47 protein-coding genes, 1 tRNA gene and 4 pseudogenes (2 of these 52 cut by a window edge) are annotated in these 57,671 nt (G+C 71.2%); 30 read left to right on the forward strand and 22 right to left on the reverse strand.

Going from position 1 to position 57,671, the window contains the following annotated elements; all coding sequences use genetic code 11:
* Together O7619_RS07100 and O7619_RS07105 are read right to left on the reverse strand one after the other, a co-directional pair.
* Window positions 1-367, reverse strand: partial view of an HEXXH motif domain-containing protein gene (locus O7619_RS07100; protein WP_282286487.1) — the 5' portion only. It extends 941 nt beyond the left edge of the window; only the first 367 of its 1,308 coding nucleotides appear in the window; it begins with the start codon at window positions 365-367; its stop codon lies beyond the left edge, outside the window.
* Complete coding sequence (locus O7619_RS07105) at window positions 364-1,533, reverse strand: FxsB family cyclophane-forming radical SAM/SPASM peptide maturase (protein ID WP_282286489.1); 1,170 nt, start codon at window positions 1,531-1,533, stop codon at window positions 364-366. The genes O7619_RS07100 and O7619_RS07105 overlap by 4 nt, the downstream gene beginning before the upstream one ends.
* Window positions 1,534-1,756: 223 nt before the next feature.
* On the opposite strand from O7619_RS07105, the gene fxsA reads away from it, so the two are divergent.
* The 4 genes from fxsA to O7619_RS07125 are packed head-to-tail and all read left to right on the forward strand — an operon-like array spanning window position 1,757 to window position 8,002.
* Window positions 1,757-1,939 (forward strand): FxSxx-COOH cyclophane-containing RiPP peptide, encoded by a 183-nt coding sequence (gene fxsA, locus O7619_RS07110; protein ID WP_282286491.1) that lies wholly within the window; start codon window positions 1,757-1,759, stop codon window positions 1,937-1,939.
* Window positions 1,926-5,753: an FxSxx-COOH system tetratricopeptide repeat protein gene (fxsT, locus tag O7619_RS07115; protein ID WP_282286493.1), complete on the forward strand. Its 3,828-nt coding sequence runs from the start codon at window positions 1,926-1,928 to the stop codon at window positions 5,751-5,753. The genes fxsA and fxsT overlap by 14 nt, the downstream gene beginning before the upstream one ends.
* Before the next feature lie 11 nt (window positions 5,754-5,764).
* Window positions 5,765-6,787, forward strand: coding sequence for a hypothetical protein (locus tag O7619_RS07120; RefSeq protein ID WP_282286495.1), 1,023 nt, complete (start codon window positions 5,765-5,767; stop codon window positions 6,785-6,787).
* A gap of 45 nt (window positions 6,788-6,832) precedes the next feature.
* The gene (locus O7619_RS07125) at window positions 6,833-8,002 is read left to right on the forward strand and encodes a hypothetical protein (protein ID WP_282286496.1); all 1,170 of its coding nucleotides are present in this window, start codon (window positions 6,833-6,835) and stop codon (window positions 8,000-8,002) included.
* 13 nt (window positions 8,003-8,015) lie between these two features.
* Here the strand turns inward: O7619_RS07125 and O7619_RS07130 are convergent, their stop codons facing one another.
* Window positions 8,016-10,139, reverse strand: a complete 2,124-nt coding sequence (locus O7619_RS07130) for an AAA family ATPase (RefSeq protein ID WP_282286497.1) — start codon at window positions 10,137-10,139, stop codon at window positions 8,016-8,018.
* A gap of 295 nt (window positions 10,140-10,434) precedes the next feature.
* Here O7619_RS07130 and O7619_RS07135 point away from each other — a divergent pair, with 295 nt between their 5' ends.
* From O7619_RS07135 to O7619_RS07185, 11 genes are all read left to right on the forward strand, one after another.
* The gene (locus tag O7619_RS07135; RefSeq protein ID WP_282286498.1) at window positions 10,435-12,213 is read left to right on the forward strand and encodes a RyR domain-containing protein; all 1,779 of its coding nucleotides are present in this window, start codon (window positions 10,435-10,437) and stop codon (window positions 12,211-12,213) included.
* On the forward strand, window positions 12,210-12,725 hold the full coding sequence (locus O7619_RS07140; protein WP_282286499.1) for a hypothetical protein: 516 nt from the start codon (window positions 12,210-12,212) through the stop codon (window positions 12,723-12,725). The genes O7619_RS07135 and O7619_RS07140 overlap by 4 nt, the downstream gene beginning before the upstream one ends.
* A gap of 67 nt (window positions 12,726-12,792) precedes the next feature.
* Window positions 12,793-13,350 carry a sigma-70 family RNA polymerase sigma factor gene (locus O7619_RS07145; RefSeq protein WP_282286501.1) on the forward strand — a complete coding sequence of 186 codons (558 nt, stop codon included), beginning with the start codon at window positions 12,793-12,795 and terminating at the stop codon, window positions 13,348-13,350.
* Window positions 13,347-14,150 carry a hypothetical protein gene (locus O7619_RS07150; RefSeq protein ID WP_282286502.1) on the forward strand — a complete coding sequence of 268 codons (804 nt, stop codon included), beginning with the start codon at window positions 13,347-13,349 and terminating at the stop codon, window positions 14,148-14,150. Before O7619_RS07145 ends, O7619_RS07150 begins: the two co-directional genes overlap by 4 nt.
* Window positions 14,151-14,187: 37 nt before the next feature.
* Window positions 14,188-14,988, forward strand: a complete 801-nt coding sequence (locus O7619_RS07155) for an ABC transporter ATP-binding protein (RefSeq protein ID WP_282288710.1) — start codon at window positions 14,188-14,190, stop codon at window positions 14,986-14,988.
* Window positions 14,985-16,322 (forward strand): hypothetical protein, encoded by a 1,338-nt coding sequence (locus tag O7619_RS07160; protein ID WP_282286504.1) that lies wholly within the window; start codon window positions 14,985-14,987, stop codon window positions 16,320-16,322. Before O7619_RS07155 ends, O7619_RS07160 begins: the two co-directional genes overlap by 4 nt.
* Window positions 16,319-16,909 (forward strand): hypothetical protein, encoded by a 591-nt coding sequence (locus O7619_RS07165; RefSeq protein WP_282286505.1) that lies wholly within the window; start codon window positions 16,319-16,321, stop codon window positions 16,907-16,909. Before O7619_RS07160 ends, O7619_RS07165 begins: the two co-directional genes overlap by 4 nt.
* Window positions 16,910-17,001: 92 nt before the next feature.
* Window positions 17,002-17,535 (forward strand): SigE family RNA polymerase sigma factor, encoded by a 534-nt coding sequence (locus tag O7619_RS07170; protein WP_282286506.1) that lies wholly within the window; start codon window positions 17,002-17,004, stop codon window positions 17,533-17,535.
* Entirely contained in the window at window positions 17,522-18,760 is a 1,239-nt protein-coding gene (locus tag O7619_RS07175) for a hypothetical protein (protein WP_282286507.1), read from the forward strand. The genes O7619_RS07170 and O7619_RS07175 overlap by 14 nt, the downstream gene beginning before the upstream one ends.
* A gap of 551 nt (window positions 18,761-19,311) precedes the next feature.
* Complete coding sequence (locus O7619_RS07180) at window positions 19,312-19,692, forward strand: hypothetical protein (RefSeq protein WP_282286508.1); 381 nt, start codon at window positions 19,312-19,314, stop codon at window positions 19,690-19,692.
* Between the two features lie 246 nt (window positions 19,693-19,938).
* Entirely contained in the window at window positions 19,939-21,894 is a 1,956-nt protein-coding gene (locus tag O7619_RS07185) for a tetratricopeptide repeat protein (protein WP_282286509.1), read from the forward strand.
* 322 nt (window positions 21,895-22,216) lie between these two features.
* On the opposite strand, the gene O7619_RS07190 is transcribed toward O7619_RS07185, so the two are convergent.
* Complete coding sequence (locus tag O7619_RS07190; protein WP_282286510.1) at window positions 22,217-23,362, reverse strand: hypothetical protein; 1,146 nt, start codon at window positions 23,360-23,362, stop codon at window positions 22,217-22,219.
* A 297-nt stretch (window positions 23,363-23,659) separates the two neighbouring features.
* On the opposite strand from O7619_RS07190, the gene O7619_RS07195 reads away from it, so the two are divergent.
* Window positions 23,660-26,554: a tetratricopeptide repeat protein gene (locus O7619_RS07195; RefSeq protein WP_282286512.1), complete on the forward strand. Its 2,895-nt coding sequence runs from the start codon at window positions 23,660-23,662 to the stop codon at window positions 26,552-26,554.
* A 29-nt stretch (window positions 26,555-26,583) separates the two neighbouring features.
* On the opposite strand, the pseudogene O7619_RS07200 reads toward O7619_RS07195, so the two are convergent.
* Window positions 26,584-27,036: pseudogene (locus tag O7619_RS07200) on the reverse strand (aldehyde dehydrogenase family protein); the annotation flags it as partial.
* A 152-nt stretch (window positions 27,037-27,188) separates the two neighbouring features.
* Window positions 27,189-28,418: a hypothetical protein gene (locus O7619_RS07205; protein ID WP_282286513.1), complete on the reverse strand. Its 1,230-nt coding sequence runs from the start codon at window positions 28,416-28,418 to the stop codon at window positions 27,189-27,191.
* A gap of 181 nt (window positions 28,419-28,599) precedes the next feature.
* Here O7619_RS07205 and O7619_RS07210 point away from each other — a divergent pair, with 181 nt between their 5' ends.
* Window positions 28,600-29,220, forward strand: a complete 621-nt coding sequence (locus O7619_RS07210) for a TetR/AcrR family transcriptional regulator (protein WP_282286516.1) — start codon at window positions 28,600-28,602, stop codon at window positions 29,218-29,220.
* Window positions 29,221-29,268: 48 nt separating this feature from the next.
* On the opposite strand, the gene O7619_RS07215 is transcribed toward O7619_RS07210, so the two are convergent.
* The 4 genes and pseudogenes from O7619_RS07215 to O7619_RS07230 form a co-directional block, all read right to left on the reverse strand.
* Entirely contained in the window at window positions 29,269-29,709 is a 441-nt protein-coding gene (locus O7619_RS07215; RefSeq protein ID WP_282286518.1) for a MerR family transcriptional regulator, read from the reverse strand.
* Window positions 29,709-31,208: a SulP family inorganic anion transporter gene (locus O7619_RS07220; RefSeq protein WP_282286519.1), complete on the reverse strand. Its 1,500-nt coding sequence runs from the start codon at window positions 31,206-31,208 to the stop codon at window positions 29,709-29,711. Before O7619_RS07220 ends, O7619_RS07215 begins: the two co-directional genes overlap by 1 nt.
* Window positions 31,209-31,479: 271 nt before the next feature.
* Window positions 31,480-32,040 (reverse strand): hypothetical protein, encoded by a 561-nt coding sequence (locus O7619_RS07225; protein WP_282286521.1) that lies wholly within the window; start codon window positions 32,038-32,040, stop codon window positions 31,480-31,482.
* A gap of 572 nt (window positions 32,041-32,612) precedes the next feature.
* Window positions 32,613-33,374 (reverse strand): annotated as a pseudogene (locus tag O7619_RS07230) (DUF4143 domain-containing protein); the annotation flags it as partial.
* A 350-nt stretch (window positions 33,375-33,724) separates the two neighbouring features.
* Between O7619_RS07230 and O7619_RS07235 the strand changes: the two are divergent.
* Window positions 33,725-34,141 (forward strand): hypothetical protein, encoded by a 417-nt coding sequence (locus tag O7619_RS07235; RefSeq protein WP_282286523.1) that lies wholly within the window; start codon window positions 33,725-33,727, stop codon window positions 34,139-34,141.
* A gap of 9 nt (window positions 34,142-34,150) precedes the next feature.
* Here O7619_RS07235 and O7619_RS07240 read toward each other — a convergent pair.
* From O7619_RS07240 to O7619_RS07250, 3 genes and pseudogenes are all read right to left on the reverse strand, one after another.
* Window positions 34,151-34,973, reverse strand: a pseudogene (locus O7619_RS07240) (IS701 family transposase); the annotation flags it as partial.
* Window positions 34,974-35,314: 341 nt separating this feature from the next.
* On the reverse strand, window positions 35,315-35,869 hold the full coding sequence (locus O7619_RS07245; protein WP_282286524.1) for a hypothetical protein: 555 nt from the start codon (window positions 35,867-35,869) through the stop codon (window positions 35,315-35,317).
* A 28-nt stretch (window positions 35,870-35,897) separates the two neighbouring features.
* Complete coding sequence (locus O7619_RS07250) at window positions 35,898-36,737, reverse strand: hypothetical protein (RefSeq protein WP_282286525.1); 840 nt, start codon at window positions 36,735-36,737, stop codon at window positions 35,898-35,900.
* A 206-nt stretch (window positions 36,738-36,943) separates the two neighbouring features.
* Between O7619_RS07250 and O7619_RS07255 the strand changes: the two genes are divergently transcribed.
* The 6 genes from O7619_RS07255 to O7619_RS07280 all read left to right on the forward strand — a co-directional run bounded on the left by O7619_RS07255 (window position 36,944) and on the right by O7619_RS07280 (window position 42,720).
* Window positions 36,944-37,402, forward strand: a complete 459-nt coding sequence (locus O7619_RS07255) for a hypothetical protein (RefSeq protein WP_282286526.1) — start codon at window positions 36,944-36,946, stop codon at window positions 37,400-37,402.
* Window positions 37,399-37,890, forward strand: coding sequence for a hypothetical protein (locus O7619_RS07260; protein WP_282286529.1), 492 nt, complete (start codon window positions 37,399-37,401; stop codon window positions 37,888-37,890). The genes O7619_RS07255 and O7619_RS07260 overlap by 4 nt, the downstream gene beginning before the upstream one ends.
* Entirely contained in the window at window positions 37,887-38,459 is a 573-nt protein-coding gene (locus O7619_RS07265) for a hypothetical protein (protein ID WP_282286530.1), read from the forward strand. Before O7619_RS07260 ends, O7619_RS07265 begins: the two co-directional genes overlap by 4 nt.
* A complete protein-coding gene (locus O7619_RS07270; RefSeq protein ID WP_282286531.1) occupies window positions 38,456-39,799 on the forward strand; it encodes a hypothetical protein in 1,344 nt (447 codons plus the stop codon). Before O7619_RS07265 ends, O7619_RS07270 begins: the two co-directional genes overlap by 4 nt.
* 486 nt (window positions 39,800-40,285) lie before the next feature.
* Window positions 40,286-41,431 carry a hypothetical protein gene (locus O7619_RS07275; protein ID WP_282286532.1) on the forward strand — a complete coding sequence of 382 codons (1,146 nt, stop codon included), beginning with the start codon at window positions 40,286-40,288 and terminating at the stop codon, window positions 41,429-41,431.
* Window positions 41,432-41,479: 48 nt separating this feature from the next.
* Window positions 41,480-42,720 (forward strand): IS3 family transposase gene (locus O7619_RS07280; RefSeq protein ID WP_282286533.1). Its coding sequence is split into 2 segments (ribosomal slippage): window positions 41,480-41,762 and window positions 41,762-42,720, totalling 1,242 coding nucleotides; the frame shifts between segments, so codons are not numbered across the junction.
* Between the two features lie 30 nt (window positions 42,721-42,750).
* Here O7619_RS07280 and O7619_RS07285 read toward each other — a convergent pair.
* Window positions 42,751-43,188, reverse strand: coding sequence for a prepilin peptidase (locus O7619_RS07285; protein ID WP_282288711.1), 438 nt, complete (start codon window positions 43,186-43,188; stop codon window positions 42,751-42,753).
* A gap of 131 nt (window positions 43,189-43,319) precedes the next feature.
* On the opposite strand from O7619_RS07285, the pseudogene O7619_RS07290 reads away from it, so the two are divergent.
* The 4 genes and pseudogenes from O7619_RS07290 to O7619_RS07305 all read left to right on the forward strand — a co-directional run.
* Window positions 43,320-43,601 (forward strand): annotated as a pseudogene (locus O7619_RS07290) (transposase); the annotation flags it as partial.
* A 17-nt stretch (window positions 43,602-43,618) separates the two neighbouring features.
* The gene (locus tag O7619_RS07295) at window positions 43,619-44,155 is read left to right on the forward strand and encodes an IS3 family transposase (RefSeq protein WP_282286534.1); all 537 of its coding nucleotides are present in this window, start codon (window positions 43,619-43,621) and stop codon (window positions 44,153-44,155) included.
* Complete coding sequence (locus O7619_RS07300) at window positions 44,152-44,514, forward strand: integrase core domain-containing protein (protein WP_282286535.1); 363 nt, start codon at window positions 44,152-44,154, stop codon at window positions 44,512-44,514. Before O7619_RS07295 ends, O7619_RS07300 begins: the two co-directional genes overlap by 4 nt.
* A gap of 273 nt (window positions 44,515-44,787) precedes the next feature.
* A tRNA-Arg gene (locus O7619_RS07305) sits at window positions 44,788-44,863 on the forward strand.
* A 67-nt stretch (window positions 44,864-44,930) separates the two neighbouring features.
* On the opposite strand, the gene O7619_RS07310 is transcribed toward O7619_RS07305, so the two are convergent.
* The 7 genes from O7619_RS07310 to O7619_RS07340 form a co-directional block, all read right to left on the reverse strand.
* A complete protein-coding gene (locus O7619_RS07310) occupies window positions 44,931-46,751 on the reverse strand; it encodes an ABC transporter ATP-binding protein (protein WP_282286536.1) in 1,821 nt (606 codons plus the stop codon).
* The gene (locus tag O7619_RS07315; protein WP_282286537.1) at window positions 46,748-48,460 is read right to left on the reverse strand and encodes an ABC transporter ATP-binding protein; all 1,713 of its coding nucleotides are present in this window, start codon (window positions 48,458-48,460) and stop codon (window positions 46,748-46,750) included. The genes O7619_RS07310 and O7619_RS07315 overlap by 4 nt, the downstream gene beginning before the upstream one ends.
* A gap of 11 nt (window positions 48,461-48,471) precedes the next feature.
* Window positions 48,472-50,223, reverse strand: a complete 1,752-nt coding sequence (asnB, locus tag O7619_RS07320) for an asparagine synthase (glutamine-hydrolyzing) (RefSeq protein WP_282286538.1) — start codon at window positions 50,221-50,223, stop codon at window positions 48,472-48,474.
* A 2-nt stretch (window positions 50,224-50,225) separates the two neighbouring features.
* Complete coding sequence (locus O7619_RS07325; protein ID WP_282286539.1) at window positions 50,226-51,056, reverse strand: hypothetical protein; 831 nt, start codon at window positions 51,054-51,056, stop codon at window positions 50,226-50,228.
* Window positions 51,053-51,892 (reverse strand): DUF692 domain-containing protein, encoded by an 840-nt coding sequence (locus O7619_RS07330; RefSeq protein ID WP_282286540.1) that lies wholly within the window; start codon window positions 51,890-51,892, stop codon window positions 51,053-51,055. Before O7619_RS07330 ends, O7619_RS07325 begins: the two co-directional genes overlap by 4 nt.
* Window positions 51,893-51,973: 81 nt before the next feature.
* Window positions 51,974-52,105 carry a hypothetical protein gene (locus O7619_RS07335; RefSeq protein ID WP_281585139.1) on the reverse strand — a complete coding sequence of 44 codons (132 nt, stop codon included), beginning with the start codon at window positions 52,103-52,105 and terminating at the stop codon, window positions 51,974-51,976.
* Window positions 52,106-52,167: 62 nt separating this feature from the next.
* A complete protein-coding gene (locus O7619_RS07340) occupies window positions 52,168-54,093 on the reverse strand; it encodes a glycosyltransferase (protein WP_282286541.1) in 1,926 nt (641 codons plus the stop codon).
* Between the two features lie 484 nt (window positions 54,094-54,577).
* Between O7619_RS07340 and O7619_RS07345 the strand changes: the two genes are divergently transcribed.
* Window positions 54,578-55,354 (forward strand): HAD-IIB family hydrolase, encoded by a 777-nt coding sequence (locus O7619_RS07345; RefSeq protein WP_282286542.1) that lies wholly within the window; start codon window positions 54,578-54,580, stop codon window positions 55,352-55,354.
* Between the two features lie 139 nt (window positions 55,355-55,493).
* Window positions 55,494-57,299 carry an adenylyl cyclase gene (locus tag O7619_RS07350; protein WP_282286543.1) on the forward strand — a complete coding sequence of 602 codons (1,806 nt, stop codon included), beginning with the start codon at window positions 55,494-55,496 and terminating at the stop codon, window positions 57,297-57,299.
* A gap of 48 nt (window positions 57,300-57,347) precedes the next feature.
* On the opposite strand, the gene O7619_RS07355 is transcribed toward O7619_RS07350, so the two are convergent.
* Window positions 57,348-57,671, reverse strand: the 3' portion of a protein-coding gene (locus O7619_RS07355; protein ID WP_282286544.1) for an ATP-dependent Clp protease proteolytic subunit. It continues 267 nt past the right edge of the window; the window shows 324 of its 591 coding nt (coding positions 268-591); the start codon falls outside the window, past its right edge — the gene reads right to left on this strand; it ends in the stop codon at window positions 57,348-57,350.

Here is a 57,671-nt window from a genome sequence, read left to right on the forward strand (position 1 = left end):
GGTCGGCGTCCGTGCCGGAGCGTACGGCCGCGACCACGGCCACGGCCGCCAGCAGCCCGGGGTACGGTGCGCTGCTACCGCGGCGCAGCAGCGAGGCGGTGCCGAACGCCCAGGCGGCGACAGGCGGATGGCCCAGCGCCGCCGCCCGGGCCCGCGGGTCGCATCCGGCCAGCACCCGGTAGGCCGCCTCGATCGCCGGCAGGTCCGGGTGGGCCGCCTCACCGAGCAGCAGGGTCAGCGTCCGGACCATCAGCAGGGTCTTGCTGTGCTGCGCGGAGCGCAGCCGCGCGACGGCGTCGGCCCCGCCCCGGCCGGCGGCGAGTTCGTCGAGGACGCCTCCCGGCAGGAGGTGGTGGGGGAGGGTCACGACGCCGCCCGTAACGCGGTCACGTCCCGCTGCACCGTCCGGTGGATGTGTCCGATGAGGGCGTACAGGTCGGGGCAGTAGACCGAGGGGTTGTCGAAGCCGGCGCCGGCCCGGTACCGGTGGGTGCGCAGCCCGCCGCCGCACACCCGGTGCCGGTCGCAGGCCCGGCAGGTCGCGCACAGCCCGGCGGCGCCGGCCTGCTGGGCCCGGATCGCCGGCAGCCGCAGCGCGGTGTCGAAGGAGTGCCGGCTTACGTGCAACCCGGTGCCGGCCGCCCCGGGGTACGCGGCGGCGAGCGTGTCGTCCAACTCGATCGCGCCGTCGCTCTGCACCACGGCCACGGCGAGCGGGCCGGTGCCGACCCCGGTGAGCCGGGACGTCCCGCCGAGCAGCAGTTGGATGATCTCGTCGAAGAGCCGGACGCCGGTGCGCTGCCCCGGCGTGTGGTACCACTCGTCGAAGACGGCGGCCAGCCAGCGCGCGTACGGGATGCGGCGGGGGTCGGGGGCGCGATCGGGCGGGGGTGTGGCCCAGGTGCCGTGCGGCAGCAGGAAGTCGACCGCCGGTGGCCGGTGCGCCAGCAGCGCGCGGTAGGTGGTGACCGGGTCGTTGCGCAGGTCGACGGTGCAGAGCAGACCGTTGAACAGGTGCGGGAAGTCGCTGGTCAGCCGGCACAGAGCTGCCTCGACGTGGGTGTGGCTGCCCCGGCCGTCCGGGCCGCGCCGGTGCCGGTCGTGCCCGGCCCGGTCGCCGTCGAGGCTGACGCTGACCCGGACGTCGAGCCGGTCGAACAGGCGCAGGAAGGTCTCGTCCAGTCGTACCGCGTTGGTCTGCACCGTCACGCGGACCGGGACGGGCGCGGCGGCCTGCCGGAGGGTCGTCACGGCCGCGCGCAGGCGCGCGGGCCCGGCCAGCAGCGGTTCACCGCCGTGCAGCACGACGTCGACCCGACGGAGCCGGTGCGCGCGGGCGTGCTCGCCGATGCGCTGGGCGGTCCGGCGCAGCACCTCCGGCGGCATGGTCCGGGGCTGGGATCGCCAGCCCTGGTCGGCCTTGGTGTAGACATAGCAGTGGTCGCAGGCGAGGTCGCAGCGGCTGTGCAGCTTGAGCACGAACTGTCGGAACGGGACGGCCGGCACCCGTGGGCCGTGATCGGGTCCGGGCATCAGCCGCTCCGCCGTGAGGTGAGGGGCCGTCCGGCCGCTGCGGGGAACATCCAGCATACATCGACGTATGACGTTTGATCGGCGCGCGGCGAGGAATGCCGGCCACCAGGGAAGCAGCGCACCGTTATCATGAACCTACGCAGCGGATCCGGCCACCGGTCGATATCCGAATCCGTGGTGACACCACCCGGAGCCACATGCGAAGACAGGCGGTGATCGGGGGATGGACGCGGAGGAGGACATGTTGCGTTCCGATCTCATCGATCTCACCGATGTGGATCTGACCGCGCTCGACGCGGTGCCCAGTGCGGTGCTCGTGGCCGCGCTCCATCGCCTGGAACGCCGCAGCGCGGACCTGGGCGACCAGTACGCGGCTTTCGAAAGCGCACTCGATGGCCAAGACTGACGACACCTCCGGCGCCGGCGGGACCATCGTGTCCTTCGTCTCGCCCGCCAGCGGCACCGGGCGCAGCAGCGCGGTGGCCAACATCGCCTGGATCCTCGCCGGTAACGGCAAGCGTGTCCTGGCGGTGGACTGGTGTGCCCGGACCCCGCGCGTCTACGACTACCTGCGCTCGTTCCAGGTGGACGCCGCGTCGGCCGCCACCGCCCTCGGCCCCGATCTGGCGACGCTGATCACCCCGCACCCGGACGGGCCGTCGCACCGCGCCCCCGCGCTGATCGCCCCGGCCGCGCCGCACCAGGGCACCCTCTACCGCTACGCGATGCCCGGGTCGAGTTTCGGGTTCGAGATGGTCGGCGTCGGCGCGGAGGCCGTGACCCGTCCCGACGGCGACCCGGTGCGGCTCCGGCAACTGCTGCGGCAGACCGACTACGACTATGTCCTCATCGACACCCCGGTGGACCTCACCCTGCCCGGCATCACCCACGCCGCGGTGCTCAGCGACGTCGCGGTGGTCAGCATGCCGCCCCGGCGGCAGGCCATGCACCAGGCCGCCGAGCTCGCCGCGGAGCTGCGACGGCAGGCCGCCGGCGGCATCCGGATCCTCGCCGCGCCGACCCTGCGCGACGTCACCCACCCGTGGTACGGCGAGGCACGCGACACCGCCCGCCGCGCCTTCGCCGCCCTGCTCGACGAGTCCGACCAGCAGTCGCCGGACGACTCGGTGGAGATCGTCGAGGTGCCGGAACAGGCCTACGACACGTACGACGACGTGCTGGCCGTGCTTGCCGACCCGCCCGACGTCGACGCCAGCCTGCTGTCGGCGTACGAACGGATGACGGCGTGGATCAGCCGGGGCACGGTGACGCGGGCGGCGGCCGTGCCGGAGCGGATCCGGCGCCGCTACCGCCGGGGCGTCCTGTTGGAACGGGCGGAGAGCGCCGACGACATCGCCGTGATCTACGACCCGGCCGACCGACCCTGGGTGGACTGGATCTGCGGGCAACTGCGCCGGGCCAGCGTCACCGTCCACCCCCGCGCCCTGCGGTCCGGCACCGCGCCCAGCTACCCGGGCGACGCCACCGTGCTGGCCGTCGTCTCCCCGAACGTGCTGCGGGCGGTCGGCACCGCACTGTCCACCCTGCCCGCGCAGGCCGACGACGCCGAGATGCTCGCCGTCCTGGTCACCGGCCACGAGACCGACCAGAAGATCGACCCACGGCGGGTCGTCGACCTGCGCGACGCCGACCCGGTCCGGGCGCAGTCGCTGCTCCTGAGCCGGCTCGGCCTGATCGCCCCCGCCGCGCCCGCCGCCGATCTCCGCACCGCGCCGCGCTACCCGGCCGAGCCGGACCGACGGACACGGCACAACCTGCCGCCCCGCAACCCGTCCTTCGTCGGCCGGGGGGAATACCTGGAACGGCTGCGCGACCGGTTGGGCGTCGACGGCAGCCCGGTGACCCTCACCGGCGGCGCCGGAGTCGGCAAGAGCGAGTTGGCCCGCGAGTTCGCCCACCGGTTCGCCTACGACTACGACGTGGTCTGGTGGATCCCGGCGCAGGACCGCGACACCGTCCAGACCAGCCTCGGCGAGCTGGCCGACGAGATCAACGCCGTCGACGGCACCGGGGCGGCGGAGGCGGCGCTCACCGCGCTGTCCACCCGCGGCGGCATCGCCCGATGGCTGTTGATCTATGACAACGCCGACAACGCCGAGGTGGTGCAGCGGCTGCGCCCCCGTGACGGCACCGGCCACGTGCTCATCACCTCCCGGGACGACGGCTCCCCGGACCTGCCCTCACCGCTTGAGGTCGCCGCCTTCAGCGGGGACGAGAGCATCGCGATGCTGCGCCGGGTGCTCGGCATCAGCACCGACGACGCGCGGACCATCGCCGCCGCGCTGGAACACCTGCCGCTGGCCCTGCGCCTGGCCACCGCCTGGATCCGGGAACGCACCCGCGCCTTCGAGGACGAGGGTCTGCCCAATCTGGAGTCGGTGGGCCGCAGCGTCACCGAGCTGCTCGACGAGCTGGGCCGGCCCAGCGCCCAGGAGGACGACGAACGGATCCCCGGTTCGCACACCTCCACCGTGGCCCGGGTCCTGGACATCACGCTGCGCACGCTCGACGGCATCGAGTTCGGGCCACTGGCGGTGCGCCTGGCCGAACTCGCCGCGTTCCTCTCACCCGAGGGCATCGGGCTGCCGCTGCTGCGCTCGACGTCGATGCTGACCCAGCTCGCCGCCGCCGCGGACGTCGACGCCGAGGAGCTGCTGCTCACCGCCGGCGAGATCGACCTGGTGCTGACCGTCGGCGCGCGCTTCGGCCTCTACGACGTCGACTGGGGACGCGGCGCCGCGCTGCGCATGCACCGGGCCATCCAGGTGCTGCTCCGCGAGGCCATTCCCGACCCGCTCCGGCAGGAACGCCACGACCAGGTGCTGCACGGCCTCGCCGGGTACGCGCCGACCGACCCGGAGGCCGACGACCGCCGCTACCTCGACGTCTTCGAGGAGCTGCAACGGCACCTCGTCCCTGCCGGCGCGCTGGAGTGCGATCACCGGCTGGTCCGCCACTGGGTCGTCAAGCAGGTCCGTTACCTCTACCTGACGAGCGACAGCGACATCTGGCAGTCGGCGCTGCATCTGGTCCGGCCGTTGTGCGAACGGTGGACCGCCGACGGTCAGCCCGACCAGTTGACCATGCGCCTGCTCGTGCAGACCGCCAACCTGCACCGGGCCCTCGGCCAGTACGCCGACGCCCTGCGCCTCGACGAGCAGGTGCTCAGCGAGCAGCGCCGCCGCTACGGGCTCCGGCACTACCGCACGCTTGTCGCCGGTCGCGGCCGAGGTGGTGACCTGCGCGGGCTCGGCCGCTTCGAGGACGCCCTGGTCGAGGACCAGGCCACCTTCGCCGGGTTCCACAAGGTCGTCGGTGACGACCATCCGAACACCCGGATGGCGGTCAACAACCTCGCCCTGTCCTTCCTGCTCACCGGCGACGCCCGCGAGGCGCTGCGGTTGGCCCGCATGGAGCGCGACCGCCGGATGGCCCTGTTGGGGCCCGAGGACTTCCGGGTCTGGCGGGCGGCCTGCGTGGTGGGCACGCTGGAGCGCGAGGTCGGCGCCTACGACCTGTCGCTGGCCACCCTGCGCGAGGCACTCGAACGGATCCACCAGTTGCCGGCCGCCAGCCCGCTGGAGGAGCTGCGGGTCAACCGCACCCTCGCCGTCACCGAACGACGCCTGGGCTCCACCGTCGCCGCCAAGAACCGCAGCTCCGAGACCTACCGCGGCTACCGCAGCCACCTCGGCGAGGACCATCCGCTGACCCGCGCGAGCCTGCTGAGCATGGCCGTGGACTACTACCGCGCCGGCGACCTCGGCATCGCCGTCGAGAACGGCATCCGCTGCCTGCGCGGCTACGAGCGGCAACTGGAGACCGGGCACCCCTTCATCGCGGCCTGCTCCGTCGACGTCGGGCTGTTCCTGCGCGGCGCCGGCGAATACGACCAGGCCGTCCGGGACGGGGAGCGTGGCCTGCGCATCCTGCGGTCCCGGCTCGGTGACGTACACCCGTGGACCTTGACGGCGATCAACGCCCAGGCCGGCCACCTGGCGGCGTGGGGTGACCTGGACGAGGCCCTGCGCATCCAGGACGAGGCACATCTGAACAGCGTGCACTATCTCGGGCGCAGCCACCCGTGCAGCCTGGACGCCGCCGCCAACGCCACCACCATCCGGGGCCTGCGCGACGGCGACGGTGGCGTCACTCCGTCCGCCCTGACCGACACCGACATCGACGTGCCGGAGAGCTGAGGAGTGACCAGGTGAGCGTTCCGGAGCCACGCGCCGCCCTGCACGAGGAGTCCGCCGAGCAGGACGTCCCCGGGTTCCGCAAGAAGCGGGACCTGTGCCGGGAGGTGCTGCTCGCCGACTCCGGCATCTACCACGTGGCGCACTACACCTCCGGCGTCCTCGACTTCGCCCTGGACCTGCTGGCGCACGGGTCGGCCCCGCCGACGCGCGACGGCGACGAGCTGACCGACAGCCGCGACAACCACCGTCGGGTCGGCGCGCAACTGGTATACCGGGCGACCGAACTCAACCGGCGGCTGTGGGAGTTGCAGAGCGGAGCGCTGATCCGGCTGGTCGCGCAGACCGCCTCGGGCCTCGTCTTCTGCAACTCGGTGGTCGGCAGCGAGCACGTGGTCGGGTTCGGCGCCACGCCTGCCACCCCGGCCGTCACCGGCGCCACGCCTGCCGACCCGGCGCAGTTCGAGAGGATCGACCGCGCCGCGTCCGGGCTCGCCACCGACCTGCGCCGGCTGATGCGGCAACGCTCCCAGAATCCCGGTGGCTGGCTCACCGACACGACACGCTCGACCCAGCAGGCCGCCGACGGTCCCCTCCACCCGCGCGTGACCGGGTCCGCGGACTCCGACGGCGTGCTCGCCGCGGCCCTGCGGCCGGAGGGGCTGCACTACCTCAGCCATCATCGGGCCGGGGAGCAGGTGGCCAGCGCCGACATCCTGGCCCACCCCGAGCTGGCGCCGTTCTTCAACCGGGGCGTCACCGTGGCCGACCGGCGCAGCCGCTACCAGCGGCTCGCGGCCGACCTGTCCCTCCTGGTGTTGCAGATCAGCCGGGACCTGCGCCGGGCCGTCGACGGTGACGTCACGCGCCTGGTGCTCGACGTGGAGATGGGCGCGGTCTACTACAGCCGTCTCACCCGGGGCGACTACCTGTTCGGCGTCACCCTCGACCAGGACATGGTCCGCGAGGCCGATCAGGCGTTGTGGGCGGCGGGGCGCCGGCTCGTCGAACCCGCTGCCGGACCGTCCGGCCGATAAGCTCCCGATGGACCACTCGGCGTCGTACCCGTCCGGAGGACGGCTGTGAAACCTCTGGCGCGATCGGCGGCCGTGGTGGCCGCCGGACTGTCCGGCCTGCTGCTGGCCTGGGCCGGGCACATCCGCGGGCTGGAAGAGTCGCCGACCTACCTGCTGCTCGCGGCGGTCCTGCTGGGTGTCGGGCTGATCGGCAGCACCCGCGACCTCAGCCTCGCCGACGTGCGCGCGCACCTGTCCACCGTGCTGCTCGCCGTCACCGTCGGGGTGGTCCTCAAGGCGGCCCTCATCGCCGCCGTGATGTACCTGGCCTTCCGCGATCCGGCGGTGCTGGTGCTGGGCGTGGCCGTCGCGCAGATCGACCCGCTCGCGGTGGCCGCCATGAGCCGCCCGGACCGGACGTCCCCCCGCGCCCGCGCGATCCTGTCCATCTGGGCGTCCTTCGACGATCCGGTGACGGTGCTGCTCACGATCTATTTCTCCGCGGTCGCGCTGGAGTTGCGCGGCGACGTGGCCACCACCGCACCGGGCATGCTCGGCAACGATCCGCTCGACCTCGCCCTCGGCTTCGCCCTCAACCTGGCGTTCGCCGCCGTCGCCTGGCTGCTGTGGCGTCTCCTGCTGGCCGCCGGTCTCCGCCCGGGCGCGCCGGTGAGCGCACGCCGACTCGCCGTGCTGCGGTGGACCGCGGTCGGCCTGCTGATCGTGCTCGTGCTCGTCGCCGCCGGGCAGTTCCTCATGCTCGGCCTCGCGCTGGCCGGGCTCTTCTTCCGGCCGCGCCTGGGTCCCGTCGTCGGCCGGTCCACCGAGGCCGCCTACCTCGTCGCCACGTTCCTGCTCGGCATGCTGCTCGTACGGGGAGTCCACCTGGTCGAAGGGGTGGTGCTCGGCCTCGCCGCGGTGGCCGCGCACATGCTCGTGTCGCTGCCGCTGTCCCGCAACCTGCCGACCGCCGACCGGCGGTATCTGGCCTGGGGGCAACAGAACGGCCTGACCGCGGTGATCCTCGCCCTCGTCCTGGAGCGCAACTTCCCGGGCACGGTGGGCGTGGTCGCCACCGCCATCGTCGTGATCAACGTGGTGCACGCCATCGCCACCGCGGTCCTCGACCGCGCCCGGCCCGCCGGTGACACCGCCGAGCCGGCGCCCGCCGACCCGGTCGCGCTGCCCCGGATGCGGGAGAACCCGGCCGCCGGCTCGCTCGAACCGGAACGGTGACGAGGCGCGGCCGTCAGCGCGCCACCATCAGTTGCCGGACCCGCCCGCTCAACCCGTCGAACAGTGACCGCGCCTCCGACCATCTGGGGGAACGGTCCGGCGGCGCCGCCGCGCCGTCGGACTCGCCCAGGTCGCCCAGCACGTCGAGCTGGAACAGCGGCAGGAACTCGGCGAGCCCGTCGTAGGTCTCGCAGAGCCGATCCAGCCGCTCCGGGTCCGTCGCCTGCGGATCTCGTCGGTGGCTGTCGTACCACTGCGCGACCCCGTCGCGGAACGCCTCCACCAGCCGGCGCAGCATCATCGACGTGCCCAACGCCCGCTGCACGTCCCGGGACCGCAGCCGGGCCCGGAGCGACGCCCCGCCCTCGTCCGCGGTCGCGCCGCGCCGTGGCGCGAAGGCGTCGCTGAGCTGACGATCGACGCCGGTGAGCTGGTCCAGCGCCCCCACCGCCTCCACGAACACCTGGGCCACCCGGCCGGGCAGCTCCGGCGCGCCCGACGCCACCGCCGGACCCGGGGCGACCCCGCCCACGACCACCCGTGGCCCGCCCAGCTCACCCCGCAGCTCGTCCAACTGGTACGACAGTTGCTCGATGGAGCGCTGGGTGTTGCTCTGCTGCCGGTGGATGCGCTCGACCCGCTGCCGCACCGACGTCAGCGCGTCCGCGCCGACCACCTGTTCCAGCCGGCGCATCGACGCCTTGACGCTGCCCGAGAGGTCCTCGGCGAACGTCTGCGGGTCGTAGACGATCGGCTCCACGCTGAACGTCGCGGCGAGTTCCGCCGCCAACTCGGCGGGCAGGTGCCCGACCACGACCAGGATCGCCTCGCTGTCCGGCACCCGGGCCCGGATGGCCATCACCCGCCGGTGCAGCTCGTCGACCTCCTCGGCCTTCAGGATCGACTCGGACAGCAGCACCCCGCACCCGGCGTCCTGCTCGTCCAGCGGGATCCAGAAGTCGACGGGCAGGTCCCGCACCGATCCGAGCAGATGGTCCCGCTGGTACGACCAGCCGTCCTGGGTCAGCACCCGCCGCACGGTGGCGGCCACGTCCTGCCGGCTGGCCAGATCGAACTGGACCCGCACCGCCTCCCGCACCATGACGTGGGTGACCGGCGTGCCCGCCTGCGTCGCCCGCTGGTGGAGGTCGTAGCAGAGTCGGATCACCCGACGCGGCACCCCGTCGGCCAGGTTCGTCAGGTAGTCCACCGTCTCCGGGGTGAACGGCGCCAGGCGGGCCTGCCCGAACGTGCGCGCCTGGCTCTGCCGGATGAACTCCTCGACGTCGGCGACGCTGAGCGCCGACATCCGCACGATCGGCCCGATCCGCTGCCGCACCTCGGGGGTGAGCAGGTGCAGCAGGTCGGGCAGTCCGGAGAGCACGAGCAACGCCCCGGACGACGCGAAGGCGCCGATCAGCGCCGCCAACCGGGCCATCGCCTCGTCGTCGGGCCGACCCGCGAGGAGGTTGTGCAGCTCGTCGAGGACCAGGACGAACCGTCTTCGCCGCCGTGCGTGCAGCACCGCGAGCACCGCCATCGTCTCGACCGCGGCGGCCTCCACGTCGGTGCGCGTCGTGACCCCGGCGGCCACCAGGGCCGGCCCCGGCGGGTAGCCGGTCAACCAGTCCCACGCCGCCGCCTCGGTGGCCGGCTCCAGCAGCATCGCCAGCACGGTGCCGAACGACGGATCCGCGGTGACGTCGGCCAACTCCGCGCGTAGCCGCTCGGCGAGCGCACCGGTCGCCGGCTCGCCCTCGTCGGTGGCCTGCCGCTGCGCGACGAGGTCCCGGACGGCCGCCCGGGACAGCCGGCCCAGAAACTGCCGGCTCACCGCCCGGAACGTGTCGGCCGGGGCGTCGAGATAGATCGCGCCACCGACGGCCTCACCGGCGGCCCGGGTGCGGGCCAGCAGCTCGACCGCCAGATGCGTCTTGCCGGTGCCGTAGTCACCGAGCACGGCGACGGTCGCGCTCGCACCCGTCCGGAGGTAGTTTTCCAGGTGCCCGACCGCGTCCCGGATGGCCGCGGTGACCACCGTGGGGCCCGCCGCGCCGTCGTCGCTGACCCGGGCGACGGCCGTCGGGGAGAACGGATTGACCGCACCGGCCGCAGGTGGACTTGCGTGTGCGTCCATCTTCCTGATCCTCCGGTAGCTGCGGTCTGGGCGCCAGACATTCCCGTACCGGAGGCCGGCTCCGCGCGTGTGCCACCTCCGGCCCGTCTTCGAATGGTAGCCGTCCGTAGCCAACGCGGCGGACCCTCGCCGCCCGCCGGTTCGGGTTCACCTGCGAAAAGAAGCCGTTCGGGCAGGTGTGGTGGACGCCGGCCCGATCGACTTTGTCCAATACGATAAGGCCCATGGTGGCAACCGGGAGGCCGCGAAGCCGATTCGTGATCCGCCGCCGCCCGCACCGTCCGAGAGGCGTTCGATGACCGAGCCCGGTGCGGGCTCCTCCCGCCCCACCGGCTGGTGGCTCCGAGTGGTGTTCGCGGTCGTCGGCGTCTTCGCCTTCGTCCTCGGCTACCTCGGCTTCGAACGGCTGCTGCTGGACCGGCCGGAAACCGCACACGACCTGACCGACGTGATCTATTACGACCTGCAACTGTTCGTCCTCGGTGCGGAACCCTTCCAGGAGTCCGGCCCCTACCCGTGGCAGCTCCAGGTCGCCCGCTTCGTCGCCCCGCTGTTCACGCTGCTCGCCGTCGCCGAGGCCGGTCGCCTGCTCCTGGCCGCCGAGATCCGTCGCATCCGCGCCCGGCGGGCGCGTGAGCACGTCCTCGTCTGCGGCGACTCCCAGTTCGCCCGGATGCTCGCCGACCGGCTCTTCGCCGACGGTGAACGGGTGGTCGTGGTGCGTTCCGTCCCCTTCGGGCCGTTGGAGTACCGGCAGCGCCGATATCTCGGGGTGGTGGGCGACCCCACCAGCCCCGAAGTGCTCCGCGGCGCCGGCCTGCCCCGCGCGAACACCATCTACGCCTGCACCGACGACGACGACCGCAACCACGCCGTCGCGAACACGGCCAGCCGGCTGATCCAGGACCGCCGTCAGCCGCCCCGGGTGTACGTCCAGGTCCGCGACCCGGAGATGTGCCTGTCCCTCCAGGCCCGCCGCCTCGGCGCCGCCGGGTCCAGCCGGCTGCGGCTGGACTACTTCCACGTCGACGACGTCGCCGCCCGCGCCCTGCACCGCCATCACCCGCTGCCCGCCGTGCCGGCCCGGTCGCCCCGCGTCCTCATCGCCGGCAGCGGCGCCTTCCGCCGGGCCCTGCTGGTGGAGACCGCCCGGCACTGGCGTACCCGCGGTGCCGCCACGGCGCCGCTGCGGGTCGACCTCGTCGCCCCCGACGCCGGCACCGAACTCGCCCTCGCCGCCTCCCGGTACCCGTTCCTGAGCGCCGCCTGCGACGTCGTCGCGCACGACCTGGACCTGGACGGCCTGGCCGGGCTGGGCCACCTGGACGACGGCTACGACCGCATCTACATCTGCACGCCGGACGAGCGGGTCGGGTTGCAGTTCGTCCTGGACACGCCCGCCCTCTGGCAGGCGGCGCGCGGCGAGGTGTTCGTGCCCGTCTACCGCCAGGCGGCGCTCGCCGCCGCGTTCCACGGCGACTCGCGGCACGACCTGCTCGACGAGGTGCACGGCAAACTGCGCCTCTATCCGGTGCTCACCCGGGCCTGCGACGCCCGGCTGATCGCCGAGGACCTCACCGAACGGCTGGCCCGGCAGATCCACGACCGCTATCTGCGGGCCCACCGCGGCCCGGGGGCCCGGCCCGGTCCGGCCGCCGCGATGGTGGACTGGGCCCACCTGCCCGAGTCCCTGCGGCGGGCCAACCGCGCCCACGTCCAGGACATCGCCGCCAAGCTGCTGAACCTCGGCTGCGTCGTGGCGCCCCGGCGCGGCGGCGCCGGTGACGCCTCCGCCGAGCAGGCGATCGAGGACCGGATCGACGTCCTGGCCCGGCTGGAGCACGAGCGCTGGTGCCGGGAACGCGCGGGTGAGGGCTGGGCGTACGGTGAGCCCCGTGACGACACCCGACGGCGGCACCCCGCGCTGCGGCCCTGGGACGAGTTGACCCCCGACGTGCAGGAGAAGAACCGCCAGGAGATCCGCGCCCTGCCCGACGTGCTCTCCGACAGCGGGTTCGAGCTGATCCGGCTGAGCGCCACCGTGCCCACCCAGTCCCGCGGTCCCGGCCGGTGACCTCCGGCCACCCACCGGTGCGGGTCGGCGTCACCGGGCACATCCACCTGACCGCCGCCACCGAGCGGCTCGTCGCCGACGCGCTGCGGGTCGAGCTGCGCCGGATCAGCACCCGGCCGGTGCACGGCGTCACCTGCCTGGCGCCCGGCGCCGACCAGATCTTCACCCGGGCCGTGCTCGCCGGCGGCGGCACCTACGACGTGGTCCTGCCGGCCCTCGACTACCGGGACGCGACGATCCCGCCGGAGAAGCGCCCCGACTTCGACGACCTGCTCGCGCGCGCGGCGCACGTGTTCCACACCGGTCACGCCCACTCGGGCACCGCGGCGTACGCCGCCGCCAACCGGGACCTGCTGCGCCGGGTGCAGCGGTTGGTGGCGGTCTGGGACGGCGAGGCCGGCTGCCACGGGGCGTCGACCGACCGGACCGTCGGCTGGGCCCGGCAACTGGGCATTCCGGTCACCGTGGTGTGGCCGCCGGGCGCGCGTCGCGAGGCGAGGCCCTCGAAGTGACGTTAGTCACACCGGAGTGGGACCGTTGTGCGACGGCCGCGTCGTCTGACCCGGTGTGAGAACCGGCATGGACGCGGCCGACGAGGGTGAACTCGTACGTCGCGTGGCCCGTGGAGATCGGCGGGCGTTCGACGAGCTCTACCGGCGTACCGCGCCCTGGTTGGAGGTGCGGTTGCGTCGCCGCTGCGCGGACCCGGACGTGGTCGCCGAGGTGCTCCAGGACACCTACCTCGCGGTCTGGCGGGCGGCGGGCAGCTTCGCCGGCGCCCAGGCCAGGGGCAACGGTGGCGCGCGGGGCAGCGCGGTGGGCTGGCTGTGGACCATCGCCGCCCACCGCCTGGTCGACGCGTTCCGCCGGCGGGCGCGCCGGGCGCAGGTGCCGCCGGTGCCGCTCATGCCGAGCACGTCGCCGGCGGCCGAGGACGAGGTGATGGCGGCCCGGATCGGCCAGGAGTTGGAGCAGGCGCTGCTCGTGCTGCCGCCCGAGGTCCGGGCCGCCCTGCGGGCCACGGTCCTCGACGGGCTCTCGCCGCGCGAGGCGTCGGTGCTGCTGGGCGTGCCGGAGAACACCGTCAAGTCCCGCGTACGCCGAGCGCGGATCGCCCTACGGGAGGCGCTGTCATGACCACCCATCCCAGCCTCACCCAGATCGACCGCTACGCCGCCGGCGATCCCGGCCTCGACGAGCCGGCCGTCTGGGCGATCGAGGTGCACCTGGAGGACTGCGCCGACTGTCGGGCCCGGCTCGCCGGCAGCACCACCGTGGACAGCCGGGCCGTGATCGAGCGGGTGGCGACGATCCTGGACCGGGAGATCGCGACGACGCCGACCCCCGCCGCGCGCGGCTGGTCCTGGCCGGTGCTGCGGCACCGCTGGTTCGTCGGCACGCTCCTGCCGTGGCTGGCCGTGACCGCCGTGGCGCTGGCCTGCGCCGCGCTGCTCGGCGCGCTGTGGACCGGGCTGCCCGCGCTGGTGCTGCTGATCGCGCCACTGGCTCCGCTGCCGGGTGTGGCGGTCGCCTGGAACCGGCGGGCCGACCCGGCCTGGGAACTGATCGCCGCCACGCCCGCCGCCGGCCTGACGATGCTGCTGCGGCGTACGGCTGCGGTGTTGGCCTTCGTCGTGCCCGCGCTCGCCCTGGTCGGTGCCGGCGCCGGGGTGTCGTTGGCCCTGATGCTGCTGCCCGGCCTGGCGTTCGCCGCCGCCGCGTTGCTGCTGGGCACGCTCGTCGGGGTACGCCGGGCCGCGATCGGCCTGATGGCGGCCTGGACGCTCGTGGTGATCGCGCCCAGCCTGGCCGCCGCCCGGATGCCCGTGGTGCTGGCGGCGGGGAGCGTGCGCGCCTGGGCGCTGGCCGCGGCGCTGCTGACCGTCCTGGCGCTGCTCCGGGTCGACGGATTCCGGCGACTCGCCCACCACGACTGACCACCCGAGATCGCGATCCCCGAAGGAGATCATGACGATGCGCGCCGTGAGCGCGGTCGAGACGACCGCCACCACCCATCCCTGGGCGATCCACGCGGAGGGCCTACGGGTCCGGGCCGGACGGCATCTGGCCGTCAACGGCCTCGATCTGGCCCTGCCCACCGGCGTGCACGGCCTGCTAGGCCCGAACGGCGCCGGGAAGACCACGCTGATGCGCGCCCTGGCCACCGTCCTGGCCCCGGCCGGCGGCCGGCTGACGCTGCTCGGGCACCCGGTCGACGGCCGCTCCGACCTGCGCCCGGTCCGCCGCACCCTGGGCTACCTGCCGCAGCACTTCGGCTACTACCCGCGGTTCACGGTGCGCGAGTTCGTCGGCTACATGGCCTGGCTCAAGGAGATGCCGAAGGCCGGTGTCCCGGCGGCGGTGCAGCGGGCCATCGACCGGGTCGGGCTGACCGCCAAGGCCGACGCCCGGCTGAAGACGCTCTCCGGTGGCATGCTGCGCCGGGCCGGCATCGCCCAGGCCATCGTCAACGACCCCCGGCTCCTGCTGCTCGACGAGCCGACCGTCGGCCTCGACCCGGAGCAGCGCCTCGACTTCCGCGAGCTGCTGCGTGACCTCGGCACCGACAGCTGCGTGCTGGTCTCCACCCACCTGGTCGAGGACGTGGTGGCGGCGTGCGCCGACGTGGTCCTGGTCCACGAGGGCCGGCTGGTGTGGCAGGGCACGCCCGAGGCGTTGAGCGCGCAGGGCGACCAGGGCCACGCCGGCGACAGCCCGGCCGAGCGGGGCTACTCCGCGCTCCTGCGCCGGCACCGCGCGGAGGTCACCCGATGAGCATCCTGGGACTCGAACTGCGCCGCTCGGCCGCGCTCGGCGCCGCGCTGATCGCGACGGCGGTCGGGGTCGGCGCGCTCTACACGGCGACCGGCAGGTGGTCGGCCGGCTGGATGACGCTGGCCCTGACCATCCGGGAATACCTGCTCCTGATGTGGCCGCTGGCCCTCGCCGCGGGGGCCTGGCAGGGCCGCCGGGAGCACCGGGCGAAGGTCGGCGAGCTGTTCGCGACCACCGCCCGGTCCCGCGCCGGGCGGATGCTGCCGGTCCTCGGCGCGATGGCGCTCACCCTCGCGCTCGCCTACCTGCTGGTGACCGCCGCGGGCCTCGCCGGGATCGTCACCACCGCCCCCTACCGGCCCCTGCCGACCTTCGCCGTCGTCACCGGCGTCGGCGCGCTGTCCCTGGTCGCCGCGGCGTGGCTCGGGCTGGGGCTCGGGCGGATGCTGCCCGCCCTGGTGACCGCCCCGGCGCTCGGGGTGGCCGGGGTGCTTGTCGTCTTCTTCAGCACTGTCGGGCCCGCGGACCGGCTGGCCGCCGCGATCTCCCCGGTGCACGGCTCGGGCCCGTTCCACGACTACCAGACGATCGACAACCGGGTCAGCGGCGCGCTCGCGATCTGGTTGACCGGGCTCGCCGTCACCGGCCTGCTGCTGTTCGTCGCCGGTGACTGGCGCGCCCGGACGGCGGCGCTGCTGCCGGTGGCGCTCGGGCTCGTGGCGGCGACGGCGATCGTGCCCCGCGACCGGGACGTGCTCAACTGGCCGGTCGACCCGGTCGCCCGGGAGCTTATCTGCACCGAGGATGCCCCGACGGTCTGCGTCAGCCGGGTCCACGCCAACGTGCTCGACACGCTGACCCCGCTGGCCCGGGAGGGCCTGGCGGCACTGGCGAAACTGCCGGACGCGCCGACCGCCGTACACGAGGACACCCGCACGATCGGCTACGACGAGGCCTGGCCCGCCCCCCGGGCCGGCGTCGTCACGATCGAGATCCGGATCGACGCACGTGGCGGGCTCGCCCACCCCGCGTCCGTGGTCCCGGCGGTGGTCAGGGGACTGGGAGTCGGGTACGACGGGCAGTGCCGCAACCGCAACGACGTGGTCGAACGCGCGGCGGCCTCCTGGCTGCTGGGGCGCGAGCCGCGGTCCGACGTCGGACTGGTGCCCGGCATGATCGAGGAGGATCCCGGGATCAACCCCGAGGCCGTCACCCTGTGGCAGGGGTTGCGGGAACTGCCCGACGACGAGGCGCTCGCCCGGGTCACGGCGGTCCGCAACGCGCTGCGGGCCTGCCAGGACCCCAGCGGATTGCTGTCCCGGAGTGCCGGGTGAGCGGGACGCTTCTCTACCTGCGGTCGCGCCGCGTACCCCTGGCCCTGGCCGCGGCCCTCGGCGGCGCGGCCACGGTCTGGGCGCTCCGGCTGGTCTTCGGCGAGGAGCGGGACGCCGCACCGCTGGTGGTCGTGATGTCCGTGCTGCTGATGGTCGCGGCGCTCGCGCCCACCCTCGCCGGCCCCGACGAGAACCTGGACCGGACCGCCTCGATGCGCTGGCCCTGGCGGCGCGCGGCGCACCTGCTCGCCGGCCTGCTGATCGTCCTCCTGCCCCTGCTCGCCACGCTGCACACCGGCGCCCGGTTCGGGCCGGCGACGCTTGTCGCCCGGGACGCCGCCGGCCTGCTCGGGCTCACCGCGCTCTGCGCGGCGGCGCTCGGCGCCGCCCGGTCGTGGATCCTGCCGCTGGCCTGGACCACCGTCGCGGCCATCTATCCGCAGGGCGGCACCTGGGGAACGGTCGCGACGTGGCAGGGCCAGCCCCCCGACAGCCGGGCCGCCACGGTGACGGCGGCCGTGTTCGCCGTCGGTGGGCTGGTCGCCTACTCGGTCGCCGGCCCGGCCCGTCGGGAGCCGGCCGAGTAGCGCGGACGGTGATCGTCCAACTACTTCCGAACCCGGTGCAACGTCCCGGGTGAGTGCCTCCGTTCTATCTCCGTCACGAGGAGGCAGTCGACGTGAGAGCCGAAGACGAGCAAGCATTCCGCGAGTTCGTGACGTCACAGATGGCGTCGCTGCGGAAGCTGGCGTACATGACCTGCGGGGACTGGCACACGGCGGAGGACGCCGTGGCCAATGCGCTGGTCAAGCTCTATCCCCGCTGGCGGAAGCTGGAACGGCCCGATCTGTACGCCAAGACCATGGTCTATCGGGCCGCGGTCGACGAGACCCGCCGGCCCTGGCGGCGTGAGCGGTCCGCGGGCGACGCCATGCCCGACGTCGCGCTCCGGGACCCGGCCGGCGCGACCGAGGAGCGGATGCGCCTACGGGCGGCGCTCGACGCCGTGCCGGCCCGGCAGCGGGCCGCGGTGGTGCTCCGGCACTACCTGGACCTGAGCCTGGAGGACACGGCCCGGGTCCTCGACTGCACGGTGGGCACGGCCAAGAGCCAGGTCTCCCGTGGCCTGGCGAAGCTGCGCGAGTCGCTCGGCGGCGAACACGTCAATCTCACCGCGAAGCCGATGGAGGAGTGGACAAATGCAGTTGCGTGATCTGGTGGACGCCGTGACGGGCGACGAGCCGCCGATGACCCGTACCGCCGACGACATCATCGCGGCCGGGCGGCGGGCGCAGCGGCGTCGCCGCGCCGGGTTCGCGTCGGCCGGCGCGGCCGGGCTGGTCGCGGTCGCGGTCACCGGCGCGTTCCTGCTGCCGGCCCTGGTCGGCGAGCGGGACACCCGGGCCACGCCGACCCCGGCCGGGGCGGCACGGCCCGGGTCCGGCGACGCAGGCCGGCCCGACGCCACGCCGTTCGCCTTCACCTTCAAGGGGTACGACGCCGGCACGCTGCACGTGCAGGACCCGATCGCCACGTCCACCGGCTACCAGATCGCCTCCGTCTACTCCGACAACCACACCTCCAACGACAAGCCCCAGACGGCGGAGGAGGCCGAGGCGCAGGGCAACGTCGCCGAGCGGAGGAAGAAGGCCGGCGGGAAGCCGTTGCTGTGGGCGTACCTGACCGTCTACCGGCCGGGCGTCTTCGACCCCGCCGGGGTCAAGGGCGGCACGAACGTCACCGTGGCCGGGCACCGGGCCCTGCGGGCGACGCTGCCGGTCGACCTCGACCCGAGCAAGCCGGTGGACGAGCGCAACAAGCTGTTCGCCTGGGAGTACGCCGACAACGCCTGGGCGGCGGTCACGTCGTTCTCCGGCGACGCGGCCACGCCGAGCTTCGAGGACCTGGGTGGCCTGGTCGACGGCCTGAAGCCCAGCACGCCAACGCCGGCCCGGGTGCCGTTCACGGTGGGCTACGTGCCGGACGGCTACGTGCCCTTCCAGACCGGCACGCACGCCATGCCCGGTCTCGTCGGGGTCGCCACGGCCCGTGAAGGTGACTACGGGGGGGCCACGTACACCCGGCCGGCCCTGCCCACCGCGGGCCTGACCGCGCCCTACGACGCGACCGAGGGCGTCATCACCGACGGGTTCCACATCTTCCTCACGCCGAGCACCAGCGCGAACCAGTCGCCGGAGCCGGGCGCGACGAGGTGCTACGAGGTGGACCGCCGGCGCGTCCGGGAGGCCGGCCTGTCGATCGGCGACTTCTGCAACATCTGGAGCGCCGACGGCAAGGTCGTCCTCCAGGTCAGCGCCACGGGCTCCGACAACAGGCTGCGGCGGGCCGAGCTGGAGAAGATCGCCAAGGGGATCACGGTCGCCGACGTCGATGACGAGTCGACCTGGACCGCCGCCGCGGACGCCCTGCGGCCCTGACACGCTCTCCTGGGACGAGGCGGTGCCGGCACCTCGACAGGTGCCGGCACCGCCCGTCTGTGGTCGACTCGGTGGCCGTGCCGGATCGACAGGTGGCCGTCGTGCGGTGGCCGCGGCGGTGGATAACAGAGCGCGCCGCCGGCCAGAGGCCGGCGGCACGAGCGTGACGGGCTAGACGAGTCGCGCGCAGATGATCGCTACCCATTTTACCCAGTTCGTGAAGAAATCCACGCAGGACTGGGCCACTGTTGGTGCGGAGTCAGCGGGCAACTCCAGGGAGGGGGCAAGCAGGAAGGTTAGGAGGTCGGCGGCGACCTGGAGGCCCAATCTAAGGATCATGGGACGGGAGGCTAGTGCACGATCTTGACGGGGCATGAAGGGGCTTCGCATCCTGGACGTATCAGTCATAAGGCCCCTAATATTTTATGATGGTAATTGTAGTGCCCTGTCCTGACTGCGGGAGCCCCTTGCCGGGTGCGCTCTGGCGTTAGGCTCGTCGACAACGGCAATGCGAAGCGTCTATGTGAGTCGTGGTTCGTGGGAGGCCGTGCATGGATGATCAGATCGTCCTCGCTGTCGCGACCGCACTGGCGACCAAGGGCGCGGAGGCGCTCGGTGTCGGTGCCCGGAGCGCGATCGGTTCGCTGGTCAGTCTGGTCCGCGGCCGATTCGGATCGGGGACGCGCGAGTCGGCGGTGCTCGACGCCGCGATCGCGCACCCGCAGGAGCGTTGGCGGCATGCCGCGCTCGCCTCGGCTCTGGCAGACGTGATGGCACGGGACCCGGACTTCACCGTTGCCCTCGACAACGAATGGCGCAGGCTGGCCGGGGCGGGCGTCGTCGCTGTTCAGGGCCAGGTGGTGAACCACTTCAGCGGGACGGCCGGCAAGGTCGTGCAGGCGCGCGACGTACGGGGGGACATCAACTTCTAGGTCCGACCGGGTCGGACGTGCGGCGGGCGGGTTGGGGCGCGGCGATTGGGAACGGATTCCTGCGGAACCGAGCGAACGGTGCCGTCCGGCACGTCGAACGAACAGTCCGGGAACGTGTCCGGATTGAGCGTCCAGGCCGGCGTCATCCACGGCGGCGTGCATTTCGGTGGCGCTCCCGTCGACCGTTCTCCGATCCCCCGGCAGCTACCGGCGCCGTCGTCGAACTTCACCAACAGAACCAGCGAGATGTCCGCGCTGGACGGGTATCTCGCCGAGCGGGGAAACCTCGTCGCCGTTCTGTTCGGTCCGGGCGGCGTGGGAAAGTCGGCGCTGGCGAGACAGTGGGCGCACGGCAGGCTGGACCGTTTCGTGGACGGGCAGCTCTATGCCGACCTGCGGGGGTTCAGCGGCGCCGAGCCCCTGGACCCGGGCGTGGTGCTGTCCGCCTTCCTCCGGGCCCTGGGGGTGGCCCCGGACCGGATTCCTCCGCACCTGGCCGAACAGGTCACCCTCTACCGCACGGTGACCGCGAACAGGTCGCTGCTGGTGGTCCTCGACGACGCGTTCTCGGCGGCGCAGGTCAGAACGCTGCTGCCGGCGTCGGCGTCGGCGGTGGTCCTGGTGACCAGCCGCCGACGACTGACCGGGTTGCTGCCCGACGGCGCCCGCCTCGTCGAGGTGGGTCCGTTGCCGACCCCGGAGGCGGTGGAACTGCTGGGGCGGGCCCTCGGCCGGGAGCGCATTCTCCGCGAGTTCGCGCCGGCCGAGGAACTGGCGGGCATCTGCGGCGGTCTGCCCATCGCGCTCGTCGTGGCCGCGGGACGGCTCGCTTCCCGTCCCAAGTTGACAGTACGACGGATGGTCGCCGAGTTGGCCGACGAGGCGCAGCGGCTGACCCGGCTCTCGGTGGTGGACGGTTTGTCGGTCAGGACGACGTTCCAGTTCTCGTATCAGGCCCTCACGCCGGGGGCCTCGGTGTTGTACCGGAGGTTGGCCCTGCACCCGGGGGCGGAGTTCGGGATAGATCTGGTCGCGGCGGTGGCCGGGGCCGACGGGGCCCGGGTGGGCGCCGTGGTGGGGGAGTTGCTGGACGCGAACCTGTTGGAGGAGGTGGCCGAGGATCGCTTCCGCTACCACGATCTGCTCCGGCTGTACGCGCGGGAGATGTCGGAGCAGCACGACGCGCCCGACGACCGGCAGGCGGCGGTGCGCACGATGCTGGAGTTCTATTTCGCCGCCGCCCGTCGGGCGGATCTCGTGGTGACCCCCTACCGGCGACGGCTGCCGTACGTCTATCAGCAGGACCTGGACGGGCCACCGGAGTTCGCCGACCGGGCTGCCGCCCTCGGTTGGCTGGAACGGGAGCGGAGCAACCTGCTGGAGGCCGGCCGGGTCGCCTTCGACCTGGGCCTGCACGAGTTGGCGTGGCAGCTCAGTGACGTGGTCTGGCCGCTCCTGCTCTATTTCAAGGGCTACGAGGACCGGCTGGAGGTCGACGAGCGCGGGGTGCGGGCCGCCCGGGCCTGGGGAAACGTCTGGGCCGAGGCGGTGATGCTCAAACGGCTGGGTCGGGCGTACAGCCGCCTCGGCGACCATGACGCGGCCGAGCGACATGGTCGGGCGGCGGTCGACAGGTATCGGCAGGTGGGCGACGCTCAGGGCGTCATCGACGCCGAGGAGGGGTTGGCCACCCTCTACGCCGATACCGGCCGGGAGGGCCTGGCGGCGGAGGCGTACACCCGCGTCCTCGCCGGACGGCGGACCCTGCCGAACGTCCGGAGTGTGGGCCTGTCCTGTCTCAACCTGGGCATGCTCCGGACCCGGACCGGCCGCCCGGCCGAGGCGCTACCGCTGCTGGTGGAGGCCGGGCAGATCTTCGCCGAGCTGTCCGAGGTCGACCCCTACAACGCCGCCCGGGTGCTGATCGGCCTGGCCGATGCCCACCTCGGCACCGACGACCTGGACGCCGCCGAGGAGTCGGCAACCGAGGCGGTACGCCGGATGGCCGGACTCGGCGCCGACAGTGAACGGGCAGAGGCGCTGTTCCTGCTGGGCCGCATCGCCCGCCGGCGCGGTGACGACGAGACCGCACGACGGCACTATCGGGAGGCCGCCGCCGTCTTCGCCGCACTCGCCGCGCCCCGGCTGCCCGACGTGCTCCGTCGGCTGGACGAGTTGGGCGGCGACGCGGACGAGCGATAGCACGTCCCCGCCGGGGCGCCGGCACAGGGCTCCGCTGACCCACCGCACGTGGAGCAGTCGAGCCGCAGCGGTGAGCAGCCCGATCGTCAGCCGGCCGGGTGCGGCCAGCCGGCCGAGGCGAAATGACGGGCCGCCGCGCACCCCGACGGCGACCTCCCCCGCCGGGGTGCCGACGACTGCGAGGGCCAGCCCGGGGTACGCCGTCAGCAGGCCCGCGCCGACCTCGGCCGGGTTGTCGCCGTCGACGATGGTCACGACGATGTCGGCCAACCGGGCCGCGCGCGGCGCCTGCCCACAGGCCGACAGTGCCACGACGACGGGCTCAGCCGGCGAGGTCATGCCGGGCCTCCCGCCGGTCGAGGCTCGGCACCGGCACGGGGCCCGACTGTCGGTGCCGGCCGGGCTCGGTCAGCCGGAGCAGGCGGTACATGGTGCGCCGCAACAACACGCCGGCCTCCCCCGGACGGCTGGTCAGCGCGGCCATCACCGCCTGCCTGTCGACGCCGGTGGTCCGGGAGAGCTGGGGCGGGAGCGGCAGGCGCGGATCCAGGCGGTTGGCGCTCGCGGCCAGCAGGTGCTGGGGCGTTCCGGCGGCCGGCGCCGACCGCAGCGCGGGTAGCAGCAGGGTTGGACGCCCGATGGCGGCGGCGTACGCGGTGACGGAGCCGTGGTCACCGATGACGTGGTCGGCGGCGACCACCGGACCGCGCCAGTCCTCGGTCGGGTCGGACAGCAGCAGCCCGGCGTCGAGGCAGTCCCGGAGCCAGGCGCGGATCTGACGGTGGCCGTGCGCGTCCCAGACCGCCGGGTGCAGCAACGCGGCGATCCGGTACCGGCCCGCCGGGAGCTGCGTCATCAACTGCGGAAGCAGGTCGGGCCACCGTCCGAAGACGCCGTCCCGGCCCCAGGTGGAGGAGACCACGACGAGTTCCTCCCGCTCGCCCAGCCCCAGGCCCCGCCGGTAGTCCCGCCGCCGGGGGAGGCTGGCGACGAGCCGATCGGCGCAGGGGTCGCCGACCACCACGGCGGCCTCGACCGCCTCCGGACACTGCCGGCGCAGCACCTCCAACTCGTGATCGTGAGAGAGGGCGAGGGCCGTCGGGAGAACCCGCCCGCCATGGATCAGTCGCTGCGCGTCGAGGCCGTACACCGGCGGGTCCGCGAGCACCGGTCCGCCGTACCGCCCGGGGCGCACCCGTTTGCCGTGCCCTGCTCCGTGTGCCATCAGGAGCAGGGGCGCGTGCAGTTGGTGGAGTCCGCCGTGGGCGGCGGCGAGGCCCAGGTCGAACCGTTCCCGGACGGCCTGGTGCCAGGGGAGGACGAGCGCGCCCAGCCGGTCGAGGAATCGCTTCACCTGGTGGTTGAAGACGTCCGGCGCCACCGTGAAGACCAGTTGCACCCTCGGGTCGCTCTCGACGTACTCGATCACGTCCAGGAGTCGCCGGCAGCTCGCGATGGTGTGCGCCACGACGAGCACCGTCCGGCAGCCCGACCGGCTTGCCCAGCGGTAGGCGTCGATGCCAACGGGGGTGGATGACCATTCCGGTGACGTCATTGATGTCCCTCCAGCATTGAATGTCGGCGGGATTCAGCGTCGAAGAGTCGGTTGCGGATCAGCTTGCCGGTCGCCTTGCAGCGGGCTTGCAGAGGGCTGGGAAGTGGAATGTCTGATTTTGGATTCTGCGGAGAAATGTTTGTAGCGCTTGACCGCCGGAACGAGAATTAAATAGGCACATGTCGATCAAGAATGGTGGGGGCGGAGCTGATGGAGTTCGCGATTCTGGGTCCCACGAAGCTTACGGTCGAGGGGCGGGCGATCCCCCTGGGTACGGCGAAGCAGCGTGGCCTGCTCGCCGTCCTTCTCTATCACGCCGACAATCCGGTGCGGGTCGAGACGGTCGTGGATTTTCTGTGGCAGGACTCGGCCGTCGATGCTCGCCGCCCGCTGCTCTACACGCTGGCCAGTCGTCTGCGGGCCGCCCTGCGGGCGGTCGACCTCCAGGACTCCCTGGTTCGAGTGCCCGGGACCGGCGCCTACCGGCTGGCCATCGATCCCGACCTGGTTGATTACCACCGCTTCCTGCGGTTGGCCGCCGAGGCGAGGAAGGCAGTCGACCGGGACCAGCACGACCGGTGCGTCGCCCTGCTCACCACAGCGGACGAGCTGTGGCGGGGCGATCCGCTCGCGGACCTGCGCGGGGCGCGGTGCGAACACCTTCGACGGGATATGCGCGAAAGGCAATTCAGCGCAGTGAAAATGCTGGCGGAAAGCGAATTGGCGACCGGCCAGCACAACCGGGTGCTGGCCCGACTGGAACCGTTACTGATGGAGAACCCTCTCGACGAGGGCCTGGCAAGATTGTGGATCACCGCGCTGCACGCCGCCGGTCGCACCTACGACGCGCGGGACTTCCTCGCCACCTACCGCCGCCGCTACCGCCGGACGATGCGCGCCGATCCGATGCTCACCATCGCGGATCTCCTGCCCAGCGCGTCCGCCCGGAACCACCTCGCCGCCGAGGACGCGGCGGTGCCGGTGCCCCGGCAGTTGCCGAACGACGTACCCGACTACACCGGGCACCGCGGGCTACTGGACGAGCTGGACGCCCTCGCCGCCGGCGAGGGCACTTCGAAGGTGGTGGTGTTGACCGGGATGCCCGGAGTGGGCAAGACCACCCTCGCCGGGCACTGGGGACATCGCCGGCAGGGGTGGTTCCCCGACGGGCAGCTCTATCTCAACGCCGAAGCACACGGCCCGGTGCCGCCCGTGGACACGCAGGAAGCGCTGCACCGCTTTCTCGTCGCCCTCGGTGTCCCGGCGGATCGGGTGCCCGCCGACGCCCATCGACGCGTCGAGCTGTACCACCGGCTGATGGACGGGCGGAACATGCTCGTCGTGCTGGACAACGTCGTCGACTCCGACCAGGCGCAGCAGCTCCTGCCCCGCTCCGACACCAGCCTCACAGTGGTGATCAGCCGCAATCGACTCCGCGGGTTGAGTGTTCGGCACGGCATCCGCAGCCTCACCGTCGTACCCCTGTCGCACCTGGAACGACATCACATGCTCGGCCGCATCATCGGACCCGGACGCGCCGACGCCGAACCTGCGGCACTGGAGACGCTGGCCTGGCTGTCGGGCGGTCTGCCGCTGGCGTTACGGGTCATCGGCGAGCACGTGGTCTCCCGGCCCGAGGCACGACTCGGCGACCTCGCCGACGAACTCGCCGGTCGACTACTCGACATCGAGGGCGACGACACCGATGAGATGACCCTTCGGACTGTCTTCGCCTGGTCGGTCAACGCGCTCGCTCCGATGCCCACCCGGCTCTTCCTGGGCCTCGGCCTCTTTCCGGGCGGCACCATCGGGGCGGAGGCCGCGGCGGCGATGCTGGCGGTGGACGTCGCCGGCGCCGAGCGGGCCCTCGACCGACTCGCCCGCGCGCACCTGGTCAGCCACGACACCGTCCGCCGATATCGGATGCATGATCTGTTACGCCGGTACGCCGCCGACCGGGCCCGGGCGGAGCAGCCCGCCGAACAGCGACGAGCGGCACTGCGTCGGCTGTTGGACTGGTATCTGCTCACCGCGGTCAACGCCGTCGCTGTCCTGGAGCCCACCCGTGCACCCGTCCCCGACCTGCCCGAACCGGGCGCGGTGCCACCTATGACGTTCACCTCGGACGGCGCCGCACTGCGATGGTTCGAGACGGAGCGGACCAACGTGCTCAACCTGGTCCGCAGCGCGGCGGTGGAGGGGTTCCACAGGCATGCCTGGCAGACCGTCGACACGGTCCACGAGGTCTTCGACCGCTCCGGAAGCCAGGAGGACATGCGGGAGATGTTGCGCATCGCACTCGACGCCGCGACTGCCGACGGTCACGACCCGGGCCGGGCGGGCACCCTCGTCAACCTCGGGGCCACCTATTTCACCACCCACGACTATCACCGCGCCGGCATCCTGTTCGCCGAGGCTCTGCGTCTCGCCGAGGAGAACGGCTTCGCCGAGTTGCGGATGGTCTGCCGGCACAATCTCGCCTCCGTGCACCTGCGGACCGGGGCGACCACCACCGCCATCGCGACCTTCGAGGAGGTCCTGACCGACTGTCGCGCGGCCGGGGACGCGATGGGTGAGGCGTACACGCTCTACCACCTCGGGGACGCCCACCGCCAGCTCGGGCGGTACGACCAGGCCCGTCTTCTCTACCAGCAGGCACTCGCCATCTGGGACCGGATCGGCTCGCTTCGGGGCCGGAGCCTCCACCACGTTCGGCTCGCCGAGCTCAGTCTCGACATGGGCCAGCCCGAGACCGCGCTCGACCTCGGCCGCGCCGCTCTCGATCTGCACGATCGGGTCACCGACGACACGATCCGGTGCGACGCCCTCATCATCTCGGCCGAGGCCCAACTCCGCCTGGGGCGGCACCGTGACGTGCTGGCCGACGCCACCCTGGCCCGGGTGATCGGCGACGAACTGGCCGACCCGCTACGCCAGGCGCGCGCCCTCGCCGTCCTGGCGGAGGCCCTCTGCGCCGTCGGCGACCACGACAACGCCCTCAGTCGGGGCCGGGAAGCCCTCGACCTGCTCGACGGCACCGACGACCCGCAGCGACAGGCCATCCGCGAGCGGATCTCCGCGTACCGCGTCCACCAGGATCGGTGACGGCGCTGCCCGACCGGGTCGCGGCCGGCTCAGGAGGCGGTGGGGAAATGGAAGTCCGAGCGGAACATCTCGGTGCCGCCCGGCCACCGGCTGGTGACGACCTTCCCCCGGGTGTAGAACGCCACCCCCTCCGGGCCGTGGATGTGGTTGTCGCCGAAGAGTGACGCCTTCCAGCCGCCGAAGGAGTGGTAGGCCATCGGCACCGGCAGCGGTACGTTGACGCCGATCATGCCGACCGTGACGCCCCGGACGAAGCGGCGGGCCGCCGCGCCGCCGGAGGTGAACAGCGCGGTGTCGTGTCCGTCCACCCGCAGCCCGCGGCCGTCGACGACGACCGTGGCCCCGGCCCGCTGCGCCTCGTCGACGCTGCTGATGACCCGCTCGCGGGCCTCGGCGGTGACGACCGGTCCCATCTGGGCGGACTCCTGGTCGCCGGGGCCCACCACGATCGTCGAGGCTTCCTTGTCCAGCAGTTCGACCAGCTCGTCGGTGACCGGCTCGGCAAGGCCAGCCTGCCGGGCGCCCTCGGCCGGGCCGGCTGGTTCCCGGGCGAGCCGGCCCGAGACCACCGGGGCGCCGCGCCCGCCGATCGGCGGTCCACGGTGGACCAATCGCGCCGGCTCGGCAGGACGGGTCAGGCTGTCGGCCGCTCGTCGTCGGGGGCCACCAGGGTCATCCGGCGACGTCGGGCAACAAGGAACAACGCGCCTCCGACCGCCAGCGCCGCGACGCCGATCCCGCCGACCAGCCCGGCCCGCGGCCCGGTGACCGGCAACCCGCCGCCACCGTCACCGCCGCCCACGCCACCACCGCCGCTCTTCGCGGCCAGCACCACGGCGAACCCGTCCCGGTTGTCGCTGTGGTCCACGTCGGCCACCCGTGCGGCGACGGCGTTCGCGGGCAACTCGGCCCGCGCCGGCTCGGAGCGGGCGTTCGTCGCCCGCTCGGCGAGGCCCTCCACCTGCACGGTGCCGCCCCGCAACGTCGCCGGAGCGGTGGCGGATGCCGCGGTCGTCACCAGGTTGTACAGCTCGACCGCCGAGTAGATGGTGTCCTTCGGATCGGTGTCCTCGGCGGCCGGTACGAGGGTGAGGCCCGCGTAGGTGCAGACCGCCGAGCGCCCGGCGTCGGCGACCACGCACTGGGCCGGTGGCCTGGTGAAGGTCACGCCCGGGGGCAGGCGCAACGAGACCCGCACCCCGTGGACCGCCTTCCGGCCCTGGTTGGCGACGGTGTGCCACACCGCGCCCGTCTCACCCGGGTTCAGCGTCCCGGTGGGCCGGGGCGTGCCGTCGGCGGCGATCCGCACCGACTGCTTCACGTCCCGGGCGACCAGCGAGAGGTCGGCACGGGGCTCGTCGACAAGCGTCAACGGGAACCACCTGGTGTTGTCAGCCGGATTCGCGTCCTTCTCCGGCCTGATGCTGACCGAGACTTCGAACCTGCCCTCGTAGGGTCCCGCGCCCCCGAAGACATTCGCGTCGATGGGAACGTCGACGGTCTCGCCCGGCCCCGGAACCAACTCCGGCGACAGTCGGCAGTAGAACCCGCCGAAATCACCGTCGCACTCGCCCACACCGCCCCCGGAATGCCAGAGCAGGGCGACCGGCAAGGGGTCGGGGCCCTCCTGCGGCTGACGGACGTTGACGACCACGTCGCCCGGGGTCTCGTCCCCCAGGTTGCTGATCTTCAGATAGACGACCTTCTTCGCGACTCCCAGCGGGATCCTGGTCCCGGAGGCGTCGACCGCGAGGTCCGGACCCCTCTTCGCCGCTTCGGCGGGGCCGGCGGGGATCGTCATCCCGGCGAGGAGGAGCAGTGCGGCGGCGACAGTTTCCGGCAGCCGCCGACGACCAACGCTCATGGCATATCCCTTCGGGAGGTGCGGACGGTGTGGTGCAGAACACTATCGGCAATGGGCTTCCACGGGTGTCGATCCGTCCGACTCCGGCCGCGGGATTTCTCCGGGCCCGGGGGCGGCGGACGATCGTCGGCCGGCGATACGCCATTGACGGAGTGAGTACTCACTCCGTACCGTGACGGGTATGACTGAGACGCCCGGCCGGCGCAGAGCGCCGGGGATGAACGCGCAGGATCGACGCGAGATGATCGTGGCGGCGGCGCTGCCACTACTGGTCGAGCACGGCTCGGCGGTGACCACCCAGCAGATCGCGAGAGCGGCCGGGATCGGTGAGGCCACGGTGTTCCGGGCCTTCGCCGACAAGGACGAGCTGTGGGACGCCTGTGTGTCGGCTGCCCTGCGCAACGACCTTGTGCTGGCCGAACTCGACGCGGTGCCGCTGGACCAGCCCCTGGCCGCCAGGTTGACCGAGGCGGCAGCGACCCTGCACGCCTATCTGGATCGGATGGGCACGGTGCTCGGGGTCCTGCGGGCCGGTGGCCGCCGAGGTGAGCGGCGCGGGCCGGCCGACGGCAGCGCGACCGGCGGTCGGGCAGCGGCGGTCGAGCGCACCCACCAGGCGGTGATTCGACTGCTCGAACCCGACCGGGCCGCGCTGCGACTGCCCGTCGAACAGCTCGCCGTCGTCTTCCTCGGCATTCTCATGGGGCGGCGAGGGGGCCACGGGGACGCGGAGACTCCGGTCGAGACGCTTGTCGACGTGTTCCTGCACGGCGTGGTCGATCCGGCGTCGGCCGCCACATGAGCCCCAGCCACCGGATCCGGGGTGGGGTCGGGGCCGGCGGGGCGCGGCTCAGCGCGTCGGGCCGCCGTGGCGGTCGAGTCGGTCGCGGAGCGTGCCGGCGAAGCCCTCCGCCATGGCGAGTTGGTCGCGCAGGGCGGTGACGCGGGTGGTGGCGGCGGTGTGGAACGTGACGAGCCGGTCGAGCAACCCGGTCCGATCGGCGCCGGTGGCGGTGTCGAGGGCGTCGAGCACGGTGAGCAGGTCCCGCATCTCCTCGAGGGTGAACCCGAGAGGTTTCATGCGCTTGACCACGGCGAGGCGGTCGAGGTCGGGCTCGGTGTAGAGCCGGAAGCCGCCCTCGCTGCGGGCGGAGGGGACGATCAGTCCGGCTTCCTCGTAGTGGCGGATGGTGCGGATGCTCAGCCCGACCCGTTCCGCGGCTTCGCCGATCCGCATGAGGCGGCCGGGGGCGTGCTCCGGCCCGCTCTCGTGGCCGGTGGTGGCGGCCATCAGTGGCCGACGCCGAGTTGGCCGGCGAGAGTGCCGTGGATGCGGGCGCTGGGTTGGTTCAGCTCGACGATCTCCACGGTCTTGCCCCGGGCGGCGTACCTGGTGGTGATCGCGTCCAGGGCGGCGACGGAGGAGGCGTCCCAGACGTGGGCGTGGGTCATGTCGATCACCACGTTCTCCGGGTCGTTCGCGTAGTCGAACTGGCCGACCAGGTCGTTGCTGGAGGCGAAGAACAACTCCCCGTGCACGGAGTAGATCCGGGTGCCGCCGTCGGGATCCAGGACGCTGGTGACCTCGACCAGGTGGGCGACCCGCCGGGCGAAGATGACCATGGCGGTGAGCACGCCGGCGACGACGCCGATGGCGAGGTTGTGGGTGGCCAGGGTGGTGGCGACGGTGGCCACCATGACGATCGTCTCGCCGTAGGGCATCCGCCTGAGGGTGGCCGGGGCGACGGAGTGCCAGTCGAACGTCGACACCGCCACGATGACCATCACGGCGACCAGGGCGGCCATCGGGATCACCGCGACCACGTCGCCGAGCGCGACGACCAGGACCAGCAGGAACACGCCGGCCAGGAACGTCGACAGGCGGGTACGGGCGCCGGACGCCTTCACGTTGATCATCGTCTGCCCGATCATGGCGCAGCCGCCCATGCCACCGAAGAACCCGGTGACGATGTTTGCCACACCCTGCCCCCAGGACTCGCGGGTCTTGCTGGACGGGGTGTCGGTGATGTCGTCGACGAGCTTCGCGGTCATCAGCGACTCCATCAACCCGACCAGCGCGATCCCCAGGGCGTACGGGGCGATCAGGGTGAGCGTCCCCATGGTCCACGGGATCTGCGGCAGGCCCAGGGTGGGCAGGCTGTCCGGCAGCGCGCCCTCGTCGCCCACGGTGGGCACCGCCACGTGCGCGGCCACCGTGACCACGGTCAGCACCACGATCGCGACCAGCGGCGCCGGCACGGCGCGGGTGAGCCGGGGCAGCCCGACCATGATCGCCAGCGCGACGACGACGAGCGGGTAGACCAGCCACGGCACGCCGAGCAGGTGCGGGACCTGGGCGGCGAAGATCAGGATCGCCAGGGCGTTGACGAAGCCGACCATGACGCTGCGCGGGATGAACCGCATCAGCCTCGCCACCCCGAGCACCGCCAGCAGCACCTGGAACACGCCGCCGAGGATCACCGCCGCGACCAGGTAGTCCAGCCCGTACTCCTTCGCCAGTGGCGCCACCACCAGGGCGATCGCGCCGGTCGCGGCGGAGATCATCGCCGGTCGGCCGCCGCAGATCGCGATCGTGACCGCCATCGTGAACGAGGCGAACAGCCCCACCCGCGGGTCGACCCCGGCCAGGATCGAGAACGAGATCGCCTCCGGGATCAGGGCCAGGGCGACGACCAGGCCGGCGAGGACCTCGGTGCGGAACACCTTCGGCGACAGCCAGGACGGACGGGACAGACGCGGCCGGGCGACCGCGGACAGCACAGAAGACATACAGCCATTTCCACTCGGGCGTCTCGTCGACGCGCACAGTTCCATCCGCGCCGAAGGGGCGGATCAGCAACAGAGTCGGTCCTACCGGCCCGAGGGCCTCGTCACCTGGACCCGGGCAGGGCCGTCGCAGCGGCCATCCGGTCACGCCGGGAGAGCCGGAGCCGACCCTACCCTTCCGTCAGGGGAGAGTTGACCGAACGTGGTGATCATCACGAACCACGCGCACCGGACTCCGCCGCCTGGCGCGGCGCCGGCCCCGCGGCCGGAGCTGTCACTCGCGGGTCAGCCCCGGTGGCAGCGCGTCCTCGTCAGGTCGGACCCGGCGGGCGTTGGCCACCGGATCGCGTTCGAGAGTGTGGATCAGTTGTTCCGGGCCGCCGACGCAGGTCCAGGTGTCGTCCCAGAGGGCGGAGACCAGCCAGGACCGGTCGGCGGGGAAGAACAGGTCGGGTAGCGCGCCGTGCGCGTGGCGCATGTGACCGCCGGCGCGCCAGGTGAGGGCCGCCTCGGGGCCGGCCTCGACCAGCACGTACGGCCAGTCCCAGTAGAGGAACACCCGCGGGGCGTCGGGAAAGACGACGTCGTGGGCGCCGGTGTCGAGATAGGCCAGCCACCAGGGCTGGTCGGGAGTGTGCGTGACGAGGTTCTCGACCAGGGCCCGCTCGTAGGCGGCGGCGGTGACGTCGTCGGCCTGGTACGTGGTGGCGTAGGCATCGAAGATCGGCGGGATGGCGGTGGTGACCGAGACGCCGGCAGTGGTGTGACCGGCGATCCAACCCACGTCGGCGGCGCTGCCGATGCGCCAGTCCCGCCTGTCCTTGTTGACCCGCACACCGCCATTCAAGCCGCTGCGGCAGGGGTTGGCACGAAATCGGGTCGCTCGCGGGGACTCACCGGCATGGCGCGGAGTCTGTCGCCGGACAGCAGCGTGGACGGTCCGGCCGCGCTGCCGCTGGCGAGAAGAGCAGCGTTGCGATCTACACCGCGGCGTACGGCGCGGTGACCGCCGTCGCGCTGAAGGCACTGCGGTGAGCGGCCCGCTGGGTGGCGAGGACGACCACGCGTTCGTGTCGGTGCAGAGCATCGTGGTCGACCCGGCCGACCGGCTGTGGGCGCTCGACACCGGCAGCCCGATGGTCCAGCTGACGACGCCGGGCGGCCCCACCTCACCTCCTCCAGCACGACGCGGTGCTGCGCCGCCGCACCGACGGCGACTACGAGACCCTGGTGCACGACCCGCGGCTGCTGTGGCCGGACACCATGTCGGTCGCCGCCGACGGGCAACCGTACGTCACCGCCAACCAACTGCACCGCCGGGCGAAGTACCAGCGGGGGCAGGACCTGCGGCGCAAGCCGTACGTGCTGTTCCGCACCCGGATCGACGCAGGCCCCCTGCGGGCGAGGTCAGTCTGCTGTCGGGGCGGGAGCCTGCCACAGGGTGCTGACTGGCATGGCGCGGAGTCTGTCGCCGAACGGCAGCGTGGAGGTTCCGGTGTAGGGGACGATGCCGGCGACGACGTCATTGCCGAGGCGGTCGGCGAGTCGGCGTAGCCCGCGGAAGTCGTCGGGTCCGACGGCGGTGGCCGCTTTGACGTCGATCCCGACCAACTGACCAGCTCGGTTCTCGAGCATTGCGTCGACTTCGTACCTGCTCTGGTCGCGGTAGTGGGACAGGTCGACGGGCTGCTCGGACCAGGTGAGCTGCCGGGATAGCTCGGACAGGACGAATGACTCGAGGAGTGGGCCGAACGGTGCGCCCGGCCGGAGCAGTGCCCGGGCGTCGGTCGCGGTCTCGCTGGCGGCGATGCCCGAGTCAACGAAGATCAGTTTCGACGCGGCGGTGGTCCGGGTGCCCAGGTTGCGGGACCAGCCCGGGATCCGCTTGATCAGGAAGATCTCTTCCAGGGCTTGGAGGTAGCGGGCGATCGTCGGTCGACTGAGCCCGAGGGAGGTGGCGGCGATGATGGTCGCGGACCTGGCCGCAAGCAGGCGTACCAGTTTGCGTAACTCGCCCTTGTGCTGGATGTCGGACAGCTGCCGGACATCGCGGTCGATGAGCGCCTGGACGTAGGCGTCGAGGAACCGTTGGCGGCGGCGCGGGTCGGTACGGGTGGTGGCTTCCGGTGGGCCGCCGCGCACTATCCTGGCCGCATTTTCGATCTGCGAGGTCCTTGGCTTTCGATCTGCGGCACGAGGTGCGTTCGGTACGCGGTCATTTGATGTTCGATCTGCGGGCCAGACGTGCGGGCCGGTTCAGGTCGTACTCGGCGTGCCCGGACCAGTCGAGGTGACGCGGAAGCGTCACCTGCGCGCTACTCCAACGTCACTTGATCTTTCGGCTGGCTTGGCGGCGCTCGGTGCCGGCGCCGCCCCGCCGCTGTCGCCGAGGGTCGCCCCGTAGTTGGGTGGGGTGACCGCGTCGGGCGGGGCCCTGTCATTAGGGACGCGCCTGGGTTGACAACCTTTGTTGTCGAGCGGAGCCTGAAAGTGAGCTACCTGGCGAGAGGGGTCGCACCATGCGGGATCTGACACCGGACGAGCAGCAGGAGCTGCGGCGGGAGCTGCGTGCTGTTGCCGCCGATTGGGCGCGGCGGCTGATGGCCGCCGGCCCCGACCCCCGGGCCATAGGCGACCACGAGTCGGGGGACTCGGAGCGGATGCTGACCGCCCACTTGGCGCGCATGGCGGCAGGCGAACAGATGCGCCGCCTGCTCGCTGACCTCGTGTCCGACAGCGCGGAGGAAGCGGTGCAGTGCGGTGCCGGCTATCCCGACCTAGGCGCGGCGGTAGGTGCCAGCCGGCAAGCGGCACGAAAGCGTTGGCCCCATCTGTCGATCTCGAGAAAGCGTGCCGGTGGTTGGAAGCAGCCGCCCGGAGGCCTCGGTTCCCAGGCCGGCGAGAGTTACCTGGGATATCCGAAGGGAGTGGCCTAGTATTTCAGCTCACTTGATCTTGCGGTCGGTGTTGTGACCGAGTCTTCGCTGGTAGTGGGATCGTCGGGCTCGGGCTTGGGATGTTCGTCTCCAGGTTGACCAGTGCAGGGTGTGCGCTGGTGGTAGCGGTGTGGCAAGGACGCAAGCGTTGAGGAGTCGGCGGATTTCGGCGACGGTCAGGGCGATGATGTCCGGGTCGGGGTCGGTTTGCTGTGCGGCGAGGATGGTCAGGATGGCCAGGGCGAGCATGGCCAGGGTGACGTGCCGGTGCCAGCCGGCCAAGCCGCGGACCTGGTAGTGGTCCAGGCCAACCTGGCCCTTGCCGGTCTGGAACAACTCCTCGATGCTCCAGCGGGAACCAGCGACACGGACGAGGGCATGCAGCGGCATCGGACGAGGCGCCCAGCACAGGCAGAAGGCCAGCTCGCTGGTGGTCCGGTTGCGGCGGATGAGTAGCCACCGATGCTCACCCCGGCTGGTGGTAGTGGTGATCTAGGCCAAAGGTAGTCGCGGGGTCCTTTCGCTCCCGGTCCGCAGCTGTGTGCAGCTGCCACTCGCGGGTGGGGATCCGTTCGGCGAGGTCGTCGACGCGGATGAAACTGCGGCCGTCGTTGACGTGCACGCGGCGGTCGCAGCCGACGGCCAGGACGTAGCCGATCCCGCGCTGTTCGAGGTCAGCGCGTAGGCCGGGGTCGGCGCCGTAGACCTCATCGCCGGTCACCCACCCGGCGGGGACGTCGGCGTTCATCACGGCGGCGATCATCTGCCGGGCCAGGGCAGGTTTCGTGGCCAACCCGACCTGGTCGGGGACGCTGGCGGCGGCGAGGCGCTCGGCTGCTATGCCTCGGCGCGTCCGGTGACCGTTGCCAGGGAGCGGCAGGGATCGTGTAGGCCGATGTCACGACCGCTGTGTCAGCAACGGATGGAGACTTCAGTGCGGGTCAACGTGGGTCACTCTCCCTGCCAACGCGGGTGGACCCGCAGGTCGTTAGACTGACCACTCGCGCCCTCGTAGCTCAGGGGATAGAGCATCGGTTTCCTAACCCGACGCTCCGCTTCTAGCCGCAGGTTGATGACCTGCGGCTTTCTGGTTCGCTGCCCACGTGTGCCGGTCGCAGCGGGGTGTTGCTGTGGTCGCTTGCTGAGCCGCGAGGGAGCTATAACGGCAGGCGCTCAAGGTTCGAGTGCGGAGTAGGTGAATTCCTTGCCGCCGCGTTCGGCGACCCCACGCCGCCGAACGAGCGCTCTCGCCGCGACGAGGCGTTTTAGTCGGTTATTCGCGTTTGGGGCACTGATGCCCAGTTGTTCAGCCACCGTCGTCGCGGTGAAGGTTCCTAGCTCCCTGGCGAGCTTGAAGGTGTCCGAGAGAACATCCGACGCCGCCAGTAGCACAAGGTCATCACCGAGGCGCTCCAGCGCGAGAAGTTCGCGGCGTTCGAAGGCGATGACGATCGTTTCGCGGGTGTCGTTGTTGAGTCCGGTGACGAGCACGGAGGTCGGGCCGTCGTCCTGCGTGGCGAGGGTGGAGTAGTACTTGCGGAGGAACTCGTCGGTAAAGCTGACAGTCATCGCCTCCACGTTGGCGAAGTTGATGACAAGAAGGCTGGTGCCAGGCGGGATCTGGTCTTCTAGATCGTGAAGCACCTTCCTGCCGCGTTCCCTGGTTGACAGGAACGCCCGGTGTTGTCCGACGTCGTAGGTGACGGTCGTAGCGGGATCCGGTTTCACCTGACTGATTGAAACACGTTACGGCCCGTTAGGGAACTCGGACACGGAGCCAGGCCCAAGTGCCCTCCACCGGTTCGGCGACGCGACTGCAGATCGAGGTGGGTTCCAGGCGGAGCTTCGCGGTGGCGACGGCGTCTCCGCTGCGGAGCATGAGTTCACCTCCCTTGCCGCCTCGGACGGCCTGCCGCCACAGGTTCGGTAGTCCGTGGCCCCGCCCTTCGGCGCGTCTATTGCCACCATTCAGTGCTAGCTCGAGAGCCGGGGGTCCTTCCAGATCCTGCTTGGTGGTGCTGGAAAGGACCTTCTGGATCCCGTCGCCGGAGTCGCAGACGGCGAACTCGAAACCAGGTGTACGGCTCAGAGTGCCGCTGTAGAGCTGGGCGGCAGTGAAGGCACCCGTCTCGCTGTAGCCATGTGTGGTGGCGTTGTTGAGCAGCTCGGCGAGGCTGTCGAACGCCGCTCTGCCCGCTTCCGGTCCAAGCCGCTCCGTGACCAGTAGGCCGAGCCTGTCGCACACATCGTCAATGTTGGCGGGCGTGACCTTGGCAACCTCGAGGAGTTTGTCGGAGTGGTCCCGGCGCTCCTGGGATGGGACTGACCCATCGATATCGGCGAAGGGCTTGAGAAGCTCCACCACGTTCATCCGCGCGAGATAAGACGCGATCTTCGGGTCGTGAGGAACGAGCAGGCGGACCTCACGGCCACGGGCGGCGGCGACGGTCCCCATCGTGACGATGGCGGCGAGCTCAAGCGGGCTGACCCACTGGAGGCCTCGCGCGTCGAGCACCAAGTTCCCCGTGTCGCCATGAAAGTCAGCCCGCAGCTCTCGGCGTCGGAGAGGGTTCCGGCCGGCTAGCTCGATACGCACCCACCAAGCATGACAGTTCTAACCGGGCACGCACGTCCTCGGGACGCCGGACTGGGCCAAAGGCCGCTTCGGGGTTGCGCCAGACACGATCACCTGTTTCACTGGTCTCAGTGAAACCGAAATCTCGGGGACGACCGGTGCCGAACCACCAGCCTCCGAGACCGCGGAGCCCGTCGACACGGCACCGCTGAAGCAGAGGAGCAGACGTGAGGATCCACAAGTTCACGGCCGGTGAGGCCGTTGCCCAGACCCGCGAGGTCGAGCCCGATGTGCGGCTCGGTGACCTTCTCGTTCTCGAGGAGGACGAGAAGGTGTTCGTGGTCGACGACGAGGCCGAGCTCGATGTGACCGTGACGGTCGAGGCGGCTCTGGCGGGGCGGCCGGGTCACCTGGCTACTTCGGTCTGCCGCCAGATCGCGGTGACGGTCGGGTACGCCGGAGCCGACAAGGTGGTCAAGGTGCACCCGGCCATCCGGCTGCGTCAGGTCCGCAAGCGGGCGATCGCGGCGTTCGGGATCAGCCAGGCCGCCGCGGCCGATCTGGTCCTGCGGCTCCCTGGCGAGACTGAGGACCTGGACCTGAACTCGCCGGTCACCACCATCGTTCCGAGGCAGACCTGCAGCACGACGGTCGACCTGGTCCACACGGTCCGGCCGCAGGGATGAGCACGGCGTCCGAGCCCGGCGTCGACCCGAACCTGCGACGGCTACGCCGGCATCTGTCGGCCGCCGATGTCGAGGCCGGTGTCGACGCCGGGTCCTGGCGCATCGTCGACCTCACCTGGCCGTTCCTAACGGTGGCCATCGCGGTCGGCGAGGACGCGGAGCTGGGCATGCGGCTCGACGTCCAGGACTACCCGCTCCAGGCGCCCGCGGGTCAGCCCTGGAACATCGTCGCGGACGCGCCGCTGCCTGTGGCCGAGTGGCCGATCTCCGGCCGCAGCCCGGAGATCTTCCGCCCGGACTGGTCGCCGTCGAACAACAACGCGCCGTACCTGGCCTGCGATCGAGCCGGTATCACGAGTCACCCGAACTGGGCCACCGAGCGCCCGGAGCGGTCCTGGAACGCGAGCCGCACGATCGGCTTCTACCTGCGCGAGCTGCACCGGGAGCTGTCCTGCGCGACGATGCCCCAGAACGGAGTTGACCGGTGACCGCCCGTCTGACGATCAAACCGGACTTGTTCGACGTCCTGCTCGCCGGGCTCGCTGAGCGGGGGCAGGGACACCGCGAGAGCGGCGCGTTTCTGCTCACCGACCGAACCCACCCGGACAACGAGCTGCCCCAGGCGGTCACCGCGATCGCGTTCTACGACGACCTCGATCCCGACTGCCTCACCGGCAGGATCGACTTCCACGCCGCCGGCTACACCGCTCTGCAGAATCTCTGCCGCCGGAACGGACTGCGCGTGGCCGGCGACATCCACACCCACCCGGCCCACCGCGTACAGCAGAGCCGGATCGACGCGGCCCACCCCATGGTCGCCCGAGATGGCCACGTCGCGCTGATCGCTCCACACTTCGCGGCCGGCGTCACCAACGTGTCCCAGCTCGGGGTCCATGTGCGTGTGAACGGCGACTGGGCGTCCTTCTACGGAGAACAAGCTGCCGAGCTCCTGCTCGTGCCCGTGCCGGAAGGGCGCTTGGTCGCTGAACGCACACCGTGGTGGCGCCGGATGCTGTCCCGCTTCCACTTCCGCCGAGAACGTCAGGAGACACGATGACCCCCTCGATCACCGACACCTTCAACCGCACCGCCCTGCTAGCCGTGCACGAGGGAACCCAAGCGACTGTCGACGCCGCGCTCGACGCGCAAGTGGCGACAGGGATGGCCATCGTCGCGAACAGCGTGGCCACCGACGTGCGCGGCCAGGCCGCGCTGTGCACGGCCGTCGCGACGGCGGTCCGCGCGTTCGGCCACGTCATCGTGGTCACCGACGGCAAGATGCCACTGACCGCCGGACCACACCGAGGGCACACCATTGTGCAGATGATCGAGCAGGAAGGCGCCCGGCTCGCCGAGGACCTGACGGACGTACCGGCGGACTGGCCCGTGCTGTACCTCGGCGACACTGCGCTGCCGGCGTCCGGCGGTGTCGTCCGGCTCCGGGCCAGGTGGAGCGGCTGGACCGCTCACGTCCACCCGGCCGACACGGGGACCGACCACGGCCTCGAAGGGAACATCCTGGCCGCGATCGCCGCCGCTGCCCTCGGCGTGCACGAGGCCTTCGGCGCGATCCGGAACCGCCCGGGCAGCGACGCCGGCTTTCGCACCATCACGGTGAACCTGTGGCAGCCGGGGAGCAGCGCTGACGGGCCGGAACTGACCCACGCCCCGGCAGCCTGGTGGATCGTCGGCCTCGGTCACCTCGGCCAGGCCTACGCCTGGGTGATGTCCTGGCTCACCTACGCCGACCCGACCCAGGTTGAGATCGTCCTGCAAGACACCCAGCGCGTCGTGGACGCCAACCACAGCACCGGACTCCTCACCCCGGTGAAGCCGGACCCGGTCCGCAAGACCCGCCTCGCGGCAGCAGTCCTCGAGCGGGCCGGTTACGACGTGGTCATCCTCGACCGGCGACTCGATCACACCAGCCGCGTCCTGGCCGACGACCACCATGTCGCGTTGCTCGGCGTCGACAGCCTCGGCCCTCGCAGGCTCATCTCCCGAGTCGGCTGGAAGCTCGCTATCGACGCCGGACTCGGCGTCGGACCGGCTGACTTCAACGCAGTGCTCCTCCGCCGATTCCCCGCTCATATCCTCAGCGACCAGGTCCCGGGTTGGAAGGGTGACGTCCCCCAGCAACCCCGTGCTGCCACGGCCGCCCTCGCCGACCTTCAGCGACGCGATCCATGCGGATCCGTCCAACTCGCCGGAACTGCCGTCGGCGCCGCCTTCGTCGGCGTCGTCACGGCATGCCTCGGAGTCGCCCAGGGCATCCGCGCCGCCCTGTCCGGAGACGGCTTCGACGTGATCAACCTGCACCTGCAGACCGACGACGTCGATCTCGCTCCGGCAACCCGCGAGGTCGATGTGGTCGCGGCCCGCCTCTGCGCCCTGTAGCAATCAACCGACCGGCAGCCGCCAGAGAGCCGCGCGATCCGAGCTTAAGGGCAGGATCACCGTGAGTCCCGGTGGAACCGGGGGCGGCGCCTGTCGCGCTTGCGTCGACAACGTTCCCTCGACGGACATCCCGCCGACGGTGCGGACGGGTATTGGCTCCGCATCCAGCTCGAGGGTTGCCGGCCAACGCGCCGGGCTCGTGGGAAGTCGCCACCCGCTCGGACGACCCAGCGGCCGCGGCCATTGACAGGACGGGAATCTCAGACACGACGTGAAACTCGCGTCTAGCGCACCCGCGACGGTAGGCAACCGGGTCGGGCCGCCTCACCAGCCGCCCTGGGTGATCGGCGCTGTGCTCCCAGCGGGTGTGGGAGTGTCCTTGCAGGAAGAGGCTCAGTGGGTCGGTTCGGTCGCTTCGTCGGACCGGATGCCACGTGCAGCCGTGTCTAGCTCCATCGCGCACCCCGGGCCCTTACTGTCTGGAGGGTGCAGCGATGGGATTCGCTCAATGAGCGGCAGCTCGACCTGCTTCGCCGGATCCACGGCGGCGATGACCTCAGCGGCCCGGACGGCGTCGAGTACCGCCGGTCGGCGCGTGCGCTCCAGGACCGGAACCTGGTGACGGTGACACGCAAGGCAGGGGTGTGGAGGGCGTCCTCGACCGACGCCGGTCGCTTCTACCTTGAGCATGGCCACCACCCCGATCATCCCGACCACCGTGCTTCCCTCCCGCGGTCCGAGACACCGGCACCCGGCGGCATCGCCGGCGGCGCTTCCTCGGTGGACCTGCTGCGATCGGCTCGCGAACTGCTCGACCGCCTACAGCACGAGGGCGGCACGGTCCGTATCGAGAGTCCCGACAGTGGAACGCGGGCCCGGTACCGCCGGATCATTCACGCGTTCAAGCAGCACGGACTTGTGCCATCGGGTCACCATCTGCGCCACACCGGCCGCGACGCCGGCGACATCGTCATCCACCTCTACACCGGCGCCGGTCCGGACGAGACCGACTGGAACCGGATCCGGCTCAACACCCGACGTGTCACCACCGACCCGCATCTGGCGTTCAGCGCCCTCGAGGCCGATCCGACCAACCTCGCCGTCAGCCCGGACCTGCTGCCCCGGGCGTTGCTGCTGGTCCGGCAGCTCGCCGGCGAGGCGGCACGGCGTGGGCACCGGCTCGGGGTCAACACCAAGGCGAAACACCCGCGGGTGATCCTCCGGGCCGGGCAGGTCCGACGCACGGTCACCCTGACCGAGGAACGCGACCAAGTCCCGCACGAACCCACCGCCGAAGAGCTGAAGGTGCTGCGCCTGCGGCCGTGGATGAAACCCCCGGAGTTCGACGTCGTCGACTCCGGCAGGCTCCGCTTGGAGATCGCCCGGGCCGGACACGACAACCGGGACACCTGGACCGACACCCCACGCGTACGTCTGGAACAACGCGTCGCGCAGATCATCCAAGGGTTCGAGGCTGGCGTCACCGCCGACGAACAGCAACGGCGGGCAGCCGAAGCTGCGCGGGAGAAGGCCGCAGCTGAGCACCGGCGGCGGCACGAGGAAGCCGCGGCCGAGCGCAGACGGCAGGAGGAGGCCACCCTCGCGCAATGGCACGCCGCGATGGCCGACTGAACCGCCCCGGATCTTGTAGAGACTTCCCCGCTTGGGAAGGATCGAGAGATGGCAGGAACGAAGCCGTATCCGCAGGAGCTGCGGGAGCGGGCGGTGCGGATGGTCGCGGAGGTGCGGCCGAACTACGAGTCGGACTGGGCGGCGATCACCGCGGTGGCGGCCCGGTTGGGGATCGGCACGGCCGAGACCTTGCGCAAGTGGGTTCGTCAGGCGCAGGTCGATGACGGCCAGCGGTCGGGGGTGACGTCGGAGGAGTCGGCGGAGCTGAAGCGGCTGCGGCGGGAGAACGCCGAGCTGCGGCGGGCGAATGAGATCTTGAAGGCCGCGTCGGCTTTCTTCGCGGCCGAGCTCGACCGGCCTACGACACGCTCGTGAGTTTCGTTGACGAGCATCGGGACCGCTTCGGTGGAGTCGAGCCGATCTGCCGCCTGCTGCGTCAGCACGGGCTGCAGATCACCCCGAGCGGCTACTGGGCGGCCAAGAAGCGTCCGTCTTCGAAGCGTCAGGTGCGCGATACGCAGCTGACCGAACTCATGCGGGAAATCCACTCGGCGAACTACGGCGTCTATGGAGCCCGAAAGGTCTGGCATGAGCTGCGCCGCCAAGGGCATCCGACGGCCCGGTGCACGGTCGAGCGGTTGATGCGTGCCGCCGGCCTTGCCGGCGTGGTGCGGGGCAAGAAGATCCGCACCACGGTCGCCGATCCTGGGCATGAACGTGCCGCTGATCTGCTGAACCGGGACTTCACCGCCGCCCGGCCGAACCGGTGCTGGGACTTCACCCACGTCGCCGCCTGGTCGGGCGTCGTCTACGTGGCGTTCGTCGTCGACATCTACTCCCGGGCAATCGTCGGCTGGTCCGCGGCGACGAACAAGCGCACCCCGCTGGTCCTCGCCGCGGTGGACATGGGGTTGTGGCGCCGTGACCGCGCCGGGCAGCCGGTCGGGGCGGGCCTGGTGCACCACAGCGACGCGGGCAGTCAGTACACGTCGTTCCGGTTCACCACCCACCTGCTCGACGCCGGTATCGACGCCTCGATCGGCAGCGTCGGCGATGCACTGGACAACGCGCTGATGGAGTCCACCATCGGCCTCTACAAGACCGAGCTGATCAAACCCCGGGGCCCATGGCGCAGCCTCGCCCAGGTCGAACTGGCCACCGCCGAGTGGGTCGACTGGTACAACAACCAGCGCCTGCACTCCGCCATCGGGCACGTCCCACCGGCCGAATACGAATCGATGTTCTACGCTCAACCCCAGCCCCGTGAGGTGGTTGGATCCAACAGCTGAGGTCTCCACAGAACCCGGGGCGGTTCACGCTCATAGTGAGGTGAGCAGAAGTGCAGCGAGGGCGCCGGCCACGAGATATGGCCCGAAAGCCAGCCTGCCCCCATCGCGGCGAACCAGGCGGATGAACGCGGCGGGCGCGGCGAGTAGGTACGGCAGGACCGCACCGAGGAGCACTGCGTCCCAGCCGAGCGTGCCGAGAGCGGCGCCGAGGAGGGCGGCGAGCCGAACGTCGCCGAGTCCCATGCCGCTGCCGGCGATGAGGGCGAGCAGCAGGTATCCGCCGCCGAGCACCGCACCGGCCGCCGCAGCGCTGGCAAGCCGCCGCCCGTCAGCGGTGATGGCTGCCTCGGTGACGAGGATGGCGAAGACCGCTGCTGCCGCGGCGGCGATGACGGGAGTGGGCAGGCGGCGCACGGAGATGTCGACGGCCGCGAGCAACGCCCCGCTGTAGAGAACGACCAGCCACACCGCCAAGGTCGCGAGGCGGGGTGGCTCTGCAGATCGTAGGCGCAATTCGATGTGGGCCTGACCCGGTTTGACGGACATCCGAGATCAGGAGCCTGGTGGGCTCCGGGAGGATGTCCGGCATCATGGAGAGCATGGGTAAGAAGCGGCCCCGGCCTCGTCGGTCGTTCACGGCGCAGTTCAAGGCCGAGATCGTCGAGTTGTGTCAGCGGGGGGACCGCACGATCAGGCAGGTCAGCGACGATTTCGACTTGACCGAGACGGCGGTGCGGGAGTGGGTCAAGCAGGCCGAACTCGACACCGGCACCCGCTCGGACGGACTGACCAGCGACGAAAAGGCCGAACTGGCGCAGCTGCGGCGGGAGAACCGCCGGTTGCGGGAGGACGTCGACATCTTGAAGCGGGCGACGGCTTTCTTCGCGAAGGAGACCCGGTGAACGTGTATCCGTTCATCGAGGCGGAGAAGACCGGCAAGCACAACGTCACGCGTGCGTGCGAGCTGATGAAGGTCTCCCGGTCCGCCTACTACCAGCACGCCGCCGCCCGGCCCTCCCGGCGGGACCTGGCCGATGAGGCCCTGACGGCCAAGATCATCGAGGTACACGCAATGTCGAAGGGCACCTACGGGGCCCCGCGGGTGCACGCCGAGTTGGCCGACGCCGGACTGCGGCACGGCCGCAAACGCGTCGCCCGGCTGATGCGCGGCGCCGGGGTGGCCGGCAAGAGCCCACGGCGGTGGCGGACGACCACCATCGCCGATCCGGCGGCAGCCGACCGCGCGGACCTGATCCGCCGGGACTTCACCACCGACCCGACCCGGGTCGACACCCGCTGGTGCGGCGACATCACCTACATCAACACCTGGCGGGGCTGGCTGTATCTGGCCACCGTCATCGACCTGGCGTCTCGCCGGGTCGTGGGCTGGGCCGTCGCCGACCACCTGAAAACCGACCTGGTCGACGCCGCGTGAGCGACGCGATCGTGCGACGACGGCCGGCGTCCGGGTTGATCTTCCACTCCGACCGCGGATGCCAGTACACCAGCGCGCAACACGCCCGCCTCGCCGCCAGACACGGCATCCGCCTGTCCACCAGCCGCCGCGGGCAATGCTGGGACAACGCGGTCGCCGAGTCGTTCTTCGCCACGATCAAAACCGAGCTGCTGCACCGGCAGCCGTGGCCCACCCACACCGCCGCCCGCCAAGCCATATTCGAGTACATCGAAGGCTGGTACAACACCCGCCGCCGACACTCCTCACTGGGCTACCTCAGCCCAGCCACCTACGAAACCGCCCACCGCACCACCCAGCCACAACGGCTGGCAGCCTAGATAAGATCACCACATCGACCCCGTCCGTCGAATCGGGTCAAGCCCACCCGTGACCTTCGATGGTGTGCGCGGTGTGTGCTCCCCAGCGGATGCCACCCCGGGTGAACCGGTGCCAACGCAGGTCACCGCGGCCGACCGCCGGTCGCAAATCGGGGTCCGTGTGCTCGGGGTGTGCTCCTGGGCTGCGAGAACGGCGGTGCGGGGAACGTGGGTGAACGTGGGCGACTCCCTGCCACCCCAGGTGAACCCCAGGTCGCTAGACTGGGCCCTCGCGCCCTCGTAGCTCAGGGGATAGAGCATCGGTTTCCTAAACCGTGTGTCGCAGGTTCGAATCCTGCCGGGGGCACCAGATCAAGGCCCTGACCAGCAAGAAGCCGTCCAGAGCCTTGATTCACCGCTGCGCACATCAGCGGAGATCAACTCAGGTCCGTCCGTATGCCGACCGTCGGCACCGGTTCCTCGGTGTAGGCGGCGGGCTGGCCGTGGGCTGCGAGGGTCGGCCGCTGGATTCCCTCGGACAGCCAGCGCTCCGTGGCCAGCAGCTCCGCAGGTGTCCCGTACGCCACCACCCGCCCGTTCCGCACCAGCGCCACCGAGTCGGCGTCCAGGCTGCGGAGCAGGTCGTGCGTTACGACGATCATGGTGCGCCCGGCCCGCAGCAGGCGGGTGGCGTCCTGAACCGTCTGGTCGGTCTCGACGTCCAGGCTGCTGGTCGCCTCGTCCCAGATCAACACCGTCGGGTCCGCCATCCACGCGCGCAGGATCGCGATCACCTGGCGTTGGCTCGCGGACAGAGCCGTGCCTCGTACCCCGACTGGTGTGTCGAGCCCCTCGGATGTGGTGGACAGGACCGACCAGACTCCGAGCGTACGTGCGGCGGCCTCGATCTGGTCGTCGGTGGCTGTCGGGTTGCCCATCCTGATGTTGTCCGAGATGGAGCCGGTGAACAGGTATCCCTCCTGCGGCACGTAGGCGATCGCGCGACGTAGGTCCGAGTGGGCCAGTCGACGTACGTCGACCCCGTCCAGGGTGACTCGCCCGCGCTGGGGGTCGTAGAAGCGCAGCATCAGTTTCACCAGCGTGGACTTGCCGGCTCCGCTGGGGCCGATGATGACGAGGGTGCTGCCCGCGGCAACGGCCAGGTTGACGTCGTGCAGCACGTCCGGTCCGCTGAGGCCGTCGTGGTCGGGGTAGGCGAAGGTCACGTCGGACAGGGTGACCGCGCCGCGTGGGTCCGGGAGTCGCACCGGCGACGCCGGTTCGGACACCGTCACCGGTGTCGCCAGGATGTCGATGACCCGTTCGGCCCCCGCCACGGCCGACTGCAGGGTGTCGTACACCGAGGACAACTCGTAGATCGGACTGAAGAAGCCCCGCAGGTAGAGAAGGAAGGCGGTGAGGGTGCCGATCTCCAGCCCCTCCCCGGAGACGGAACGAGCCCCCATGGCGAGGACGGCGACGGTGGCCAGGGCGGAGCAGAGGTCGAGGGTGGGGAAGTAGACCCCGGCGGTGCGGACCGTGGCGGCCTTGGCCCGCCGCTCCTCGCCGTCAGCCGCGGCGAGCCGGTCGAGCGTCGCCCGCTCGTGGCGGAACGCCTGGATGACCGCGATGGCGCTCAGGGCCTGCTGCAACTCGATGGTGACTCCGGTCGCGGTCTCCCGCACCTGTCGCCAGGCGACCGCGGACCGACGGCGGAACCATCTCGTCGCCAGTGCCAGCACCGGCAGCACGACGAGGCAGGCGACCGCCAGCCCGGGGTCGAGCAGGAGGAGCACGACCGCCGTACCGGCGAGGGTGAGCGTACTGACGAAGAGGGTGACGAATCCCTGGGTCAGCAACCCACTCATCGCTTCGATGTCCGCGGTCAGGCTGGCGACCTGCCGCCCCGGACGGTTGTGTTCGTGGTATTGCATGGGCAGCCGTTGCAGGTGCGCGAAGAGCGCGACCCGAGTGCTGGAGAGCATGCCGTGCCCCGCACGGGCCACCGCGCGGATCTGTGTACGGGCCGCGAGCACCTCCAAGCCGGCCAGCACGATGCCGGCCAGCGCCGCGAGGGACAGCACCGTGACGTTCCCGACCAGGATCCCGTCGTCGATGGCGACCTTCATCAGGTACGGGATGGCAAGCGCGGCAGCGGTCTGGAGGACGGCGGCACCGAGGCCGAGCAGGACCGGCCCCCGGTGCGTCCGGAGCAGCGGACGCAGGAACGCGACCACGCGACCTCGTCGCGCGGTCACCGGTGACCACCGCCCGCGCCGGTGGTCTCGCACAGCGCGCCGTCGGCGGTCAGGGTGACCACCCGCCCGTGGGGTCGTCCCCCGACTCCGGGTCGGGTCAGGTGCAGGATGGTGACCGTGCCGGCCAGTTCATCGAGCCCGTTGCGCACGCGTTGCCTGGTCTCCGTGTCGATCTGGGTCAGCGCGTCGTCGAGGACGAGGACCCGGGGTTCCGGCAGGACCGCGCGGGCCAGGGCCAACCTCTGGCGCTGCCCGCCGGAAAGCAGATGTCCGTGGTCACCGACGACGGTCTGCAATCCCTCGGGCAACGTCCGCACCAACTCGTCGGCGGCGGCCAGGCGCAGCGCCCGGTCGAGTTGGGCCGCGGTCGCGGTGGGGTGACCGACGAGGAGGTTGTCCCGGACGGTGCCGTTGAACAGGACGGCGTCCTGTGGCACGTAACCCACTGCGGCGCGTACCGAGCCGAGCGTGAGGTCGGCGACGTCGATGCCGTCGGTCATCAGGCGGCCGGCGTCCGGCAGCCAGAGTCGCACCAGCAGCCCGGCCAGCGCCGACTTGCCGGAACCACCGACGCCCTCGATCGTCACGTGTTCACCCGCGGCCACGTGCAGTCGGATCCGGCGCAGGCCGGACCAGGTCCCGCCGGGGTATCGGAAGCAGAGGTCGTCGAAGGTGACGGAGGCGCCACCGGACGCTCGGGGCAGGTCGACCGCGCCGGGACGGTCAGCCACCGTCAGGGGCTCGTCGAGGACCGTGAAGACCCGGGCCGCGCTGGCGGCGGCCCGCCGGGCGGAGCCGAACAGCCCGACCATGGAGCTGACCGGCCACACCAGCAGAGCCATGTAGGTGCTCAGCGCCACGAGTGTGCCGACCGTCAGCGATCCCCGGATCGTCAGGTAGCCGCCGAACCACACGATGAGCACCAGGCCGACCTCGGGCAGGCCGATCGTCCACGGAAGGTAACGGGCCTGGAGCACGGACAGGGCCACGTTGTGGTCACGGACCTCGGTCGACCGGCGGGTGAACGCCTGAACTTCCTCGTTCTCGCGGCCGAGGCCCTTGATGACGCGGATCCCGGCCGCGTTCTCCTCGGCGTGCGTGGTGAGGGCGGCCACCCGTTCCTGGAGCCCGGCGGCGGCGGCGAACGTCCGACGCCCGTAGCCCATGGTGACCAGCCCGAACAGCGGCAGGACAGCGGTGGCGGCCACCCCGACCGGCCAGGACAGGAGCCAGATCTGGATCAGGGCGGCAGCGGCGGTCAGCGTGTTGAGGATGATGAACAAGGCGGAGTACGACACGAAGGTGCGGACGATTCGCAGGTCGGAGCCGACGAGGGAGAGCACCCGCCCCGCCTCCGTGCGGCCGTGCCAACCGGCGTCCAGCGAGAGCAGGTGCCTGAAGAGCCGGGCCCGGAGATCCGCCTCCAGACGCAGCCCGACCTGGCCGCTGACCTCCCGGCGTACCACGTCTGCGAGCCAACGGAGGGCAGCGAGCCCGAGCAGCAGGGCGAGCCCGGCGGTCGTGGCGTCGCTGTCGTTGGGCAACAGGCCGTGGTCGATGATGCGCCGGATCACCAGCGGCAGCGCGTTGGTCAGCAGGATGACCACGACACCGAGCGCCACCGCGGTTGCCGCCGCCCACCACCGCCGTCGCAGCAGGCCCAGGACGCGGAGCAGGGCGTCCCGCTGGTGCGCGGCGTCGGTTGGCATGCCGGGCGGGCTCAGCCGGCGACGGACAGGGCCGGTCGGCGAGCCTGCTGCGCCATGAAGTCCAGCATGGTGAACCCGTCGGGAAGCACGCCGCGGCATCGGACGAAGATCTCCTGGTAGAGGTTGAAGACCAGCAGGTCGGACTTCTGTTCGAAGTACGCGCCGTACTCGTCGTCGCGGAGGTAGTCCGCCGGCAGCACCTGGTCGCAGAGGCGGATGAACCGCTCCCGGTGCCCGAGGACCGAGGTCGGCGCGCCGATCTTGCGTCGCAGCACACTGCCCACCAGATCGACCTCGTCACCCCAGGTCTTCAGGACGGCCTGCTTGAGCAACCGTTTGGTGATGCCCAACTCCCAGTCGACCCGGTAGGCCAGCGGTTGACGAAACGCGAACTCGACCACGTGGTGGTCGAGGAACGGCACCCGCATCTCCAGGCTCGCCGCCATCGACGAAGCGTCCAGAAGTTCGAGGTGGTCTCGGGTGAGCTGCTCCCGCATGTTCTCCGCGAACAGCTTCCGAAGGTAGTGCGGGAACGGCTGGTCCGCGGTGAGCGAGTCGAGGTACTCCCGCCCCCGTCGGCTGACCGGACGCCCCGACGCCTCGAGAGCGGCGAGACGGTCCACCATCCGCCGGGTGCGGAACGACCGGTTGACGTACTCGCCGTAGCCGCCGAAAACCTCGTCCGCCCCCTCCCCGTTGAGGCACACCTTGACGTCGTCGCCGATCCGCCGGCAGAGGACGTTGAGCGCGATGCCGCCGAGGCCGGCGGGCTGCTCGGCGGCGGTGAGGTAGGACGGGATGGTCGCGACGAAATCCTGGAACGTCAGGATCGACACATGGTGGTTCAGGCCGAGTTGCGCGGCCAGCCGCCGGGCCTGGACCACGTCGGGGTGGTCCGCGTGGTCCCCGATGGTGTAGGCGCGGATCGGACCGTCGTGCAGGTCGCGCATGAGCCGCGCGAGGATCGTCGAGTCGAGGCCGCCGGAGAGGGTGACCCCGATCTCCACCTCGGCCATCAGGTGCGACCGGACGGTGGCCCGCAGCAGTTCCGTCAGGTCGGCGGCGGCCTCGGCGAACGGCTTCGGGTCGGATTCCGCCTCCGGCAGCGTGTGGTAGCGGGTGACGGCGGTGACGAGCCGGTCGTCCGCCAGCACCGCGCTCAGCGTGTGGCCGGGTGGCAGGCTCACCACCCCGCGCAGCAGGGTGCCGGGGCCGGCGGGATGACCGAACACGGCCGTGTCGGCCAGCGCTTCCTCGTCGATCTGCGGGGTCAGCAGCCGGCTCTGTAGCAGCGCCTTGACCTCCGACGCGAACAGCAGGCTCGCACCCACCTCGGCGTAGTGCAGCGGCTTGATACCGAAGCGGTCACGGGCCAGCAGCAGGCGGTCTCCGTCGGCGACCGCGAACGCGAACATCCCCTGCAGATGCTCGACGCACCGGTCGCCGTACTCCTCGTAGAGGTGCACGATGACCTCGGCGTCCGAGTCCGTGCGGAAGTGGTGTCCCTGTCGCCGCAGGTCGTCACGGAGCTGCCGGTAGTTGTAGATCTCGCAGTTGGCCACCACGTACACGTCGCGTCGGTCGCCGCGGATCGGCTGGGCGCCGTTGTCGATCCCGATGATGCTCAGACGCCGGTGGCCCATGCCCGTGAGCTTTCCGAGGTACCGGCCCTCGTCGTCGGGGCCGCGGTGACGCAACGAGTCCGTCATCGCCCCCAGGGCCGACCGGTCGGCTGTCCCGAAGATCCCGGTGATGCCGCACATCCTCAACACGTCCTCTCGGCGGTGAAGGCGATCGCCCCGAAGCGGTGCAAAGCGCGGAGCGCCGTCACGACCGGCTGCGGGTCGGGGTAGCGGGACGCGATGTCGTCCACCGTGCGGGTGCCGTCGCACCGGAGCCACACCGACTCCATCCCGGCGTTGATCCGGCAGGTCTGGACGAGCGCCTTCAACGGCCGCTTCACGAACATCATCCGCATCGGCTCCGCGAGCGGCGGCGCGTCCTCGGGCACCTCGCCGGCCTGCAATCTGGGCAGCAGGGCGGTCAGGTCATGCCGGAAGTGGTCGACGAGCACGTGCGCGCCGGTGATCGGGACACAGTCGCCGAGCAACTCCGGTGGTGCCGGCCGACGGGCGAACTCGGCGGCGTCGTGACAGGACGCGGTGCCGAATCCCTGCACCAGTAGGTGCTTCTCGTAGCGGAGCAGGTCCCAGGCGTACGCGGGTCGCAGCTCCCCGTCGGCGAAGAGCCGCTCGGCGAAGTCGCACAGCCGTGTCGTGGCCAGGATGACAGCGCTCTCCGCGGCCGGAACCGGCGGGCATTCCCGGCAGAAGCGCACCAGGTGCCGATCGAGTTGACCGTGCAGGACCAGCGCGGAGAGCGGAGCCGACTTGAGTGCCAGGCCCAGCCGGGCGTGGGCCAGGTTGCCGGCGTGCAGCCGGAGTCGCTTCCGGTCCATCCGGCGCAGGCTGTCCAGCTCCCGCTCGGTGAGGTCGTACCCCGACGGCGCGTCCGCATTGTCGCCGAAGAACTCCCGCTCGAAGTGGGGGTCGGTGAGCAGCCGGCTGAACGCCCGCTGCATGTCGAGCAGGCTCATGACCCGGCTTTCGCCGGGGCGGGCAACAGGTCGCGAGCCCGGTCGAGGTGGTCCAGCAGTTCGGCGAACTCCGGCCAGTCGGAATCCCATTCGAGCAGGATCGCCTTGACCGGCGCCCGTTCCACGACGTGGGCGGCCAGCGCCCACACCTGCTCGTTGACGGCGCTGCTGTGAGTGTCGACGAGCATGCCGGCCAACTCGACCCCGCCCGCGATGTGCATCTGCACTACCCGTTCCAGCGGAATCGAATTCAGGAATTCGTACGGGTCGAAGCCCAGGTTTACCGAGTTGATCCAGACATTGTTCACGTCGATCAACAGGCCGGTGTCGGTTTCTTCGAGCACCCGCGTGATGAACTCGGCTTCGCTGAGGTCGTTGTCCGGGATCGGAAAGTAGTAGGTGACGTTCTCCAGCAGGAACGGCGGTTCCGGGATGCGCGCCCTCAATTGCCGAACATTGCGGCAGACCGCTTCGAGACTCTCCTGGGTGAACCACACGGGAGTGAGTTGCTCGACATCGACGTCGGGCGTTTTGGTGAAGCTCAGGTGGTCGCTGAACCAGTGTCCCCGCGTCGCTTCGACGAATTGCGCCAGCCGGTCGAGGTATTCGCCGTCGAGGGGAGCCGCCGTGCCGACGGACAGACCGACTCCGTGGGGAATGAGTGGGAACGCGTCGCCGAGTTCCAACAACCGCAGGAGCTTCTCCGGCGGTGCGTACAGATATTGGTCGGAGATGACTTCGAGAAAGTCGATCCGGTCGGCGTTGGCGACGATGTCCTGATGCAGCGCCGTGCGGTACCCCAGGCCGGCGCCGAGCCGTGGTAGAGCCTTGCTCATGTGCATCCTCCTGTGGAAGCTTGTGAGGGTGCGGGCTGCGGTGCCGGCCTAGGGCCTGTGCGGCGTGGGCGGGAGGGCTGGTCAGTTCTCCATGCCGCAGCCCGTGCACCCACCACAGCTCGAGCAGCTCGCGCAACCGGGGGCCTCGATGTCCGAAACGTTGCTGAGCGACAGCTCCTCCATCTCGAACACGATGTTCTCCAAGGTCTCCATGTGATTCACCTCCCTTCCGTTGGCAGTTGCCGACCGGCGGCGCGGGTCGCGCCGCCGGGGTATCAGGGCGTGCCCTGGGCGGCGTCCTCCAGCACCACGACGCCCTCTCGGCGGAGATCGACGAGGGCACGGAGAACGTCGGCCTCCGCGGCTGGAGCCAGCGCGGCCACCAGGTCGCCGACGGTGCGGTTGCCGTCGCAGAGGTCGAGCAGCCGACAGGTGGCGGCGTTGAGCCGCAGCTCGCGGTGGTCAAGGTTCGGCCGGCGGACGAAGCAGACGACACTCCGCTCGCCCGACTGGGTGCTCCGGACGCCAACCGGGCCCGTCGGCCGGCAGAACAGGTCGGTGACGTTGTGGTCGAACGACTCCACCCGGACCGTGCCGGCGCGACGGGGCGCCATCCTCCGCAGCAGCGCCGGGGAGAACCGGATGCCGGCGTGCCCGTCCCGGTCGTGCGGACCGTCCTGACAGGCCCAGAGTCGGGCCTGCTGGAAGCGCAGCGCGTCGGCCAGGTACGCGGGACTGACGCCTGCGGCCGGTGCGGCCTGGTCGAGTCGTCGGGTCAGATGTTGACAGAACGCCTCCGTGACGGCGAAGTCGCCGGAAGCGGTGTCGATGTCGTACGCCGCCGTGAACTCGGCGACGACGTCCGGCCACGCGGGTCCGAACATCTCGGCCAGTTTCGGCGTGAATTCGGCCAGCAGGTCGGCCGGGGTGCGGGGTGCGGGAACCCGCTGGGCCGGCGACCCGATGTCGACGAGCGACTCCCAGGCGTCGGCGAAGGTCTCGAAGCTGTCGAAATCGGCACCGAGCGCACCGCCGGCCGCGCCGATGCGGGCGGCCCCCGCCGGGTCCCGGACCACGATCTCGAGCTGGGCCGCCAGCTTGTCGTGCTCCTTGGGGTCGGTGACGACCAGAACGTTCCCCTGGTCGGTGAGGCGGTGGGCGTACGACTGCTTCTCGAGGATCTCCCCGGAGAGCACCAGGCAGACGCCGCAGGCGAGCACCTCCCGCGGTACCACCGGGCCGTGGATGCCGATCGGGAAGTCCCGCTCCAGGAAACAGACGGCGGTGCAGGTGCGAATGAAGCGGCCGACCTGCCACGGCGGCACGAAGTCGAGGATCGTGGTCCGCTCGGCGAGGCCGGCCGCTCGGAGGTCGGCGCGCATCCGGTCCAACTGGGACCGCCCGCTGAGGAAGAGCGCGTTGAACCGAAGCCCGCGACCGGCGAGGACGGCCAGCGCGGCGATCAGGTCGAAGGTGCCCTTCCGGTCGCCGGGCTTGCCGTACATGCCGATCGTCGGCAACGCCGGGTCGAACCGGGAGCCGAACTCGTCGATCGACGCCGCGGCGATCTCCCCGGGGTCCAGGGGTGTCGCCTCGGGTGAGAACGCCGACGTCGGCAGCGGGTACGGAGGACCGAACCGCAGCGCCTCGCGGGCCACCCCCATGCCGAGGAACCGGTGCACCAGAGACGGCTTGGTCACCACGGCGGTCGCCGACCGCAGGATGTCCTTGTAGACCGTCGCCAGCTCGGGCACGCGCATGAGCCGATCGAGGTCGCTGCCGGCGTGCTCGACCATCATCGGCGTGCGGGTGAACGTCGACGCCAGGTGACCGGCCACCACGTATGGCTCGAAGTAGTAGGCGACGATGAGTTCGCAGCCGTTTTCGCGAATGGTTGCGGCAGCCAGGCCTGCCAGCTTCGAGACAAATGGGTTGCTCGACGGGATGTGCGCCATTCGACGTGGCGTCATCGGCTCCGGACGAATCACTTTGACCGCGCCGCCGGTGGCCGGGAATTGCGGTTCGTAATCTGCCGCATCGACGTCGTCGAGACGTTGCCGGAAACGTTCTTCGACCTCATTTGAATTGGTTACGACATAGACCTCGTGGCCACGTGATGCCAGTGCTGCCGCGGCCCAGTAGTTCTGTGCGCTGACTCCGCCCTCGATCGGAGGATATTTTCCGACGAAACAGATCTTCAATGACCTACTCCTCCGATTCGGCCGGGAGTCACAAGAGGCAGAGTAAAGGAGGTGGAGCGCCGCGTCAATGTATCAATGATTGCAAATCCCATGAGCGGGAATTCCGAATGTTGCATTTGATTGGCGACCTGCATAGGTGATCGTCCGGGCGGGTCGGGGCGGCGGGGAAAGCCGGCAAGCCCGACCATCAGGTCCAGCTCCGAGGGCGTGGGTGCCCGGGCCGATGGAGTCGGCTTCGGTGTGCAGCCATGTCGCCGACCACCACCGGGATCGTCGCCGCGTCGACCGTCCTCGTCCCGGATCTCCTCCTGGCGCATGGCCGCCACGGATGCCGTCGACACGGCTGCTGTCGAGCGCTTCTCCGCGACCCGACGTGGACGAATTGTTACTCTCCGTAAATGAGGTTTCCCGGGCGCTCAGGACGGCGTCAGGTCATGTCGGTACCCTGCTAACCCGACCCGTCGCGACGACACATGAGGTATTTGTGAACGATCTTCGAGTGGTGGCCTTCGACCTCGACGACACGCTGGCGATCTCCAAGTCCCAGATCGATCGTCGGATGGCGGACCTGCTCGGCCACCTGCTCACCGAAGTGGACGTTCTGATCATCTCCGGCGGCCGGTTCGAGCAGTTCCAGTCGCAGGTGCTGGCCCACCTCGACCTGACCGGGGAGCAGCGCGACCGGCTGCACCTGATGCCGACCTGCGGCACCCGCTACTACCGCTGGTCCGACGGCGACTGGCGGCTGGTCTACGCCGAGGACCTGAGCGAGGCCGACAAGGCGCGCGTGATCGCCGCGCTCACCGAGTCGGCGCAGGCGCTCGGCCTGTGGGAGTCGAAGACCTGGGGCGACATCGTCGAGGACCGGGGCAGCCAGATCACGTTCTCCGCGCTCGGCCAGTCCGCGCCGCCGGCCGAGAAATACGGCTGGGACCCGGACGGCGGCAAGAAGAAGCGACTTCGGGACGCGGTCGCCGCGAAGCTGCCCGACCTGGAGGTCCGGGGGGGCGGTTCGACCTCGATCGACGTCACCCGTAAGGGCGTGGACAAGGCGTACGGCATGCGGAAGCTGCTGGAGCACCTCGATCTGAAGACCGACAACGTGCTGTTCGTGGGGGACCGGCTCGACGTGGGTGGCAACGACTACCCGGTCAAGGCGATGGGCATCCGCAGCGTCGCGGTCACCCGCTGGGAGGAGACCGCCGACTACGTCGAGACCCTGGTCGACGACCTGGTGAAGCAGCGCGCCGCGCGCGCCTGACCGACCGGCGCGCCTGACCGCCGGTCGTGGCGGGCAGGCGCGTCCCGGTTCCGGAACCCGGAAGGCTGGCGAGATCGACGGTGATGAGGTAGGAACGGCGAGAGAGCGCTCTCCGTCCCATCACCGAACAGGCAGGCAGATGCGATCACCCGACCCCTCCCGCCGCCGCTTCCTCACGCTCACCGCCTCCGCGGCTTCCCTCACCTCGCTCACCGCCCTCGGCCTCCCGGCCGGGGCGGCCGTCGCGGCCCCGCCCGCGCGCCCCGGCCGGCCGGCCCACGAGCCCGACTTCGGCCCGAACGTCTTCGTGTACGACCCGAGCACGCCGGTTGCGGAGATCCAGTCCACGCTGGACCGGATCTTCGCCGCCCAGGAACGCAACGAGATGGGCCTCGACCGGTACGCCGTGCTGTTCAAGCCCGGCCGCTACGAGGTGGACGCCCGGCTCGGCTACTACACGACGGTGGCCGGTCTCGGCGCCCATCCCGACGACGTGGAGATCCACGGCGCGGTCCGGGTGATCGGCCAGCCCGACCCGAACTCGCCGGCCGGGATCTCCGCGCTCACCAACTTCTGGCGGTCGGCGGAGAACCTCGCCGTCACCCCGACCGACTGGTCGAACCAGTGGGCCGTCTCCCAGGCGTCGCCGATGCGGCGGGTCCACATCAAGGGCGTCCTCTGGCTGGAGCCCGGCAACGGCGGCTACTCCAGCGGCGGCTACATCGCCGACTCCAAGGTGGACGACGTCACCATCAACGGGTCCCAGCAGCAGTGGCTCACCCGGGACAGCGAACTCGGCGGCGAGTGGACCAACGGCGTGTGGAACCAGGTCTTCTCCGGGGTGCTCGGCGCGCCCGCGCAGGGCTTCCCCGACCCGCCGTACACCACGCTGCCGACCAGCCCGGTGACCCGGGAGAAGCCGTACCTCTTCGTCGACGGCGCGGGCCGCTGGCGGGTGGCGGTGCCCCGCCTGCGCCGCGACACCGCGGGCACCACCTGGGCCGCCGGCGGCGCGCCGACGCCCTCGCTGCCGCTCACCGACTTCTTCATCGCCCGGCCCACCGACTCGGCGAAGCGGATCAACGCCGAGCTGGCCCGGGGCCGGCACCTGCTGCTCACCCCCGGCGTCTACCGGCTGGACCGGGCGCTGCGGGTCCGCCGCCCGAACACCGTCGTGCTCGGCCTCGGCATGCCCAGTCTCGCGCCGACCACGGGCGACGCGGCGCTGCGGATCGAGGACGTGGACGGGGTACGGATCGCCGGCGTGCTCGTCGACGCCGGGCCGGTCGAGTCCGACGTGCTGGTCGAGGTCGGCGGGCGGCACTGCCACCGGTCGCACGCCGGCAACCCGATCTCGTTGCAGGACGTCTTCTTCCGCATCGGCGGCCCCTACGCCGGGCGGGCGGTGACCAGCCTGGTAATCAACAGCCGGCACACGCTCATCGACAACATCTGGGCGTGGCGCGGCGACCACGGCAACCCGGGCACCATCGGCTGGACCGTCAACACCGCCGGCACCGGCGTGGTGGTCAACGGCGACGACGTGACCGCGTACGGGCTCTTCGTCGAGCACTACCAGCGTTGGCAGACCATCTGGAACGGCGAGCGCGGCCGGACCGTCTTCTACCAGAGCGAGCTGCCCTACGACCCGCCGAGCCAGGCGGCGTGGCGCAGCCCGACCGGCAACGGCTGGGCCTCGTACAAGGTGGCCAACCACGTCCGCACGCACGAGGCGTGGGGTCTGGGCGTCTACGCCTACTTCAACCAGGGCGTGGACATCCGCTGCGACCGGGCGATCGAGGCGCCGCGCCGGGCCGGGGTGCGGTTCCACGACGCGATCACGGTGTTCCTGGACGGCAGTGGCGGGATCGAGCGCACGATCAACGACGTCGGCACCCCGGTCGTCGGCTCGTACGGCACCAGCCCGGTGGTCAGCTACCCCTGACGGCGACGGGTGGCCCGGCCGGCGGCACGCCGGCCGGGCCGTGCCCGCTCACGCCGCGAGCTGGTCCACGCGGGAGAGCACCTGGTCGACGAGGCCGTACTCGCGGGCCTCCTCGGCGGTGAACCAGCGGTCCCGGTCCCAGTCGCGCTGGATCTCCTCCAGCGTGTGCCCGCTGTGCTCGGCGATCAGCTCCTGCATGGTGCGCTTCACGTGCAGCATGTTCTCCGCCTGGATGGTGATGTCGGCGGCCGTGCCGCCCATCCCGCCGGACGGCTGGTGCATCATGATCCGCGCGTGCGGCAGCGCGAATCGTTTGCCCGCCGCCCCGGCGCAGAGCAGGAACTGCCCCATCGAGCCGGCCATCCCGAGGGC

It is taken from the genome of Micromonospora sp. WMMD998 (assembly GCF_029581235.1).
Classification (GTDB): domain Bacteria; phylum Actinomycetota; class Actinomycetes; order Mycobacteriales; family Micromonosporaceae; genus Micromonospora.

Bases quoted from the DNA above. Each gene is read 5' to 3' on its own strand.
- O7619_RS07160 (WP_282286504.1), top strand. From the start codon at position 14,985: ATGAGCATCCTGGGACTCGAACTGCGCCGCTCGGCCGCGCTCGGCGCC.
- O7619_RS07315 (WP_282286537.1), bottom strand. From the start codon at position 48,460: ATGCCAACCGACGCCGCGCACCAGCGGGACGCCCTGCTCCGCGTCCTG.
- asnB (WP_282286538.1), bottom strand. From the start codon at position 50,223: ATGTGCGGCATCACCGGGATCTTCGGGACAGCCGACCGGTCGGCCCTG.
- O7619_RS07145 (WP_282286501.1), top strand. From the start codon at position 12,793: ATGGACGCGGCCGACGAGGGTGAACTCGTACGTCGCGTGGCCCGTGGA.
- O7619_RS07130 (WP_282286497.1), bottom strand. From the start codon at position 10,139: ATGGACGCACACGCAAGTCCACCTGCGGCCGGTGCGGTCAATCCGTTC.
- O7619_RS07270 (WP_282286531.1), top strand. From the start codon at position 38,456: ATGACCCCCTCGATCACCGACACCTTCAACCGCACCGCCCTGCTAGCC.
- O7619_RS07155 (WP_282288710.1), top strand. From the start codon at position 14,188: ATGCGCGCCGTGAGCGCGGTCGAGACGACCGCCACCACCCATCCCTGG.
- O7619_RS07210 (WP_282286516.1), top strand. From the start codon at position 28,600: ATGACTGAGACGCCCGGCCGGCGCAGAGCGCCGGGGATGAACGCGCAG.
- O7619_RS07325 (WP_282286539.1), bottom strand. From the start codon at position 51,056: ATGAGCCTGCTCGACATGCAGCGGGCGTTCAGCCGGCTGCTCACCGAC.
- fxsT (WP_282286493.1), top strand. From the start codon at position 1,926: ATGGCCAAGACTGACGACACCTCCGGCGCCGGCGGGACCATCGTGTCC.
- fxsA (WP_282286491.1), top strand. From the start codon at position 1,757: ATGGACGCGGAGGAGGACATGTTGCGTTCCGATCTCATCGATCTCACC.
- O7619_RS07330 (WP_282286540.1), bottom strand. From the start codon at position 51,892: ATGAGCAAGGCTCTACCACGGCTCGGCGCCGGCCTGGGGTACCGCACG.
- O7619_RS07335 (WP_281585139.1), bottom strand. From the start codon at position 52,105: ATGGAGACCTTGGAGAACATCGTGTTCGAGATGGAGGAGCTGTCGCTC.
- O7619_RS07180 (WP_282286508.1), top strand. From the start codon at position 19,312: ATGGATGATCAGATCGTCCTCGCTGTCGCGACCGCACTGGCGACCAAG.
- O7619_RS07135 (WP_282286498.1), top strand. From the start codon at position 10,435: ATGACCGAGCCCGGTGCGGGCTCCTCCCGCCCCACCGGCTGGTGGCTC.
- O7619_RS07205 (WP_282286513.1), bottom strand. From the start codon at position 28,418: ATGAGCGTTGGTCGTCGGCGGCTGCCGGAAACTGTCGCCGCCGCACTG.
- O7619_RS07105 (WP_282286489.1), bottom strand. From the start codon at position 1,533: ATGCCCGGACCCGATCACGGCCCACGGGTGCCGGCCGTCCCGTTCCGA.
- O7619_RS07185 (WP_282286509.1), top strand. From the start codon at position 19,939: ATGTCCGCGCTGGACGGGTATCTCGCCGAGCGGGGAAACCTCGTCGCC.
- O7619_RS07215 (WP_282286518.1), bottom strand. From the start codon at position 29,709: ATGGCCGCCACCACCGGCCACGAGAGCGGGCCGGAGCACGCCCCCGGC.
- O7619_RS07220 (WP_282286519.1), bottom strand. From the start codon at position 31,208: ATGTCTTCTGTGCTGTCCGCGGTCGCCCGGCCGCGTCTGTCCCGTCCG.
- O7619_RS07175 (WP_282286507.1), top strand. From the start codon at position 17,522: ATGCAGTTGCGTGATCTGGTGGACGCCGTGACGGGCGACGAGCCGCCG.
- O7619_RS07195 (WP_282286512.1), top strand. From the start codon at position 23,660: ATGGAGTTCGCGATTCTGGGTCCCACGAAGCTTACGGTCGAGGGGCGG.
- O7619_RS07150 (WP_282286502.1), top strand. From the start codon at position 13,347: ATGACCACCCATCCCAGCCTCACCCAGATCGACCGCTACGCCGCCGGC.
- O7619_RS07260 (WP_282286529.1), top strand. From the start codon at position 37,399: ATGAGCACGGCGTCCGAGCCCGGCGTCGACCCGAACCTGCGACGGCTA.
- O7619_RS07235 (WP_282286523.1), top strand. From the start codon at position 33,725: ATGCGGGATCTGACACCGGACGAGCAGCAGGAGCTGCGGCGGGAGCTG.
- O7619_RS07350 (WP_282286543.1), top strand. From the start codon at position 55,494: ATGCGATCACCCGACCCCTCCCGCCGCCGCTTCCTCACGCTCACCGCC.